Genomic DNA, 57,671 nt, shown 5'->3' with positions numbered 1-57,671 from the left:
GACCTTCGATCTCGACATCGGCCTTGTCGGTCTCGTCGATGAGCAGAACCGTGGGATCGGTACGACGAATCGCCTGCAGCAGCGGCCGCGCCAACAGGAATTCCTCGGAGAAGACATCGAGCTTGGTCGAGTCCCAATCGGCCGCGGTACCGGACTGGATGCGCAGAATCTGCTTGGCGTGGTTCCACTCGTACAGCGCGCGAGCCTCGTCCACACCCTCGTAGCACTGCAGCCGCACCAGTTCGGCCCCGGTCGTCTGCGCGACGGCACGGGCCAACTCGGTCTTGCCCACTCCCGCCGGACCTTCGATCAGCAGCGGCTTGCCGAGGCGATCGGCGAGAAACACCGAGGTGGCGGTGGCCTTGTCGGCCAGATAGCCCGTCTCGGCCAGGCGCCTCTGGACGTCGTCCACGCTGGCGAACAGCGGGGGTGTCGTCGGTAGGGCACGATCCATGTCACAGCTCCTGATGATCGGGTCTGGCCGGTACTTCGAGGGGTGTCAGTCTCGGACGTGTCCGTCGCCCCACACGGTCCACTTGGTCGAGGTCAATTCGGGCAATCCCATGGGTCCACGCGCGTGCAGCTTCTGAGTCGAGATACCGATCTCGGCTCCGAAGCCGAATTGCTCTCCGTCGGTGAACGCCGTGGACGCGTTTACCATCACCGCGGACGCATCGACCCGCTGGGTGAACTCGCGCGCGGCACCGATGTCGGCGGCGACGATCGCCTCGGTGTGGCCGGTGCCGTATCGGTCGATGTGCTCGATCGCCTCGTCGATACCGCCGACGACCTTCAGCGCGATGTCGAGGGAGAGGTACTCCTGCGACCAGTCCTCGTCGCGCGCAGGCACGAGCCCGGGCAGGTCCCCGTGCACAGTGACGCTGTGCATCTGGAACGCCTGGAGCAGCCGGGGCACCATGGTCTCGGCGATCGCGGAGTCCACCAACACGGTCTCGGCGGCGTTGCAGACGCTGACCCGTCGGGTCTTGGCGTTGAGCACGATCTTCTCGGCCGTCTCCGGATCGGCAGAAGCATGGATGTACACGTGGCAGTTTCCGACGCCGGTCTCGATGGTGGGGACCGTTGCGTCGCGCACGACCGCAGCGATCAGTCCTGCTCCACCGCGCGGGATCACCACGTCCACCAGTCCGCGCGCCTGGATGAGGTGGGTGACCGTGGCACGGTCGGCGCTTCCGAGAAGTTGCACCGCGGCCTCGGGCAGACCGTGACCGCGCAACGCTCCCTGCAGTGCCTCGACAAGTGCCGCGTTGGACCGTGCCGCCGACGACGAACCACGAAGCAGCACCGCGTTGCCGGACTTGAACGCGAGACCGAACGCGTCGACGGTGACGTTGGGCCGAGCCTCGTAGACCATGCCCACCACGCCGAGCGGAACTCTCAGTTGCCGAATCTCCAGCCCGTTGGGCAGCGTCGAACCACGGATGATCTCGCCGATCGGATCGGGCAGCCCGGCCACCTGTCGCAGACCGGCGGCGATGCCGTCGATGCGCGACGCGGTCAGCCGCAGGCGGTCCAGCAGCCCCTCGTCGGTACCGGCCGCTCGCGCGTTCTCGATATCGACTGCGTTCGCGGCGAGTACCGACTCCGTTGCAGCGACGACCGCGTCGGCCGCGGAATGCAGCGCAGCGTCCTTCTCCGCAGTCGTCAGCAGCGCGAGCGCGCGTGATGCGGCGCGCGCTCGGCGGGCTGCGGCGTGCACGTTCTCTCGCTCGTCGGCAGTCGTGGTCACCGGTTCGGCCGAGACGGAAGCTGTCATGAACTACACACTAATAGGGGCCGGGAATGAAGCTGCATCGCCGCGTCGTTGCAGCACAGCGTGAAGATCGTCGACCGACCGTCGACGCCGCCCGAAGACCGGAGGAACCACTTGTGAGTGCGCTGTTCGAGCCTCTGACCCTGCGTGAGGTCACCTTCCCGAACCGGGTGTGGATGGCACCGATGTGCCAGTACTCGGCCGACGAGGCGGGTGACAGTGTCGGCGTCGCCGGCAACTGGCATCGCACCCACCTGGTGAGCCGGGCGATCGGCGGTGCCGGGTTGATCATCACCGAAGCCACCGCGGTGAGCCCCGAGGGTCGCATCAGCCCGTCGGACCTGGGTATCTGGAACGACACTCAGGCCGACGCATTGGCAGCGATCGTCACCGAGATCGAATCCTTCGGAACCGTGCCGGGTATCCAGCTGGCACACGCGGGCCGCAAGGCGTCGACCGCGGCTCCCTGGTCGGGTGGCAAGTCCTTGCCCGCCGAGGATCCCCGAAGTTGGGAGACCGTCGGCCCGAGCGCGGTTGCGTTCGGTGACTACGCGACCCCGAGGGAGGCCACAGCCGAGGACATCGCGAAGATCGTCGACGACTTCCGGACTGCCGCTCAGCGGGCGCTGAAAGCAGGATTCCGGGTTGTCGAGATACACGGCGCACACGGCTACCTGCTGCACCAGTTCCTGTCCCCCGCCAGCAACACGCGGACAGACTCGTACGGCGGCGACTTCTCGGGTCGCACGCGGCTGCTGATCGAGGTCGTGGACGCGGTGCGTGAGGTGTGGCCGGCCGAGCTTCCGGTCTTCGTTCGCCTCTCGGCGACGGATTGGCTCGACGAGCCCGAGAATGCTGCAGGAGTGGAGTCTGCGGAACGACCCGGTGGAGAGGGCACAGCCGCATTGGAGGCTCCGAGCTGGACGTCGGATCAGACGGTGGCCTTGGCGCAGATCCTCACCGAGCACGGGGTGGATCTGGTCGACACCTCGACCGGCGGAAACGTGCACGCCAAGATTCCGGTCGGTCCCGGCTACCAGGTTCCGTTCGCGCGGCGCATCCAGAACGAGACGACCATGCCCGCTGCCGCGGTCGGCATGATCACCGAACCCAAGCAGGCGGAGGACATCGTCTCGCTGGGCGAGGCGACGGCCGTGCTGCTGGCGCGCGAGCTACTGCGGGATCCGTACTGGCCGCGGCGCGCCGCCCGAGAACTCGGCGTCGAGATGCTCCCGGCCGTGGCGCCGCAGTACGAGCGGGCCTACTGAGACCTCAGACCACGACCTCAGACCACGAAGCCGAGCTTCTTGTCCACGACATTGAGCAACGGTTCGCCGCGGAAGTATCGACGTGCGTTGTCGGCGAACAATTCTGCCAGTCGCAGCTTCCATCCCGAGGCGTCACCGCTCATGTGCGGTGTGACGATCACGTTCTCGGCCGTCCACAACGGATGGTCGGCCGAGAGCGGTTCGGTCTCGAACACGTCGAGTGCGGCACCTGCGATGTGCCCGGTGGCCAGGTGCGCCAGCAGTGCCTCGATGTCGAGCAACTCCCCGCGGCCCACGTTGATCACCCGCGCGCCGGGCTTCATCGCGGCCAGCACCGAATCGTCGACCATCCCCCTCGTCAGATCGGTCAGCGGGGCGACCAGCACCAGGTAGTCGGCACGCTCTACTCGAGCCGCGAGATCGGCACTGCCACAGACGGTGCCGAAATCTGGGTCGCCCTCTCGTGCCGTTCGACCCACACCCGAGATCGACATTCCCACCGCGCTCAGCAGGCTCGCGATCGCGCGGCCGATCGCGCCGGTGCCCACGATCATCGCGTGGGCACCGTCGATGCGCTCGGTCTCTCGGTGCTGCCAGACCTTCGAAAGCTGCAGAGCACGTGAGCGTTCGGAGTCCTTGGCGAACGCCAGAATCTGGGCCAGTACGAACTCCGCGATCGGTCGGTCGAAGACTCCCCGCGAATTGGTGACGACCACATCGGATTCGACCAGATCGTCGAACATCAACGAGTCGACGCCTGCGGCGGCGATGTGGATCCACTTCAGCGAACTGCAGCGCGGCCATGCCGATTCGACTGCGGAGGAGAAGAAGTCCCACAGCAACAACGCGTCGGCACCGTCGACCGCATCACCGAGGGTGTCGGCAGTGGCGTACCGGACGTCGGCGACCTCCGCGACGGCGTCGAGCCCGTCGGGGAGGTCGCCGGCGTGCAGAACGACGAGTACCGGTGCCACTACTTCTTCTTGTAGCCGACGAGTTCGACGCCGGACGCGGCCACCTCGTCGTCGTTGTCGCCGGGGCACTGGGTTCCGCGCAGCGAACGGCCTGCGGTTTCCGGCATCAGCAGAATCGGCACGAAGGCGATGGCCGCCGCGATCATCATGTACCAGCCCGGGACCAGGTTCGAGCCGGTCCGTTCGATAAGGAACGTCAGGATCAGCGGAGCGGTACCGCCGAAGAGCGCCGTCGAGACGTTGTATCCGATGGCGAACGCTCCGTAGCGCACCTGAGTGGGGAACAGCGCGGGCAGGGTCGACGACACACACGAGCACATGATGACCAGCAACACTCCGAGACCGAGCAGGCCGATGCTCTGGCCGATCAGTCCGGTGTTGATGATCAGGAGGAACAGCGGAACGCTGAGCACGAAGTACCCGACGCAGGCCGCCAGCAGCAACGGCTTTCGGCCCACTCGGTCGGACAGAGCGCCGATGGGGTTGATGATCGCCATCATGACGATCATGATGGCCACGAGAGTGAAGTTGGACTGAGTCGTGCTGTGGCCCAACGTATCGCTCAGATACGAGGGCAAGAACGTCAGCACCGTGTAGTAGGCGATGTTCAGCAGCAACACGAATCCCATCAGGATCAGGATCCGCTGCCAGTACGTCATGGTGGCCTTGAGCGAGGTGATCGCTCCGCCCGCACCCTCGTCTACCGTGCCGCCGTCCTCCTTGGCCTCGGCGAACACCGGAGAATCTTCGAGGCGGGTCCGCAACCACAGTGCAACGATGCCCAGCGGCAGAGTGACCAGGAACGGGATGCGCCAGCCCCAGGCCTCCATCGTCTCGTCGCCGAGCGCGACGTTGAGCAGGGTGCACAGGGTGGCACCGCCCACGGTGCCGGCGAGGGTGCCGAATTCGAGGAACGATCCGAAGAATCCGCGCCTCTTGTCCGGCGCGTACTCGGCCATGAACACTGCTGCGCCACCGTACTCACCACCGGTGGAGAAGCCCTGCACCAATCGGCAGACGAGCAGCAACAACGGTGCGGCGATGCCGATGGTGTCGAATGTCGGCAGCACACCGATCGTCGCCGTGGCCAACGTCATCATCGAGACGGTCAGCACGAGGACTTTCTGACGACCGATGCGGTCGCCGAGTGGACCGAGCACGATGCCGCCGATGGGGCGGATGATGAACGACGCGGCCAACACGGCGAAAGTGGAGAGCAGGCTTGCGCCCCCGTCCTCGGACGGGAAGAAGTTCGCGGCGATGTACACGGCCAGATAGCCGTACACCGCGTAGTCGAACCACTCGACTGCGTTTCCGAGCGCCGATCCGCCGATCGCTCGGTGCAGGATCTTCGTCTCGTTCGGGCTCAGCGTGTCGGTGCTCGGTGGATATCCGGTCGGCGTGGATGCCGACCCTGAATTTTCGGTCACGGTCGAAATACCTCTCGCTTTTGTGAACAACATGGAGCGTCGGTGTGGTACTTCGCAGCGTTCGACTGTACGGCCAACCGGAACGTGCTTTTCGGCCAACCCCCTTCTCGGAAGCTAAAGACCAGGTGGCGCAGCGATTCTGGTGGCTATCAACGCGTACGCCCTTGCGCTGTCGGTCAATTGCCGCACGGCCACGGATTCGTCCGGCCGATGTGCCTGGTTTTCGATCTCCCCCGGACCGAGCACGACGGTGCCGATACCCATCTGCTGTGCCACGAAACCACCATCGCACGAAGCAGTCCAGATGTCAGTCGAACTCGCAGATCCGGTGTCGAGGACCGATTGCACTGCGGTGCTGACCAATCCGCTGTCTGCGCTGGTCAGGAAGCCGGGCATCTCCATCGCGACGTCGATTGTCACCTCGATACCGGATCCGGTCACATCCGCTGCTTCGATACGTGAGCGCAATTCGTCGACGACATCGATGGCGCGCTCGCCGGGAAGCAGTCGCCGATCGACGGTGAGCGTGCAGCGATCGGCGACCATCGAGGTTCCCGTCCCACCGGAGATGGTTCCCACGTTCCAGGTGGCGGGGCCCAACTCGGGATCGGGTTTGCCGTCCAGCTCGATCTGCCAGTCTTCGATGATCGCGATGATGCGCGCAGCAGCCGCTATGGCATTGGCTCCGTTACGAGGTTGTCCCGCATGTGCGGAGCGGCCGCGAGTCTCGATCTCCAGATTGGCGGCGCCTCGGCAACCGACAATGGTGACCAGATCCGTCGGCTCGGCCACCACGCAGTGGCTGTGGTTCCGCAGTGGTTGGTCGGCCACGAACGCTCGGATGCCGAGACCGGTGTCCTCCTCGTCGACCAGGCACGCCAACGTCATCGGATGCTCGTCGGCAAGACCGGCGCGCTGCACCGCGGTCATCGCGGCCACGACGGCGGCGAGGCCGCCCTTCATGTCGCAGGCCCCACGGCCGACGATGCGGCCGTCTCGAACCACGGCGGAGAAGGGGTCGGTGGTCCAGCCCGTTCCCGCGGGGACCACGTCCGAGTGCCCGACGAAGAGGACTCCCGGGCGATCGTCGGATCCGATCGAGACGATGACGTTGGGCCGACCCGGAACCACCTCGACGGTTCGAACGTCGAATCCCAGTGCGCGACAGTGCTCGGCGAGGACCTTTGCGGTCTTCTCCTCCGTGTCGCCGGGGTTTTCGCCGCCCGCGTCGATCAATGCCGCTGTCAGAGTCACGATCTCGTGCTCGTCGATCGAATCCAGCAGAGCGCGTTCGGAATCCGAGACGGTCATCGGGTGGGATTGGAGGCGAGCAGATGCTTGGACTTCTCCACCGCTGCCGCCAGCCGCCTGATCCCCTCGTCGATACGTTCGGGCGTCGACGAGGCGAAGCACAGCCGTAACGAGTCGTGGAACTTCCCACCCACCGACAATGCCGGCCCCGGTATGTAGGCCACGCCCTCGGCCAGCGCCGTCTCGAACAGGTCCTGCGTCGAGAAGTCGACATCGTTGCCGCGCAACGTCGCCCAGAGAAAGAAGCCTCCCTCGGGATCCGTCGTCGACATCGACTCGCCGAAGTACCTCTCGATGCTGTTCTGCATCGCGACCTTGCGGGGCAGGTACACCGAGGCCAACGATCGAAGATGCTCGTCGAGCAGGCCGCGCCGGATGTACTCGGCCACCATCCGCTGACCGGGCAGGTTGGTGCACGTATCCATGGCCTGTTTGGCGTTGACGATCAGTTGCCGAGCCTCGGGGGCGGCGTCCACCCACCCCACTCGCAGGCCTGGAGCGATCATCTTGGAGAAGGTCCGAACCGAGAAGATCAGCGGGTCGTTCGGACTGAGCGTGCCGAAACTGGGAATCGGATCCCCTGAGAAGCGCAGCAGGCCGTACGGATCGTCGTCGAGAATCACCGATCCCCACCGATGTGCCAGCTCGATGAGCAGCTGACGCCGCTCGAGCGACAGGGTGACCCCGGACGGGTTCTGGAAGTTGGGAATCACGTAGATCATCTTCGGCACTCGACCGGCGCGCTCGACGAGCTCGGGCAACGCCTCGACGATGAGGCCGTCACTGTCCATCGGAGCTTCGAGAATGTCACCTCCGTAGCTGAGCACTGTGGCGGTTCCGTTGGTGTACGTGGGACTTTCGACGATCACCAGGTCGCCCGGGTCGATGAACAGCTTGCACGCGATGTCGAGGCCCTGCATTCCGCCTGAGGTGATCACCACCCGCTCCTCGGTCGTGGGTTCGCCCACCGAGTCGAGGTATGCGAGCAACGCGTCGATCAAACCCGGATCACCCTCGGTGGCACCGTAATCGAATGCGTCCGCGGTGAGTACGCTGCCGGCGATCTCGGTGAACGCAGCGGCCGGAACCGTCTCGGCTGCAGGAGATCCCATGGCGAATCGAACGATGTCGTGTTTCTGCGCGGCGAGGAGCGATGTCGACGAATCGATCACCGATCCCACCAGCTTGTCGGTTCGTAGTGCCCAGGGGATGGCAGGAGTGGAGCCTGCGGAACGACCATGGATGGCAGGAGTGGAGCCTGCGGGGCGACCTTGTGCGGTGGCGGTCATACTCACTCCTTCGTCAGTAGTTCTCGGGGGTATGCGGTGAAGGTTTCGAGGCCGTTCTCGGTGACACGAACGGCCTCGGATACCTCGTATCCGTAGTCGTCCATCCACATTCCGCCGATGATGTGGAACGTCATGTTCTCGGCGAGTACCGTCTCGTCGTCGGTGCGCAGGCTGACGGTGCGCTCACCCCAGTCGGGTGCGTAGGCGATGCCGATCGAGTAGCCGATGCGCGACGGTTTGTGCAGTCCGTGCTTGGCAAGGCTGGTGTTCCACACCTGCGCCAGCTCGGTGGCGGTGACGCCTGCCCGTACGGTTGCGAGCACGTCGTTCAGGGCTTCCCCGGTGGACTTGGCGAGGTAATCCAAACGCGGACTTGGCTTTCCGAGAACGATGGTGCGCGCCATCGGGACGTGGTAGCGCCGGAACACTCCGGCCAGTTCGACGACGGTGGTCTCGCCCCGCACGAAGGGTTGATGCGACCAGGTCAGGTGAGGGGTGTCGGCTCCGGCACCGGTGGGCAGCATCGGGACGATGGCGGGGTGGTCGCCGCCGAACTCCTCGGTGCCGCGTACCTGTGCGTTCATGATGGCAGCAGCTGCGTCGCACTGCCGTTCACCGACCGAGATCGACCGGTACGCAGCCGACATCGCCGACTCGCACACCTGGGCGGCACCGCGCATCAGGGCGATCTCCGCCGGCGACTTGACCACTCGCACCCAGTTGATCAGTTCGTAGGAGTCGGTGAAGCGGTATTCGGGTAGCGACTTCACCAGTGCCTCGAATGCCTTCGGGCTGAAGTAGTACGAGTCCATCTCCAACCCGACCTGGCCGTGCTCGAAGTTGTTCACCAGTCCCAGTTCCCGCAGCTTTGCGGCGACCCAGACGAACGGGTGGGTGTCCTTGCGCTGTACGAATGTTTCGGGGTAGCCGAACGTTCGATCCTGCGGCAGCCATGACGTCCGAAACGCGCCGTTGGCGTCCATCTCGCGGGCGAAGAAGTACATCTCTCCGTCGAGGGGCACGTACAGCATCTGCGGGGTGTAGAAGGAGAGGGCGTTGTAGCCGAGCAGGTAGTACAGGTTCGCGGGATCGGTGACGATGAGCGCGGTGAGGTTCTGCGCTGCCATCCGCTCTCGGACGGCAGCGAGCCGGGCGGCGTACTCCTCGTCGGTGAAGGTGATCGGCGTGCTGTTCGGAACATCGGGGTACCGAGCCAGGCCTGGAGCGGCCCGTCCTGTGGTCTCGTCGGGTCCGAGTGCGGTGACGTAGGCGGCGTCGGGTGAGTCGTTCACGGGCACCCCCTTCAAGGAAGTCGTTTTAGTAGATTGTTGACAATCAGGCTAAGCGCTGGCGCGAGAGGTTCGCAAGACTTCGGATGTAAATGCTGTGTTGCGGGCAGGCGACTAACCCGGAGTGGCCAGCGCCGAGTGTTCTGCCTGCTCCTCGACCATGGCGCGAGTCAGATCGTGGATAGCGGTGTCCATGTGCTCGTGCACGCCCTTTTCCAGTGCGTCCCAGTCCGATCCGAGCAGGAGGTCGACGATCAGCTGGTGTTCCTCCACCAGCGCCTCGGGCCGGTAGTACGCGGTTTCGAGGTTGGCCATGCAGATTCGCGCCTCTGCAGCGAGCGTGGCGTACATTCGCGACATTCGGCTGTTGCGCGTTGCCGCGACCAGGGCGGTGTGAAACGCCAGATCCCGCTCGGCAAGACCTCGCCAGTCCGCCCGATCGATGAACGGCTGCATCTGCATCACGATGGCCGAGAGCTCATCGGCAGCCGAAACCAAACGAGCGCGATCGCCGTGCACCAGAGTCCACGCGGCACCGACCTCGATCGCCGCGCGGGATTCGTAGATCTCGGTGACATCCTCGCTGCTCAGCTCGACGACGAACACGCCTCGATTCCGGTAGCTGACGAGGAGCCCCTCCTGATTGAGACGCTGCAACGCCTCCCGGACCGGTCCCCGCGAGATCTCGAGTTCCGCGGCGACGTTGGCCTCGTTGATCTGTTCCCCTGGGGCGTAGGACCCGTCGATGATGCGGTCGCGAATCTGGTCGGCAATGACCATCGACGTGTTGCGTGCGTCGATGGGCGTCAGTCGTCTCGAACTGGGCATGATCGAAAACCTCTCTCAGCCTCGGGGAATGGCGAAATATTTGTACTCCAGAAATTCGTCTATGCCGACTTTTCCGCCCTCGCGGCCGAGTCCGGACTGTTTGACGCCACCGAACGGCGCAGCCGGATTGGACACCAGCCCCGTGTTGAGGCCGACCATGCCCACCTCGAGGCGCTCACCCATCCGAAGAGCACGGTCGATGTCCTGGGTGAAGACGTATCCGACGAGTCCCCATTCGGTGTCGTTCGCGAGGGCGATCACCTCGTCCTCGGTGTCGAACGGGACGATTGCTGCCACCGGCCCGAAGATTTCCTGTGACATCAGATCCGACGCCGCGTCGACGTCCGTGAGGACCGTCGGTGGGTAGAAGTAGCCGGGTCCGTCCGGGGCCACTCCCCCGACGATCGCACGTGCGCCGCGCCCGAGGGCATCGTCGACCAGTGTCTGCACCTTGGTGCGGCCCGCGTCGTCGATCAGTGGACCCACCTCGGTTCCGGGTGTACTTCCGGCCCCGACCGACAGTGCACCCATCCGCTCGGCGAGCGCCTCCGCGAACTGCGCTGTGACACTGCGGTGTACGAAGAATCGGTTGGCGGCGGTGCACGCCTCACCCATGTTGCGCATCTTGGCGACCATCGCACCGTCGACGGCGCGCGTGAGATCGGCGTCGTCCATGACGATGAAGGGTGCGTTGCCACCGAGTTCCATCGAGGTGCGCATCACGGTCGATGCAGCTTGTTCGAGCAGGATCTTGCCCACCGCCGTCGACCCGGTGAAGCTGATCTTGCGGGCCGAACCGCTGCTCATCCACGAGCCCACGACACCCGACGCGTCGGTGGTGGTCACGACATTGACCACTCCCGCCGGAACACCGGCGTCGCGCAGGATTTCGGCCAGGGCCAGTGCCGTCAACGGAGTTTGCTCGGCCGGCTTGAACACCACGGTGCATCCTGCCGCCAATGCAGGGCCGATCTTGCGAGTTCCCATGGCCAATGGGAAGTTCCACGGAGTGACGAGAATGCACGGTCCGACGGGTGCTCGGGTGACCACGATGCGGTTCTTGCCGTCTCCGGTGAGGGTGTGATCGCCCGAGATGCGCACCGCCTCCTCGGAGAACCAGCGGAAGAACTCGGCACCGTACGCCACCTCACCCCGCGCATCGGCCAGTGGCTTTCCCATTTCCGCGGTGATGATCGCAGCGAGCTCCTCCGACCGCGCCATGATCAGCTCGTATGCCGCGCGGAGGATTTCGCTACGTGCACGCGGCGGCGTCGCGGCCCAGTCGGCGGCGGCGTCGACCGCTGCGGCCATGGCGTTCTCGGCATCTTTGATGCCGCCGTCGGCGACGTTGGCGATGACCTCGCCGCTGGCGGGATCGATGACATCGAACCGGGCGTCGGACGCTGCGGCGGTCCACGTGCCCGCGATGAACAGGTCGGTCGGAGCCGTGATGGTAGGACGCGTGAGGCTGGTGGTCGAACTGGCGGTCATGGCCGCGGTCCTTTCGTCGAACGTGGATCGAGTATCTGCGCCAGGTGTACGGACGCGTCACCGGTCAGGTCACCGGTGAGTTGACGCACCTGCATGTGGCAGGAGAATCCGTCGGTCAGAATCGGGGTGTCCGGCTCGGCGTCACGGAGCGCCGGTGCGAGGGCCTGCTCGGCGACCGCCATGCTCAGCTCGAAGTGCCGAGACTCGAAGCCGAAATTGCCTGCCACGCCGCAGCATCCGGTGGCCTCCCGCACCGCGTCGATACCGACGGAGGCCAGTGCCGTGCGCTGGGTGGCGTTGCCGAACACCGCGTATTCGTGGCAGTGGGTCTGTACGGTCACCGAGTCGGGAATCTCCGCCGTGGGCACCCACCCGGCCGCGGCCTGATCGATCACCGCGCCCGCGAAACTCTGTACTCGCGCCGCGACTCGTCTCGCGGCCGGGGTGGGAACCAGCTCCGGCATGTCCTTGCGGAACGCCGCCGCGCAGCTCGGTTCGGTGACGACGATGGGCCGGTCGGTGCCGTCGTCCAATGCAGCAACGGCTTTCGTGAGGTGCGCGCGGGCGGCCTTCAGCTGGCCCGTCGAGATCCAGGTCAGACCACAGCACACGTCGGTCCGGCATTCGGTGCTGCGGCCCGAGTCCTCGAGCACGCGCTGAGCCGCACCCGCGACCTCGGGACGAAAACCCTGAGTGAAGGTGTCGACGACCAACACGACGTCCGCGTCGCGGCCGCCGCCGAGCCGGACTTCTCGCGCCAGTTCCTTCGCCGATGCGAAGCGTGGCAACGGCCGCTCGGTGGTCAGCCCACCGAGCCGAGCCGCCAGTGCCGCGATGCGCGGGGTGAGCAGACGGTTGAGCAACGGTGCCGTTCTCTTCGTCACCTTCAGCCAGCGGGGCAACCAGCCAAGCGAATAATGCGAGAGCGGCCGCAGTCGCCCCGCGTAGTGATGATCGAGGAACTCGGACTTGTACGTCGCCATGTCCACTCCGACAGGACAATCCGACGAACAGGCCTTGCAGGACAGACACAGATCGAGCGATTCGGCCACGTCCTTCGAGGCCCATCCGTCGGCAACTGTCGGCGAACTGCGCACCATCTCCTGCAGCACTCGTGCTCGACCCCGCGTCGAATCCTTCTCGTCGCCCGTGGCGCGGAAACTGGGGCACATGACGCCTCCGGACGCTGTGCGGCATTTACCGACACCGACACACGACTGAGTTGCGTGTACGAAGGGATCCAGGTCTGCCCGCGTCCCGATCTGGTGCAGATCGAAGGTCGTCTTCCATTCCCGCTGTGGGATGCCCTGCAGCATCAGGTTGTCCATCATCGGTTCCGGATCGGTGATCGACCCCGGGTTGAGGATGCCGCCGGGATCCCAGATGCGCTTGAATCGCGCGAACGCGTCGAGCATGCGGGGCGAGTACATCACCGGCAGCAGTTCCGAGCGTGCCCTGCCGTCGCCGTGCTCACCGGACAGGCTGCCGCCGTGCTCGACCACCACCCGCGCGGCGGCGCGCAGGAAGTCGTTCATCACTCGTCGTCCGGCGTCGGTGCGCTGATCGAACGTGATGCGCACGTGCATGCAGCCGGCACCGAAGTGTCCGTACATCACCCCCGTCAGATCGTGTTCGGCCAGAAGCACGTTGAGGTCGGCGAGATAGGCGGACAGGTTCTCGGGTGCGACGGCGGCGTCCTCCCAGCCGCCCCAGGACTCGGCTCCGCCGGCCAGGCGGGTCGCGAGCCCCGCGCCGTCCTCACGTACTCGCCACAGCGCTGTTCGATCGGCAGGGTCGGTGACGATGCGGCCCTCCTTGACGCGGCCGAGAAGACCGAGCGCCTCGAGCAGACGGGCGGCCTTGTTCTCCACTTCGGCGGTATCGGCACCGTCGAGGTCGACGTAGAGCCAGGCGTTTCCCGCGGGCAGACCGCGGACGGAGTCCGGTCCGCGGCGGTACTCCATCGTCCGGGCGATGTTGTCGTCGATACCCTCCACCGCGGCAGGCGAGAACTCGAGAATGGCCGTCACGTCGGCCGCGGCGGCCACCACGTCGTCGTAGCCCAGGCAGAGCAACAGCGCGGCCCGCGGTACGGGCACGACGGCGACGGTGACCGAGACGATCACCGCGCAGGTGCCCTCGCTTCCGACGAGTGCACGAGCGACGTCGAACCCGTTCTCGGGCAGCAGATGCGACAGGTGAAATCCGGAGACCTGTCGCGGTATGCGGCCCAGCTCGACTCTGAACAGGGCGAGGTTGTCCGCCGCCAGCGACTGCAGCTCACGCGAGATACGTTCGGCCGCATCGGTTGCCGCGGAATCCTGCGAATGCACTGCCGCCACACCGCTACGAGTCACTCGAAGCAGGTGCCCGTCGGCGGTGACCACGTCCATCGCCACCGTGTGGTCCGCTGTTCGTCCGTAGCGCACCGAATGATTACCGCATGCGTCGTTGCCGACCGCCCCGCCGACCGTCGCGCGTGTCTTGCTGGACGGGTCGGGGGCGAACGTGAATTCCCCGGCTGTGCGCGCCACCAACTCTCGCTGCAACTCCGAGATGACGATTCCCGGTTCCACCACCGCCGTTCGCGAGTCGGTGTCCACCGAGATCACGCGATTCATGTGGCGAGAGAAATCGAGCACGATGCCGCGACCGATCGCGTTGCCCGCCATGGACGTTCCGCCGCCTCGGCCGATGACCGCGATTCCGGCAGCGGCGCACCGCGAAACCACGGTGGACACGTCATCGGCATTGCGCGGAAACACAACGGCGGCAGGTGGAATTCGGTAGTTCGAGGCGTCGTAGGAGTACTCGGCGAGCCGCCGATCCGAGTCGTCGATCTCGATGCCCAGTTCGCGTACTTCCTGCACGAGTGCAGGAACCGGGGACCGAACGGAAGCAGCCGTCACAGCACGTTCTTCAGTGTGCGCGACAACGCGTCGAGGCCCTGCCGCATCTCGTCGTCGCTCACGATCAGCGCCGGGATGATCCGGACCACGTTGCCGAGCGCGCCACAGGTGAGCAGCAACAACCCCTCGTCGATCGCGCCCTGTTGTACGCGCAGAGCGGCCGCAGCATCGGGATTGCCTGCGCTGTCGACGAATTCGAGTGCCTGCATCAAGCCGAGTCCACGTGCATCACCGATTGCAGAGTGCTCGGACTTCAGTGCGAGCAGGCCGTCGAGCAGAACTCGGCCCTGCGCGGCAGCGTTGGCGACCAGACCTTCCTCACGCACGACGTCGAGCGTCGCGACACCCGCCGCAGCGGCGACGGCATTGCCGCCGTACGTGCCGCCCTGCGATCCGGGCCAGGCCTTGCTCATCAACTCGGTCGATGCCGCGATCGCCGAGATCGGAAATCCGCTGGCCAGACCTTTCGCGGTGATGACGATGTCGGGAGTGATCGACGAGTGCTGATGACCCCAGAATTTCCCGGTCCGGCCCACCCCCGCTTGCACCTCGTCGACGATGAGGACGATCCCGTGGGTGTCAGCGCGTTCGCGCAGGCCCTCGAGAAACTCCGGAGGCGTGGGCAGATAACCGCCGTCACCGAGTACCGGCTCGATGATGAACGCAGCGGTGTCGGCGGGGCTCGACATCGTCATCAGCAGGTAGTCGAGTTCCTTCAACGCGAAGGCGACGGCGGTGTCCATGTCCCAGCCGTATCGGAACGCGTACGGGAACGGCGCGATGTGCACACCGCCCATGATCGGTGAGAATCCGGACCGAAACTTGGTGCCCGCGGTGGTCAACGACGCGGCCGCCACCGTGCGTCCGTGGAACCCTCCGTGGAACGCGATGATGTTGGGCCGTCCGGTCGCCATGCGCGCCAACCGAATCGATGCCTCGACGGCCTCGGAGCCGGAGTTGGCGTAGAAGACGCTGTCGAGACCGGGCGGTAGTACCTCGCCGAGCTTGTCGGTCAGCGCCAGCAGCGGCTGATGCATGACTGTCGTGTACTGAGCGTGGATGATCTTGCCCACCTGCTCGCGGGCGGCCTCGACCACGCGGGGATGGCAGTGCCCGGTGCTGGTGACGCCGATACCGGTGGTGAAGTCGAGGTACTTGCGCCCGTCCGTGCCGATGATCCAGCTGCCCTTTCCGTGATCGACGACGATCGGGGTCGCCTGCTTGAGTGCCGGGCTGAGGTGGGTGCGAGTCGACGCTGTCATGGCTGCCATCGTCACCCACCGATTTAGGATTGTCAACAATCTGCAATTGGCAGTTCAGGGACGAGTGCATCCGCCCGAGCGATACAGTTCGTCGGTGTCCGCTTCGAACCCTCGCATCGCCGTGCTCGGCAGCATCAACATGGATCTGATCACCCGGGCACCGTCCCTGCCCGAACCCGGCGAAACCGTGCTGGGCACATCGTTCACCACCTCGCCGGGCGGCAAGGGCTCCAATCAGGCCATCGCCGCCGCCAAAGCCGGCGTTCCTGTGTCGTTCATCGGAGCGGTCGGAGACGACGAGTTCGGGGAAACACTGCGCCGGACCCTGTCGAGCGCGGGAGTCGACGACCGCGCGCTGCGCACCACGGCAGGTTCGAGCGGCATCGCCGCCATCACCGTCGACGATCACGCCGAGAACAACATCGTCGTGGTCCCCGGGGCCAACGAACGCGTTCGCGACCTCACCGACGACGACCTGACCGTCATCTCCGACGCCGACATTCTCCTGTGTCAGTTGGAGATTCCCCTCGCCACCGTGGTGACCGCATTCGAGTACGCACGCTCTCGCGGTGTGGTGACGATGCTGAACCCGTCACCGGTTCAGGATCTGCCCGACGCCCTGGTGGCGGCAACCGACGTGCTCGTGGTCAACGAAGCCGAGGAAAGCCGACTCGGAAACCGGCTGAGCGAGGTGACGCACGTGATCACCACACTCGGTGCCCGAGGCGCTCGGTACCGCGGCTCGGAATCGTTCGAGGTCCCTGCTCCGCGCGTCGACGCCGTCGACACCACCGGGGCCGGCGACGCATTCGCCGGAGCACTGGCTGCGTCCTGGTTCGACGGCCCGCGCAAGGCAGTCGAATGGGCCTGCGTTGCAGGATCTTTCGCCGCGACGAGGCCGGGTGCGAGCACGTCCTCGGGTACTCGCGAGGACATCGACGCACTGCGAGATGCGGCCACTGGATGAACACCCCCGACCTCGACGAACTCCGACGTCTGCGCCGCGCGCGCGACCGAATGGATCGCGAATTCGCCGAGCCACTCGACGTTCCCGCTCTGGCCCGCACGGCATCGATGTCCACCGCGCACTTCAGTCGCCGTTACCGCGAGGCCTACGGTGAGACGCCGTACGCACATCTGATGACCCGCCGAATCGAGCGCGCCAAGGCCCTGCTGCGCCGCGGAGATGTCAGCGTCACCGAGGCCTGCTTCGCAGTGGGCTGTACCAGTCTCGGATCCTTCAGCTCCCGGTTCACCGAGATCGTCGGTGAGACACCCAGCGCGTACCGCGCCCGTGATCACAGCGACAGCCAGGGGATGCCGAGTTGCGTGTCCCTGGCGATGGGCCGACCGATACGGACCGCGATCTCCGTGCAATCGAGCAGAATCGAAGAAGCGATGTCGTCCGACGCGTCCTAGCCTTGCGACATGACACTTTCCCTGAGCCACGGCCACATCTACACCGACGACCCCGATGCCTCTCTGGCCTTCTATCGCGACACCCTCGGACTCGAGGTGAAGAACGAGGTGGTGAACGACGGCTTCCGGTGGATAACCCTGTCCACCGCCGATCAACCCGAAATCGCGATCGTACTGTCACAGCCGCATGCGGGACGGTCCCAGGAGCTCGGCGATCAGATCGCTGCGCTGCTCGCCAAGGGTGAACTGCCCGGTTTGTGGTTCCGCGCAGACGACCTCGATGGCGCGTTCGAGAAGATACGCGCGGCAGGCACTGCCGAAATTCTGCAGGAACCGACCAGTCAGCCGTGGGGAGCGCGCGACGCGGCATTCCGCGATCCCGCCGGGAACATGGTTCGCGTCAGTCAGGCGTGAGTGGAGCCCGCGGAACGAACCATCATGGTTTCCGACCTCACATCGACGCGAGAGCCAGACCACCGCCGCATGCGAGGACGGACGCCAGCAGCGAGACGATCGCGTTGACTGCGGCATCGCGTCGACGCCCGTGCTGTAGCAACCGGACGGTCTCGACACTCGCCGTGCTGAACGTGGTGTACCCGCCGCAGAACCCGGTGCCGATGACGGCTTGGACGTCGGTCGAGCCGGCTCGGAACATCACCCATCCGGCCAGCACCCCCAGCAGGAACGACCCGGACACGTTGATGCCGAGTGTCGCCCACGGAAAGCTCGTCCGTGCCGCGAGACGTGACTTCACTTCCGCATCGACGACGAAGCGAACGACTGCCCCCAGCCCGCCGGCCACTGCGATCCACAGCGCGATCATCGAACCACTCTGCCTGCCAGTGCGATTCCGGCCCAGGCGGCGAGTATGCCGACAATCACGCTGACCACTGCGTAGGCCACGGCCACCCCGGTGAACCCACTCCGGAACCCTTCGACCGTCTCGAGGGCGAAGGTGCTGTACGTGGTGAACGCACCGCAGAACCCGGTACCTGCCAGCAACCTCAGCCTGCGCCGATTTCCCGCATCGGGCCCACCGCGAACCAGTGACTCGAGCAGAAGGCCGAGCACGAATGCACCGGCGATGTTGATGCCGAAGGTCGCCGTCGGCCACTGCGATGCCGAATGCGGGAGCTGCTCCTCGATCACGTAGCGGACTGCCGTACCCGCCGCTCCGCCGACGAACACCACTGCCAGTGCCCACAGGTGACGGTGCACGGGTCCCTGGTCGGCCGGCATCGAATCGGAATCGGGATCGACCACCGATGATCCTTTCGGGCTGCTCGGTCCGACCGTTTCCGACCGGCCCGTGTTTGATGTCGGATGCCTACTGCACGATGGAGCCTATGACAACGACCACGGAGCCCACGACCGGGAACTTGCGCGAGAGCGCCGAGGAACTGTTGCGCGAACTCGCCGGCCCCGATGCAGTGCTGCGCGAAGACCAGTGGACGGCCATCGAGGCCCTCGTGGTGCATCGGCGGCGGGCGCTGGTGGTGCAGCGGACCGGTTGGGGCAAGTCGGCGGTCTACTTCATCGCGGCTAAGCTGCTGCGCGCGCAGGGCCTGGGTCCGACGGTCATCGTCTCTCCGCTGTTGGCGCTGATGCGCAACCAGGTTGCCTCCGCCGAGCGGGCGGGCGTGCGCGCCGCCACCATCAACTCCGGCAACATGACCGAATGGGACGACATTCATCAGCAGGTCAACTCCGGTGAACTCGACGTGCTGCTGGTCAGTCCGGAGCGATTGAACAATCCCGATTTCCGCGATCAGGTACTGCCGTCCCTGGCCGGGGACGCGGGCCTCGTCGTGGTCGACGAAGCTCACTGCGTCTCCGATTGGGGCCACGACTTTCGACCCGACTACCGACGAATCAGAACTCTGATCGCCGAGTTGCGCGACGGTATCCCCGTACTCGCGACCACGGCGACGGCGAACGACCGCGTGGTGGACGACGTCGCGGCGCAGTTGGGTGTCGGCGGCGGAGACACACTCGTCCTGCGCGGCGGGCTCGCACGCGACTCTCTGCGCATGGCCGTGGTGAAGATCGACAACGCCACCGAACGGGCGGCGTGGCTCGGCGATCATCTGAAGACGCTGCCCGGTTCGGGAATCATCTACACCCTGACGGTGTCGGCGGCCAAGGACCTGGCGGCGCTGCTGACCGATCAGGGGCACGTCGTGGCCTCGTACACCGGTCAGACGGACCCGACCGAACGCGAGTCGCTCGAAGGTGACCTGCTGGCCAACCGAGTCAAGGCCCTGGTCGCCACGTCCGCATTGGGCATGGGCTTCGACAAGCCCGACCTCGGTTTTGTGGTGCACATGGGGGCACCGTCGTCTCCGATTTCGTACTACCAGCAGGTCGGGCGTGCCGGTCGCGCCACGGAACGAGCCGATGTGGTGCTGCTTCCCGGCCACGAGGATCGGCAGATCTGGAGCTACTTCGCCTCGGTCGCCTTCCCCCGCGAACATCTGGTGCGGCAGGTCATCGATGCATTGAACACCGAGAAGGCTCAGTCGACGCAGGCACTGGAGCCGCTGGTCGAGCTGAACCGCAGCAGGCTCGAGATGGTACTGAAGGTCCTCGACGTCGACGGCGCGGTCAGACGCGTTCGTGGCGGCTGGATGGCGACCGGGGAGCAATGGACGTACGACGCGTCCCGCTACGAGCGTCTCGAGCAGGCCAGGGACCGCGAACAGCAAGCCATGATCGACTACCAGGGCACCGACGGCTGCCGGATGGAGTTCTTGCGGAGACAGCTCGACGACCCGGACCTGGGCGCACCCGGTAGTGAGTCCGACCGATGCGGGCGGTGCGACAACTGCACCGGTGAGCACCTGTCCGCCTCGGTGGATGCGGCCTCGGTCGACTCGGCGAGGGCACGATTGGATCGGCCGGGCATCGACCTGCAGCCCAGAAAGCAGTGGCCCAGCGGTATGAAGAAGCTCGGTGTCTCGCTCTCGGGCAAGATCTCCGACCCCCACGAACCCGGGCGCGTACTGGGCCGGCTCACCGACCTGGGCTGGGGCAGCCGACTGCGTGCCCTGCTCGATGCGCCCGACGCTCCGGCCACCGATGCACTGGAGAAGGCGTGCATCACCGTGCTCGCCAACTGGGATTGGAAGCAGCGGCCCACTGCCGTTCTGGCTCTCGACTCCCCTACCCACCCGCTCCTGGTGCGATCGATCGCCGCGCGATTGGCATCGGTCGGCAAATTGGAGGATCTCGGGGTGATGCAGGTCAGGGCAGGTCATCCACCCGTGTCGGCCGCCAATTCGGCCTTTCGGGTCGCGGGGCTGGTGGACTCGTGGGACGTTCCGGACGTATCGTCCGTGACGGGACCGATCCTGTTGATCGATCTGGTCACCGACACGGGGTGGACGTTCACCTGTGCGGCGTCGGCTCTGACGTCAGCGGGCGCTTCGGCGGTGTTGCCGTTCGCTCTCGCAACACCGAAATGACGACCGGTCGAAATTGCCTGGTTTGATTTCTGCAGCGCTGGGTACCGCCAGCGGGGTCAGGAATGTGTGACCACCATCACAATCGGTGGTTAACCAGGGGAAGCATGTCCGTTTCGGGGGTCGATCTGCGGACTCACTCGATATGCCTCGGCGACCTTGTTACGTTTGTTTTTCCTATGAAGCCCGCATTGCTGAGAGGTACCCCGCTCACTGCGCCGGACGCAGTGAAGTTTCGTAAGCCACAGATCTCCGACGGAGTCCGGCTCTGGGAGATCGCAAGAGATTCGCGAGTTCTGGATCTCAATTCCAGCTACTCGTACGTGTTGTGGTGCCGTGATTTCGCGGCCACCACCGTCGTATCCGACATCGACGGCCGCGCAGTCGGTTTCGTCACCGGATACATCCGCCAGGACGCCCCCCGCACACTGTTCGTGTGGCAGGTCGCCGTGGATGCGGACCAGCGTGGCAAGGGACTTGCCGGTCGCATGCTGATGGAGCTGCTCGACCGCCTCGAGCCACAGGGCATCACGCATCTGGAAACGACGATCAGCCCGGACAACGAAGCGTCCATCGCAACCTTCACGAGCCTCGCACGTAAGCGAGGCACCGACATCGTCAAGTCGGATTTGTTCGCGCCCAACGATTTCCCTGATAGCCACGAAGCGGAGGAGCTCTACACCGTAGGCCCCGACGCATCGCGGAATTACGAAAGGAACAAGCAGAACATGACCGAAAAGAACACCGTCACAACAGAGAAGCCCGATGTGTTCGAGACCGTCGAGTCCGGAGTGCGGAGCTACAGCCGCCAGTGGCCCGCCGTGTTCTCCACCGCGAAGAACTCGGTGATCACCGATGAGGACGGCAACGACTACCTCGACTTCTTCGGTGGCGCAGGCGCACTGAACTACGGCCACAACAACGACTTGATCAAGGGTGCGTTGGTGGACTACATCACCAGCGACGGCATCACCCACGGACTGGACATGTCCACGGTCGCCAAGCGCGAATTCCTCGAGTCGTTCAAGAAGAACATCCTCGACCCCCGCGGCCTGGACTACAAGGTTCAGTTCCCCGGACCGACGGGCACCAACACCGTCGAGGCGGCCCTGAAGTTGGCACGCAAGGTCACCGGGCGTGAGGCGATCATCAACTTCACCAACGCATTCCACGGCATGACACTCGGCGCGCTGTCGGTCACCGGCAACTCGATGAAGCGTGCCGGCGCCGGAATTCCGTTGGTGCACACCACTCCGATGCCGTACGACAACTACTTCGGAGGAGTCACCGAGGACTTCCAGTGGTTCGAGCGCGTACTCGACGACTCGGGCAGCGGGTTCAACCGCCCGGCCGCAGTGATCGTGGAAACCATCCAGGGTGAGGGCGGCATCAACGTGGCGCGCCCCGAATGGCTGCGCGCGTTGGCCGAGCTGTGCTCGCGTCGCGAGATCCTGCTGATCGTCGACGACGTCCAGATGGGCTGCGGTCGCACCGGACAGTTCTTCTCGTTCGAGGAAGCCGGCATCACCCCGGACATCGTCACGCTGTCCAAGTCCATCGGCGGTTACGGTATGCCGCTGGCACTGACCCTGTTCAAGCCCGAGCTGGACGTGTGGTCACCGGGCGAGCACAACGGCACCTTCCGCGGCTTCAACCCCTCGTTCGTCACGGCGAAGGCCGCCATCGACCACTACTGGTCCGATGACAGCTTCGAGAAGGAAATCCTCGCCAAGGGCGAGCACATCCAGGATCGTTTCATCAAGCTCTGCGCAAAGTTCGACGGCATCTCCACTCGCGGCCGCGGCATGGTCCAGGCACTGGTGTTCGACGACGCCGAGTTGGCCGGCAAGGTCTCACAGCTCTGCTACGACGAGCATCTGCTCGTGGAGACGGCAGGACCGAAGGACGAAGTCGTCAAGCTGCTCCCACCGTTGACCACGACGATGGACGAGCTGGACCGCGGTCTGGACGTCATCGAGAGCGCCGTCGCCAAGGTGCTTTCCTGACCGTCCGTCCGCAGCAACCGACATCGAAGGAGGACATCGCATGATCGTTCGCACCACCCAGGAGATCACCGGTACCGATCGCGACATCGAGAGCGAAGACGGCAACTGGCGCAGCAAGAGAATCATTCTCGGCGGCGACAAGGTCGGATTCTCGTTCCACGAGACCACGATTCAGGCCGGCACGGTGAACAACTTCCACTACGCCAACCACGTGGAGGCCGTCTGGCTGATCGAGGGCGAGGGAACGCTCACCGACCGCGAGACCGGAGAAACCTACGAGCTCGGTGCGGGATCGATGTACCTGCTCAACGGACACGAGCGCCACACCGTCGAGCCGCGTACCACGATGCGCATGCTGTGCGTGTTCAATCCCCCGGTCGTCGGCAACGAGACGCACGACGAGAACGGCGTGTACCCCCTCGTCGAGGTACCCGCGTAGCACCAGTACGTCCCTGACGGCCCGCACCGACGCTTCCGCGTCGGGTGCGGGCCGTAGGCGTCGATACGGTGCTCATCGGGCGATTGATCGCTATCCTGGACGAAGTGAATGCATCTGCTGTGTCCGCAGTCCTGTACGAGCAGCTGACTTCTCTGCTCGAGGGCAGGACGGTCACCGTCGTGAGCGGCGCAGGCATGTCCACCGACTCCGGCATTCCCGATTACCGCGGTCCGCAGTCACCCCCGCGTAACCCGATGACATTCCAGCAGTTCATCGGTGACGCCGAATTTCGTCGGCACTACTGGGCACGCAACCACGTCGGGTGGCGACACATGGATGCCGCGGTACCCAACGACGGGCACCGAGCACTCGCCCGACTCGAACGGGCCGGCGTCGTCACCGGCATCATCACCCAGAACGTCGACATGCTGCACACCAAGGCGGGCAGCCGGAACGTCATCGACCTGCACGGCGTCTACGCCCGCGTTCGCTGCCTGAACTGCGAGCGATTGATCTCGCGTTTCGAACTGGCCCGGCGACTCGATCGTGCCAATCCGGGTTTCCTCGAGTCGGTTGCACCCGCAAACGGCGTCGAGATCGCCCCCGATGCCGACGCGATCATCTCCTCGACCGCGCACTTCAGAATGGTCGACTGCGAATCATGTTCGGGCATACTGAAACCCGACATCGTCTACTTCGGTGAGAGTGTTCCCAAGCCGCGTGTCGCCGAGGCATACGATCTGGTCGACCGAAGCGATGCGTTGTTGGTGCTCGGATCCTCGCTGACCGTGATGTCCGGCCTGCGGTTCGTCAGGCACGCGTCCAAGAAGTCGAAGCCGATCGTCATAGTCAACCGCGGTACCACCCGCGGCGACGAATTCGCTTCTCTCACAGTCCATGCCGGTTGCTCTGAGGTGGCGACCGCGCTGGCCGACGACCTCGATCAGGCAGGAACCAGATCGTCGGCATGAACCACAGGTCGTTGTAGCTCCGCGGCCAACTCCCCTGTGGACCGCCCGAGCATTCCGGCCAGCTCCGCCGAGTCGTACGCGACGACCCCGCGAGCCACCAGGACGCCGCCGTGGTCGACCAACGAGACCACATCGCCGCCGTGGAAGGATCCCGTCACCGACGTGATACCGGCGGACAGCAACGACCGTCGCCGATCCACCACTGCACGCACCGCCCCCGCGTCGAGGTGGAGTTCTCCCGCGGCATCCGCGGCATGACGGACCCAGAACTTGCGGGCCGACAACCGCGTCGGCCGAGCAGCGAAGGCGGTACCCACCGCGGACGTCGTCAGTGCGTGTGCCGCATCGGATGCCGCAGCCAGCAGCACCGGAACACCGGCATCGGCTGCGAGACGCGCAGCGGACAGCTTGGACGCCATTCCGCCGGTGCCGAGCGCTCCCCCGGAACCGGCGACGACGCCGTCGAGATCCTCGGGGCTGGTCACCTCCGGGATCAGCGTCGCCTCGCCCTTGCGAGGATCACCGTCGTACAACCCGTCCACGTCCGAGAGCAGGAACAGCGCGTCCGCTCCGACGAGGTGGGCGACCAGGGCAGCCAGGCGATCGTTGTCGCCGAACCTGATCTCCGCGGTGGCGACCGTGTCGTTCTCGTTGACGATGGCCACGGCACCGAGCGAGCGCAGCCGATCCAGGGTGCGCTGAGCATTGCGATGGTTGGTTCGCCGCGCGATGTCCTCGGCCGTCAGCAGAACCTGTCCGACCGTGCGTCCGTACCGGTGGAACGACGAGCTCCACGCATGAACCAGAGCGAGCTGTCCGACGCTCGCCGCAGCCTGCTTGGTCGCCAGGTCTCGTGGACGCTTGGTCAGGCCCAGCGGTGCCATCCCTGCGCCGATCGCGCCGGAGGACACGACCACCACGTCCGTGCCGCTGCGCATCCGAGATTCGATGGCGTCGGCGAGCAGATCGAGTCGGCCCAGATCCAGACCGGTGTCGAGGCTGGTGAGAGCCGAGGAACCGATCTTGACCACGATGCGCTTGGCATCGGCGATCGTGCGACGGGTATCGGTGAGAGCCTCTGCGAGCGAATCGGATTCACGCACCGCCACCACGGCTACTCCTGTTCGGTATCGAGCCCGCGACGAACCTGGCGGGCATGCTTGCGTTCGGATGCGCCGATGCGCTCGACCTGATCCAGGCGGGCATCGGTGCCACGGCCGGTCATCGTGATCTCGACACCGGCCGGGGTCTGCGGCTCCCAATCGAACGAGACGTCGCCGATGGTGACCGAAGCACCGGGCTGAGCGCCGGCCTTGATGAGTGCGTCCTCGACGCCGAGCCGCGCGAGACGGTCGGCGAGGTAGCCGACGGCCTCGTCGTTGGTGAACTGCGTCTGGCGTACCCACCGCTCCGGTCGGGTACCGCGAACGATGAAGCCGTCCGGGATGTCCGGATCCTTCACCACCTTGAAGCTGTCGTCGTTCTTGGCGACCGGACGCAGCACCTGACGCCGCGGCTCGGGAGCCGGATGCGCAGTGCGGTACTCCTCGACCAGCTTCGCCAACGCGAACGTCAGCGGCTTGAGACCGGCACGCGTCACCGCGGAGATGGTGAACACGGGCCACCCACGCGACTCGAACTCGGCGGTGACCATCTCGGCGAGTTCGGCACCCTCGGGAATGTCTGCCTTGTTCAGTACGACGATGCGGGGCCGATCGGCGAGATCACCGAGGCTGGCATCACCGGACAGAGCCGGCTTGTAGGCCGCCAACTCGGCTTCGAGGGCGTCGACGTCGGAGATCGGATCGCGACCCGGATCCAGTGTGGCGCAATCGACTACGTGTGCGAGCACAGCGCATCGCTCGAGGTGCCGCAGGAAGTCCAGTCCGAGACCGCGGCCCTGACTCGCGCCGGGGATCAGCCCGGGGACGTCGGCGACGGTGAACGTGGTGTCTCCACTGGATACGACACCGAGGTTGGGCACCAGTGTGGTGAACGGGTAGTCGGCGATCTTCGGCTTCGCGGCGGAGAGCACCGAAACCAGCGAGGACTTACCGGCCGACGGAAAACCGACGAGGCCCACATCGGCGACGGACTTGAGTTCGAGGACGAGTTCGCGCTCGACGCCCTCTTCGCCGAGCAGTGCGAATCCGGGGGCACGTCGAGCCTTCGATGCGAGAGCTGCGTTGCCGAGTCCACCGCGGCCGCCCGGAGCGGCGTCGAAACGTGTTCCCTCGCCGATCATGTCGGCGAGGACGTTGCCCTTCTTGTCGAGCACGACGGTGCCGTCGGGAACCTTGAGGATCAGGTCCTCGCCGTTGGCACCCTCGCGGTTGCCGCCCATGCCCTGAGTTCCGTTGCCTGCCTTGGCATGGCTGGAGAAGTGGAAGTCGAGCAGAGTGTGGACGTTGCTGTCGACGACGAACACGACTCCGCCGCCCTGTCCTCCGTTGCCACCGTCGGGGCCACCGAGAGGCTTGAACTTCTCGCGGTGAACCGAAGAGCAGCCGTTGCCACCTTTGCCGGCGCTGACGTGCAGCACCACGCGGTCGATGAATCGTGACATAGCTGTCTTCGATCCTTTCGTGAAAGAAAAAGCGGGAGAAAAAAGCGATAGGGGCGGACCGGTCTCATGACCCTGGTCCGCCCCTATCGGGAGCTGTGAACGTACGCCGTGGATGGTCGACTCGAGCAGTTGCCCGGTCGCGTCGGCCATCGTGGGCGCGAGCGCTGCAGAAGGACTAGGCCTCTACAGCGACCGGAACGATGTTCACGGTCTTGCGACCGCGCTTGGCACCGAATTCGACTGCGCCCGGGGCGAGTGCGAACAGGGTGTCGTCGCCGCCACGGCCGACGTTGACGCCGGGGTGGAAGTGCGTGCCGCGCTGACGAACCAGGATCTCGCCTGCGCCTACGGTCTGGCCGCCGAAACGCTTGACGCCGAGGCGCTGAGCGTTCGAGTCGCGACCGTTACGGGAGCTCGATGCGCCCTTCTTGTGTGCCATGTTGCATACCCTCCTCGGGGTGAATCAGCTTGGGAGAACGCGGGTCCGAAGGGACCTGGTCACTTGATGCCGGTGACCTTGAGGACAGTGAGCTTCTGCCTGTGTCCCTGACGCTTGTGGTATCCGGTCTTGTTCTTGAACTTGTGGATGCGGATCTTCGGGCCCTTGGTGTGCTCGACGATCTCACCGGCGACCGAGATCTTCGCCAGCTTGTCTGCATCGGTGGTCAGGTCGGATCCGTCTACGACGAGGACCGGAGCAAGCGAGACAGCAGTGCCGGGCGCTCCCTCGATCTTCTCGACCTTGACGAGGTCACCAACAGCGACCTTGTACTGCTTTCCGCCGGTCTTGACGATCGCGTACGTTGCCATCGGAGGGCTACCCCTTGCTTCTTCGAACTTGCTCGCATTGCGCATGGCAACACGACTGGTCTGGTAAAACGTGTTTGCTTGCTCCCTATCGGCCGGTCGGGATGACGATCATTCCGACCCGCTCGAGAACCGTTGTTTCCTACAGCACCACTACGGCACGGCAGAACGGTGTCACCGGGAGCGACTTATCAAGGTTACGGCAGGGAGACGGCCAGGGTCAAACTGCCCTGCTCTGCTAGGCATCGACGTCCACCGGAGGACCTGCAGGCCGCGCTGCTGCGCGCCGTCTGCGAGGACGTGCGGCAGGCACCTCGACGGGCTCCGTTGGCTGCTCGGCCGCCGCAGTGAGCGGTGCCGACGGCTCGTCGGGTGCCGTCCCGGCCTGGTCGGAAGACGTGGCGTCCCCCGAGTCGTCCGTGGCGGGTACGACGATGACCATGCCCGCGTCGGGTGCTGTGCCGGTCGGCGCGGCAGCCTTGCGGGCCACCCGCCGTCCGCGTCGAGCCTTGGCAGCCACCGGAGCCGACGGCTCGTCGGCCGCAGTCTCGGCGGGCGTGTCGACTTCGGTGGCCTCGGTCTCGGCGTCGGCGACCGACGCGGCCGCAACGTCCACGTCGTCGGCGGAGACCACGGTCACCACTGCGTCGCCGCCGGCAGCTTCGGCCGGTGCCGGTGTCTCGACATCGGCCGGGCTGACGTCGGCGACCACGTCGTCGTGATGCGCGGCCATGGCCAGCGCCACCGGGTGCGCTCGTTTGATCGACGGATCGACCACCGGGTGCTCGTGACCGTCTCCCGTGCCTGCCCGATCGTTCGAGGACGCCCGGTCGCCACCGTCCGACCGATCGTTGCCGTCGGCCTTGTTGTCCTTGCCGCGTCGACGCCTGCTGCTCGTTCCCGAGTTGCTGCTGTCGGACCGCGACGAATTCGACCGTCCGCCGTCGTTGTCCGGCTTGGCATCGACGGGGAACGGGTGCACGACGATGCCGCGACCCTGGCAGTGCTCGCATGTGGTGGAGAACGCCTCGACGAGCCCCGTACCGAGCTTCTTGCGGGTCATCTGCACCAGTCCGAGCGAGGTCACCTCGGACACCTGATGGCGAGTCCGGTCGCGTCCGAGGGACTCGGTGAGCCGCCGCAGTACGAGATCGCGGTTGGACTCGAGCACCATGTCGATGAAGTCGACGACGATCATGCCGCCGATGTCTCGCAGACGCATCTGGCGAACGACTTCCTCGGCCGCCTCGATGTTGTTGCGGGTGACGGTCTCTTCGAGGTTGCCGCCGGAGCCGGTGAACTTGCCGGTGTTGACGTCGACGACGGTCATCGCCTCGGTGCGATCGATCACCAGGGTGCCGCCCGAGGGCAGCCAGACCTTGCGATCGAGAGCCTTGGCCAGCTGCTCGTCGATGCGGTGCGCAGCGAAGACGTCGACCGAACTGCCGTCCGCCTCGTAGCGGTGCAGCCGCTCCATCATGTCCGGGGCCACGGTCTCGACGTAGTTGGACGTCGTCGTCCATGCCTTGTCGCCCTCGATGACGAGCTTGGAGAAGTCCTCGTTGAACAGGTCTCGGATGACCTTGACCAACATGTCGGGCTCTTCGTACAACGTCTGCGGTTGCACGCCCTTGCCGGTTTCGGCGTTGGCCGAGCGTTCTTCGATGCTGGCCCACTGCGCCTGCAGGCGAGTCACGTCACGTGCGAGCTCTTCTTCGCTGACGCCCTCCGCTGCGGTGCGGATGATGACGCCTGCCTCGGGAGGCACGATGTCGCGGAGGATCTCCTTGAGCCGCTTGCGCTCGGTATCGGGCAGCTTGCGGCTGATACCGGTGGAGCTTCCACCCGGCACGTAGACGAGGAAGCGACCGGCGAGCGAGAGCTGCGTCGTCAGGCGAGCACCCTTGTGCCCCACCGGGTCCTTGCTGACCTGCACGAGAACCTGATCGCCCGGCTTGAGGGCCTGCTCGATCTTGCGCGCGCTCCCGCCGAGACCGGCAGCGTCCCAGTTGACCTCGCCTGCGTACAGCACACCGTTACGGCCTCGGCCGATGTCGATGAACGCTGCTTCCATACTGGGCAGCACGTTCTGGACGCGGCCCAGGTACACGTTGCCGACCATCGACGCGGTGGCACTGCTGGTGACGAAATGCTCGACGAGCACGCCGTCTTCGAGCACGGCAACCTGTGTGGTCAGCGGATGATCCGGCGTCGCCTTCTCGCGCACGACCATGACGCGGTCGACGGATTCGCGACGCGCCAGGAACTCGGACTCGGTGAGGATCGGCGGACGACGACGGCCGGCATCGCGCCCGTCGCGGCGGCGCTGACGCTTGGCCTCGAGGCGCGTCGAACCCGTGATTCCCTGAACCTCGTCCCGGGGTGCGCGACTCTTGTTGCGTGGCTCACGCTCGTGCACGACGGTGTTGGGCGGATCGTCCTCGGACGTCGCGCCTTCGGCAGCGGCCTCGGCTCCGGTCTTGCGCCTGCGACGGCGACGGCGACGGCGGCTGGAGCCGTCTCCGTCCGAACCACCGTTGTCGGAGTCGTCGTAGTTGTCCTGGGCTCCGGAATCGGACTCGTCGTCGCCGTCCTCGGCCGAGGAGTCCGCGGTGCGCGCGTCGTCGGAGGAGTCGGTCGAATCGGAGTTCTGACGGTCGGAGGAACGGCTGCGAGTACGTGACCGACGCGAGCGTCGTCCCGAGTTCGACTGCTGCCCGTCACCTGCCGAGGACTCGTCCGAGTCCGCGTCGTCGCTCGACTCCGCGTCGGTCGAATCGGTGGTGTCGGTGCTGTCGGTGTCCCCGTCGGAATCGTCGTCCGAGTTCTCGTCGGTCGACTCGTCCGAGGACTGCTCGCCGCGACCGCGTCCGCGACCACGACGGCCGCGCCGGCGACGTCGAGGCTGAGACTGATCGTCGTCGCCGTCACCGTCGGTCGAGCTCTCGGCTTCGGCCGACTCGCCGGCCTCGGAGGAGGACCGGTCGGTCTCGACGGCGGAGACCTCGGATGCACCGGTCTCCGGCATCACTGCGGACTCGCTGCTGTCGGTAGTGGCACTGCTCTCGGCGTTCGCAGCCTCGTGCTTGGGGGCGGCCTTGCGGCTGCGGCGACGGCGAGCCGGAGGCTCGGCCGGTGACTCCGTCGATTCCGTCGATTCCGTCGCCGGAGCATCGACAGCGGCGGGCTGCAGGAACAGAGGGGTGGCGAACGTCGTCGCTGTGGGCTGGTCGGTCGTTGCCGCGGGCGCGGCGGCCTTCGACTCAGGAGCCGGCGCACTGGTGAACAGCTGCGGCTCGGACCACGGAACCTCGTCTGTGGGCGCATCGGCGGCAGGCACATCGACATCGGGCACCGGAGTCGGCTCGGCAGTCGAGGAATCGAGAGTTGCTGCTGTGGGGCCGTTGACCGAATCACGAACGGACTCGGCGACGTCACGGCTCAGGCTCGACTGAGCACTGCGCGCTTCGATGCCGAGCTCACCGAGGGTGACGAGCAGCTGCTTGCTGGTGACGCCCAGGATCTTCGCCAATGCGTGCACGCGCAGCCTGGTCGGCAGCTCGATGGTGTCGGGTTGCGCCGACGACACCGCGTCGGTTTCCACAGGCGACACCGGGCCGGGGGCCTCCGTACGTCCTGCGTTTTCGTTCTGTACATCTTCGGGCGGGCTTTGATCGGCCACGTAGTCTCCTCGGGCCCCCGGGCGCGTCCATCCGACTTCGGGTGTGACGCGGCCACGCGAGGGCAATCCTTGTGTACTCACGTCGGGTTGGACGTCAGCTGTTCGGTCTCGCTCCGCACCCGAGCCGATGACCACTTCGTAGTTCTCGGTGGTCGACGACAGCGTGTGCAGTGCCTGGCTGGATGGTGGTGTACCGGCGATCCGAGCGCCTGATCATCAAGCAAGAACGCGAACGAGCCTGTCTCTCGTTCGAGCATCTGCGATGACGGGCAGCGGATAGACGACAGTCATCCGATCGAATCCATCACACCGGTCTAGCGAACTTCCGTGAAGCCTGCGCTTCGGGTGGAGCGTGAAACCTGTACGTACTGGTGCAGTGGAGTCGATCTGTTGTCGAGTATCCCACACGCTGTGATGCGTACTCGCCACGCCGCACCGATCGGGTTTCCGACGGGTGCGGCGTGGCTGACGAACGTTGCTGTTTCTGTCGACGGCAGAACGGTCAGGCGAGGCCGGGGAACCAGAGTGCGATCTCGCGCTCGGCCGATTCCACGGAATCCGATCCGTGTACCAGGTTCTGCTGACCGTCCAGGGCGAGGTCACCGCGGATGGTCCCGGGAACCGCCTTGGCCACGGGGTCGGTGCCGCCTGCGATCTGACGGAAGGCCGCGATGGCGCGGGGGCCTTCGAGAACTGCGGCCACGACCGGTCCGGACGTGATGAACTCGAGGAGTTCGGGGAAGAACGGCTTGCTCTCGTGCTCCGCGTAGTGAGCCGAGGCCAATTCACGGGAGACGGTCTTGAGCTCGAGTGCGACGATGCTCAGACCCTTCCTCTCCACGCGGCCGAGGATCTCTCCTACGTAACGCCGGGCAACTCCGTCGGGCTTGATCAGTACAAGGGTGCGGTCGGTCACGAAAGACGACAGTAATGGAACCCGGCGATGCAGCGCGCGCCGCATCGCCGAAACCGACGGGTTTCCCCGGTCAGTCGCGCTGCCCCGGCAACATTCCTCGTCGGATCCGCTCGGTGATGTCACGGCGCAGGTACAGCAGATACAGCCAGACCGCGATGAAGATCAGGCCGACGGCACCGATGGAGAGGTGGAACACCGCCCCGGCCACGACGAACAGCTGGAGAATCAGGTTGAGCTTCATCGCCCACGGCTCCCCCTGCTTGCCCGCCGCCAGGACCATCACGACGGCCAACGCCACGATGTAGGTCGTCGAGAACCAGGTCGCGCCGCCGCCGAGGGTCGCCACCACCGGCAGCGCGAGCAGTGTCACGATGGCTTCGAGCACGAGGGTGCCCGCCGCGACACCGCGGAACCCCTTCCACGGGTCGTTCGTGGGTGGTCTGAACTCTGTTTCGCTCACGCGGGGTCCTTTCCGAACAGAGTGCGAGCTGCACCGACGGTCACCACGGATCCGGTCACGACGACTCCGGCACCGGACACGGCCTCCCCCGGCTCGGCGACCTCCTCGGCCAGCCCGATCGCCGTTTCCAGGGCATCGGGCAGTGTCGACGCCACCACGACGCGTTCGTCACCGAACTTGGCCACCGCGATGTCGGCCAACGCGTCCACGTCCATCGCCCGCACCGACCCGTTGTGGGTGACGACGATGTCGTCGAACACCGGTTCCAGTGCGTCGAGAATCGCTCCGACGTCCTTGTCCGCCATGACGCTGACGACGCCGACGAGTTTGCGGAAGTCGAATTCGTCGGTGAGGGCGGCGGCGAGCGCTGCCGCCCCGTGCGGGTTGTGCGCGGCGTCGAGGAACACGGTCGGGGCATTGCGAACCCGCTCGAGCCGACCCGGATTGACGATCGTCGCGAACGCGCCGCGCACGGTGTCCTGATCGAGTTGGCGATCCGGACCGGCACCGAAGAACGCCTCGACCGCCGCGAGTGCGAGCGAGGCATTGTGCGCCTGATGCTCGCCGTGCAACGGCAGGAAAACGTCGGTGTACACCCCGCCGAGCCCCTGCAGTTCCAGTTGCTGGCCCCCCACGGCGATCTGCCTCCCGAGCACGGTGAATTCCGATCCGGCCCGCGCCACCGCAGCATCCGCCTGCACCGCCGCCCGCAGCAGCACCTCGGAGACCTCTGGTTGCTGCTTCGCCAGAATCGCGACGGTGTCGCGCGGCACGAGCGATTCCGGTGCCTTCTTGATGATCCCCGCCTTCTCGCCTGCGATCCCGGCGAGATCGTCGCCGAGGAACTCGACGTGATCGAGGCCGATCGGGGTGATGACGGCGACCTCGCCGTCGACGACGTTGGTGGCGTCCCAACGCCCACCGAGTCCGACCTCGATGACGGCGACCTCGACCGGGGCCTCGGCGAACGCAGCGAACGCCATGGCCGTGACCACCTCGAACTTGCTCATTCGGGGTCCGCCCGCAGCCTCGGACTGCGCGTCGATCATCTCGACGAACGGTGCGATCTCGTTGTAGGTGTCGACGTAGAGCCGCGGAGAGATGGGCCTCCCGTCGATGCTGATCCGCTCGGTCGCCATCTGCAGGTGCGGACTGGTGGTTCGGCCCGTGCGTCGGTGGAAGGCAGTGAGCAGTGCATCGATCATGCGAGTCACCGAGGTCTTGCCGTTGGTGCCGGCGACGTGAATCGACGGGTACGCCTTCTGCGGCGAGCCGAGCAGATCCATCAGCGCCGAGATCCGAGCCGTCGACGGCTCTATCTTGGTTTCGGGCCAACGCTTGTCGAGCTCGGCCTCCACGAGGGCGAGCTCGGCCAGATCGACCGGGCTCGGCGGAGATAGCGGCAGGGCGGCGTCGGGTTCGGTCACTTAGGTTCCCATCGATTCGAGCCGCGCCGAGATGCGTGCGATCTCTTCGCCCGCGATCGTCTGGCGTGTTCTGATCTTGTCCACCACCGCATCCGGTGCCTTCGCGAGGAACGCTTCGTTGCCGAGCTTGCCGGTGGTCTGCGCCAGTTCCTTCTCCGCAGCGGCCAGATCCTTCACCAGGCGGGCCCGTTCGGCGACGAGGTCGACGGTGCCCGAGGTGTCGAGTTCGACGACCACGGTGGCCTTGCTCAGGCGCACCTCCACCGAGGCAGTGGCGGCGAAGTCCTCGGCGGGCTCGGTCAGTCGAGCCAGTGCGGTGACCGCCGAAATCTGCCCGTCCAGATCGGAGTCGGGGACTCCGACGATGCGGGCCGCCACCTTCTGGGACGGCTTGAGTCCCTGATCGCTGCGGAATCGGCGAATTTCGGTGATGAGCCGCTGCATGTCCTCGATGCGTTGTGCCGCAACAGGATCCAACGACTCGGTGGCGGCAGTGGGCCACGCCGCGATCACCAGCGACTCGCCGCCCGTGAGCACCTTCCACAGCGTTTCGGTGACGAACGGAATCACCGGATGCAGCAACCGAAGCAGGGCGTCGAGGACGTTACCGAGAACTCCGCGCGTGGTGGCGGCGATGGCGTCGTCGGCGAACTGAACCTTGGCGATCTCGAGGTACCAGTCGCAGACCTCGTCCCAGGCGAAGTGATAGAGCGCCTCGCAGGCCTTGCTGAACTCGTACCGATCGAACGCCGAATCCACCTCTGCCCGAACCTGTTCGAGCCGGTCGAGTATCCATCGGTCGGCGTCGGTCAACTCGCCGCGCCGAGGCAGATCTGCCGGTGCCGCGCCGTTCATCAGAGCGAACTTGGTGGCGTTGAACAACTTGTTGGCGAAGTTGCGCGACGACTGGGCGTGGTCTTCGCCCACGGACATGTCGGCTCCGGGGTTCGCGCCGCGAGCGAGTGTGAAGCGCAGCGCGTCGGCACCGAAACGGTCGACCCAGTCGAGGGGGTCGATGCCGTTGCCCCGCGACTTCGACATCTTCTTGCCGAACTGGTCCCGAATCAGGCCGTGCAGAAACACATCTCGGAACGGAACCTGCGGCCCCGACTTGCCCGCGGTGATCGCGTCGTCCGCTCCGACGTAGGTGCCGAACATCATCATGCGGGCGACCCAGAAGAACAGGATGTCGTATCCGGTGACGAGAACACCGGTGGGATAGAACTTCTCGAGATCCGCCGTGGCGTCGGGCCACCCCATCGTCGAGAACGGCCACAGCCCGGACGAGAACCAGGTGTCGAGAACGTCGGGATCCTGCTCCCAGCCCTCGGGCGGCGTCTCCCCCGGTCCGAGGCAGACGGTCTCGCCGTCGGGTCCGTACCAGATCGGAATCCGATGACCCCACCACAGCTGACGCGAGATGCACCAGTCGTGCATGTTGTCGACCCAGGCGAACCAGCGCGGTTCCTGACTCTTCGGGTGAATGACGGTGTCGCCGTTGCGCACTGCGTCACCGGCCGCCTTCGCCAGGGTGTCGACCTTGACCCACCACTGCAGCGACAGGCGCGGCTCGATCGGCTCGCCACTGCGCTCGGAGTGGCCGACACTGTGCAGGTAGGGACGCTTCTCGGCGACGACGCGGCCCTGCTCGGCCAGTGCTTCACGAACCTTCACGCGCGCCTCGAAACGGTCCATGCCGTCGAACTGCGTTCCGGTGTCGGCGATCCGACCTGCCTTGTCCATGATCGAGGGCATCGGCAACGAGTGCCGCACACCCATCTCGAAGTCGTTGGGGTCGTGAGCCGGGGTGATCTTCACGGCACCGGTGCCGAACTCGGGATCGACGTAGTCGTCGGCGATGATGGGGATCTGCCGCCCGGTGAACGGGTGCTCGAGGGTGGTGCCGACGAGAGCCTTGTATCGCTCGTCGTCGGGGTGAACCGCAACTGCGGTGTCGCCGAGCATCGTTTCGACTCGGGTGGTCGCGACGACGACATGCGGCTCGGAATCGTCGAGCGAGCCGTATCGCAGCGAGACGAGTTCGCCCTCGACGTCCTCGAACTTGACCTCGATGTCGGAGATGGCGGTCTGCAGCACAGGAGACCAGTTGACCAGTCGCTCGGCGCGATAGATCAGACCGTCGTCGAACATACGCTTGAACATGGTCTGCACGGCCTCGGACAGGCCGTCGTCCATGGTGAATCGCTCTCGGCTCCAGTCCACACCGTCGCCGATGCGTCGCATCTGCCCACCGATGGTTCCGCCCGATTCACGCTTCCAGTCCCAGACCTTGTCGATGAACAGCTCGCGGCCGAACTCTTCCTTGGTCTTTCCGTCGGCGGCGAGCTGCTTTTCCACGACGGTCTGGGTGGCGATACCCGCGTGGTCCATGCCCGGCAACCACAGCACCTCGTACCCGAGCATCCGCTTGCGACGGCTCAGCGCGTCCATCAACGTGTGGTCGAGAGCGTGACCCATGTGCAGGCTGCCCGTGACGTTGGGTGGGGGCAGCACGATGGAGTAGGGCGGCTTGCCGCTGGTGGCGTCGGCTTCGAAGTACCCGGCGTCGACCCAGGACCGGTACAGCTCCGCCTCGACCGCACTGGGATCCCAGCTCTTGGGCAGGTCGATCGAATCGGCGGGGTTCTCTGAGTGCTCTGGCGCTGAACTGGTCACCGGTCGATTCTAGTGGCCGAGGATTCGAGGCATCGACACCCTCTCGCCCAGCACGTGCTGCGCCAGGAATGCCAGCACCACCTCGTACCAGACCTTGGCGTGTTGGGGACTCAGAATCCAGTGGTTCTCGGCCGGGAAGTAGAGAAAACGATGGTCGGTGTTGCCCTCGTCGTCGGCGGGCAGGCCGGATTCGCTGAGCAGTTCGTACCACAGCCGCAGGCCCTCGCCGATCGGCACTCGATAGTCCTTGTCGCCGTGGATGACCAGCATCGGCGTGGCGATGTCCGCGACGAACAGGTGTGGGGAGTTCTCCACCGCCATCTCCGGAGACATCTCACGAGCCCAGTAGTACGGGGCATCGGTGGTCGGCCCGAACTGATCGAGCGCCCACAGGCTCGCGTGGGTGACGATGGCGTCGAACCGGTCGGTGTGCCCGGCGATCCAGTTGGCCATGTAGCCGCCGAAGGATCCGCCCATCGCCGCGGTGCGGGTGTCGTCGATGTGCGGTAGCGCGGCTGCGACATCGGTCAACGCCATCAGATCGGTGAACGGAGCCTTTCCCCACGCACCCCAGCCGCGCTGCACGAACTCCTGGCCGTACCCGGTGGACAGAGCCGGATCGGGCAGCAGCACCGCGTACCCACGGGCGACCATCAGCCAGGGATTCCACCGCCACGACCAGGTGTTCCACGAGCTCAGCGGACCACCGTGCACCCACAGCAGCAGCGGTGCGGGTGCCGCGTCCGAGGCACCCTCGGGCAGTGCCAGCCAACCGCGCACCCGGGCTCCGTCGCCGACGACGGTGTCGATCTCGGTGAGAGTTCCGGGCAACGGACTGCGGTCGATGGAGGTGTCGAGGTCCACAACGGTGCCGTCGGACAGATCGATCGACACCGGATGCGGGGCGGCCAGATAGGACGCGGCGAGTGCGAGCACCCTGGTTCCGTCCGAGGACACGTGAACGTGGGTGTAGGCGTCGTTCGTATTCGTCAGCCGACGCGGCTCCGCACCCTCGCGGACGACGAAGATCGGCGACCGGCCGTCGTCGTCCGCGGTCACCAGCACCCCCGACCCGTCCGGCAACCACACCGGGTCGATCGGCCATCGATCCCAGCCGGGCGCGACATCGACGACGGAGGCAGTCCCGAAGTCGTAGCGCTGCAGCGTCATTCGAGGCGCATCCTCGGGAGTGGAGAGCGATTCACGCACGAACACCACGGACGCACCGTCGGGCGAGATCGCCGGCGCGCCCAGATCGGCATCGACGTCGTCGACGATCGTGCTGCGCTCCCCCGTCGCGGTGTCGATGCGCACCAGCACCGTCCGCACGGTCGCCAGAGCGCCGGGTATGGCCCAGGTGGACACGACGAACGCACCGTCGGCACTGATGTCGAACGCCGCCTCGTGCAGAGCTCCGGCCGCATCCGAGGTCAGATCACGAAACACCGTCGTACCGTCGGTCGATCCGGCGAACAGATGCGGGGTGGCAGGACCGAGGTCGTGATCCCAGAAACGCACCGGAACCCCGGTGTGCAGAATTGCATCCACCTTGTTGGCCTTGCGCTCGGTGCGCAGGGCATCGTCGTCCTCATCGGTGCGCGACGATCCGAACACCGGCGAGAACCCGACCAGCGCGTGTCCGGAACGGGCGCTTCGGATTTCGCTCAGACCGGCCGACCGAGTCTCGAGCACTCGCGCCTCACCGCCCGAGGCAGGAAGAATCCACAACCGGGCCGGATCGTCCTTGCTCGATCGGCGGGAGAACAACAAGTCGCCGGCCGGGGTGAACACCGGAGCGCTCTCGCCCCACTCGCCGTGCGTGAGGCGTCGGGCCGACGAACCACCGTCGACATCGATCTCCCACAACGACGTTCGATACTCGGTCCGCGAATCGTCCAGTGCGGCAACCACGATCACCGCCCGCGAGAAATCGTGCGATGCCGCCAGGCCTGTGACCCGACGGGCTCCGATGTACTCGTCGACGTCGTCGTACATGCTCATCCAGCGAGCCTAGCTCCACCGGCCGCTGTCAGTCCTCGCCGAGGTCCTCACGCAGCTGAGCGAGCGTGCGAGCCAGGATTCGCGAGACGTGCATCTGCGATATCCCCACCTTCTCCGCGATCTGTGTCTGGGTCATCGACCCGAAGAATCTGAGCACGACGATGCGACGCTCACGCTCGGGCAACTTCTCGAGCGCGGGGCGCACCGCGAGATAGCTCTCCATCTTCTCGAGTTCGGGATCGTCGGCACCGAGGGTGTCCATCAGCGGCAATCGATCTTCGCTGACCACCGAGTCGACCGAGACGGTCTGATACGCGCTGCGCGCAAGCAACGCCTGCGAGGCTTCCTTGACGTCGATCCCGAGCTCGACGGCGATCTCGCTGGCAGTCGGAGCTCGACCGAGCTTCTGCGACAACGATCCCACCGCCTGGGAGATCATCGAGTTCAGTTCCTTCATGCGCCGCGGCACCCGAACCGACCATCCTGCGTCCCGGAAGTACCGGCGAGCCTCGCCCATGATCGTGGGTACGGCGAACGACACGAAATCCGAACCACGTTCGATGTCGAATCTGTCGACCGCGTTCACCAGACCGAGGCGTGAGACCTGCAGGAGGTCCTCGTGTGCTTCGCCGCGACCGCCGAAGCGGCGTGCGATGTGTTCTGCGAGAGGAAGGCAGCGGGTGATGATGCGATCGCGCAGCACTCGGCGCTGCGGTGAATTCTCGTCGAGCGCTTGCATCTGCTGGATCAGGGCGACAACGTCGCTGTAGTCGTCGGACTCTCGCCGTGTGCTTCGTTCGTGCGGCACAGGCACTAGACCTTGCTCCTCCGCTTGACCACGTCGATCGCGACCGTGCGACCTGCTTCGTCGTCGACCGCGTCGTCGGCACGCAGTTCGATGGCGTCGGTCAACGTCTGCAGCACGTGCCAGCCGAAGCTGTCCTTCTTCGGTACGGAAGTGGGTGTCAGGGTGGAGGTGACGACGATTCGGATTCCGGAGTCGCTCACTGCGAACATGCACGACAGCTCGGCATCGGTGACCGAGCCCTTGATCAGCTGCGAGCACACCTCGTCGACGACCAACTTCACATCGGCGATGTCGTCGAGCGTGAAGTCGCTGAGCACTGCGAGGGTTTCGGCGACGGCACGAACCACAGGAAGTTGGTCTGCCTCTGCACGCACCCTCAGCTCGACCGGTGCACCGGAACCTCGCTCCAGTTCTTCGATCTTGCTGACCCCAGCCATCCGCACTTCCCATCGTCGCCGAGCAGTCGTTTTACCGTTCGCCGAGCCAGACTACCCAGCGCCCGGCGTTTCAATCCTGGCAGTCGGAAGTAACACAGGCGTCAGGTGAGCGCTCGGAGCGCTGCCGTTGCCGGCCCCACGAGCCTGCCTGCGCTCATCGTCGCTCCGGCGGATCCCTGCCCGGACGCCACCACCGTGTGCACGAGCACCGCCAACGTCTCTTCCGCCGCAGCGACCCGGTCGACCACGTCCGCCTGGGTACGGCGCGCATCGCACCGGCCCTCGACCACGTCCGCCAGAGCACGCACGAAGTCGGCACCGGCGACACGGACGTCGTCTCCGAGCGCGTGGAACGGCGGAACGGGATCGAGGCGACGTCCCGCAACAGGGATCCCGCGGCCGAGGGCACCGACTCCACCGCGTGTTGTGATTGCCGCCAGTACAGCGGCGGTGCTGCGAGAGCGTTCACCGCCACACCAACCGCGAGCTCGACGATCCTGTCCACGAAGGCGACCGGATCGGATGCCGATCCGTAGGTGACCATCAGCAGCGCGGTCACCGGTATCCAGATTCCGCTCGTACCGAACTTCGACCAACGGCCCACGAGCGCACCGACGAAGACGCTGACCGCCAGAGCCACACTCGGATGGCCGACGATGCGAACCACGAGTGCCGCGACGAGAACCCCTGCGGTCACCGTGGCGATCTGCTCGGCCGCCGAGCGCAGGCTTCGGCTGATCGTCACCTCGATCAGGAACACCGCTGCGTAGGGAGCGAGGAAAGGCTGCGACATCGACAGCAGTTCGGTGGCCAGAATCCACGCCGCCGCCGCGGCACCCGCCATTTTCGCGGACACGACGAGGGTTTCGATCGTCCTGTCTCGCGAGACCGACTGTCGTGTCCACCTCATCGCAGTTCGCCCACCCGACCCCGGTCGACCCGAAACCGCCCGGCCCGGGTGACGGGGACGCAGCGAACTGGCACGATCATCGATGTGGACTACTCGCAGGCACTTCGCTCTCTCGCTCGACGTCTCGGCACATCGACCTCGTACCGAGGCTGGGACGACACCGTTCGCGAAGTGAGCGACGACACCCTGCGTCGAGTGCTCGCCGCGCGCGGCTACGCAACCGAATCGACCGAGGACGTCGACCGAGCTCGGGCCGACATCGAGAACGCGCCGTGGCGGCGTCTGCTTCCGCCGGTGGTAGTGGCGACCCAGGGCACCGATGCAGTGGTGTGGGTGCATGTGCCACACGGCAATCCGGTCGAGGTCTCGATGGTCTCCGAGGACGGCGAGACCATCGAGGTGACCCAAGCCGACGTCTGGGTCGATCCCCGTGAGGTCGACGGCCGCCTGATCGGTCGCGCCACGTTCGTCGTTCCCGGCAGCGCACCGCTCGGTTGGCACAGCCTGACCGCGACGACGATCAGCGAGGACAACACGGTCCGAACCTCGGACACGGTCGTGGTGGTCACGCCGAAGTCGTTGTCCCCCAATGCAGAACTGGCAGACCGGCAGCGCACGGGTTTGCTCACTCAGTTGTATTCGGTGCGATCGAAGCGGTCGTGGGGAATCGGTGATCTCGGTGACCTGGAGGACATGGCCGACATCGCGGGCCGCGAGCACGGGTTCGACTACCTTCTCGTCAATCCGCTGCACGCCGACCGACCCACCACACCGGTCGAGGCGTCGCCCTACCTGCCGACCACCCGCCGGTTCTTCAACTCGCTCTACATCCGCGTGGAGAACATTCGCGAGACCGCACTGCTGTCGCCGCAACAGTTCGCCAAGGTCGAGAAAGCCGCGAAGCGTTTCGACAAGGCCAACAAGCGAACCGGGAAGCTGAACCGAGACTCGACATTCAGGGCCAAACTGCGTGCCCTGGAACGTGTTCACAAAGTGGAACGAAGCCCGGCCCGCGAGTCCGCATTCCGTGCATTCGTCGAACGGGAGGGTTCCGGACTGCGCGATTTCGCGGTGTGGAGCGCATTGGCGGAGAAATTCGGACCCGAGAATTCGGCGTGGACCGACAGAGCAGCGCACCCACGGACCGACTTCGTGCTCGAGCAGCGCACCAAGCTCGCCGAGCGCATCGACTTCCACATGTGGCTGCAGTGGATCTGCGACGAGCAGTTGGCCGCCGCGCAGCGTGCGGCGCTCGATGCGGGGATGGACATCGGCATCATGCACGATCTCGCCGTCGGCGTGGCGCGGGGCGGAGCCGACGCGTGGGCGCTCGGTGACGTGCTCGCGTCGGGAGTCACGGTGGGCGCACCGCCGGACAACTTCAACCAGCAGGGCCAGAACTGGAATCAACCCCCGTGGGATCCCGACCGACTCCGCGAGCTGGCATACGTGCCGTACCGGGACATGCTGCGCACGATCCTGCGTCATGCCGGCGGCATCCGCGTCGACCACATCCTGGGCCTGTTCCGCCTGTGGTGGATTCCGCAGGAGGCCGAGAACGCAGGCGGCGGAACGTATGTCGAGTACGACCACGAGGCCCTGATCGGCATCCTGGCCCTCGAGGCCGAACGCGCAGGCGCGGTGGTCGTCGGTGAGGATCTCGGCGTCTTCGAGCCGATGGTGCAGGAGTACCTCACCGAACGCGGCATCTTCGGCACCTCGATCCTGTGGTTCGAGGCCGACGAATCCGGACCGATCCCGCCCGAGAACTACCGCAGTCTGTGTCTGACGTCGGTGACCACGCACGACCTGCCGCCCACGGCCGGATATCTCGACGGCGAACACATCGACCTGCGATCACGTCTCGGCCTTCTCGAACGCGATATCGACTCCGAGAAGGAGGTCGACGCGAAAAAACGCGAGGCGGTTCTCGAGCTGGCGCGTGAGCGCGGATTGCTCGACGCCGACGCCGACAACCACCGAACGGTGGAAGCTCTGCATCGCCTCGTCCAGCGCAGTCCGTCCCTGCTGATCGGTGTCGCTCTCGTCGACGCAGTCGGAGAACATCGCATCCAGAACCAGCCCGGCACCGACGAAACCCAGTACGAGAACTGGAAGATCCCGTTGGCCGACGCCGAAGGCAAGCGAGTACTCGTCGACGACCTCGTCGATCACCCGCGCATGGTGTCGTTGGTGAACGCAATGACCGACCGCGTCGACGGCCCGAGAACGCTGGGGTCCACAATCGAAGAATGAGTCACCGTCGTCACCGCGAATCCAACCGACACTGATGGGCCGCATCACTACCCGCAGACCCGTCGTCCGACTCAGGAGTGGGCACCGCGTCGAGCGCCCGGACACCCTCGTGGTGGAGGAGCCGATGGAGTTGAGAGTCGACGGCACAGCGCTGGCCGTCACCATGAGAACTCCCGGCCACGACGTCGAGCTCGCTCACGGCTTCCTGCTGACCGAAGGTGTGATCGCCTCGGGGGCCGATATCGCAGCGGCTCGCTACTGCGACGGGGTCGACGACGAGGGCGCGAACACCTACAACGTCCTCGACGTCACCCTGGCCGAGGGTGTCGCTCCACCGGAGACCGGCGTCGAACGGAACTTCTACACGACGTCCTCGTGCGGGGTGTGCGGCAAGGGATCGTTGGACGCAATTCGATTGCGCACCAAGCATTCCCCCGTGGCCGATTCGGTCGTCGTGACGTCCGATACTCTGTCCGGGCTACCCGACACGTTGCGGGCCGCGCAGAAGGTCTTCGATGCCACCGGCGGTCTGCATGCCGCCGCCCTGTTCACCGCAGACGGCGAGATGCTCGTTCTACGTGAGGATGTCGGACGCCACAACGCCGTCGACAAGGTCGTCGGTTGGGCGGTGACCAACGATCGAATTCCCCTGCAGGCCACAGTGCTCATGGTCAGCGGCCGCGCCTCGTTCGAATTGGCCCAGAAGGCCGTGATGTCCGGAATACCGATTCTCGCAGCGGTCTCGGCCCCGTCCTCGCTTGCGGTCGACCTCGCCACCGAATCCGGTTTGACGGTCGTCGGCTTCCTCCGCGGTCGGTCCATGAACATCTACTCGCACGCCCACCGCGTTCACGTCTCAGACGTCGGCGTCGACCAGTAGTTCGGCAGCGGTCGCATTTCTGACCTCGTCGACGGACACACCGGGCGCGGTCTCGACGAGGCGCAGTCCGCGTTCGGTGACGTCGAGTACGGCCATGTCCGAGATGATGCGGTGCACGCAGCCTTTGCCGGTGAGCGGCAGAGAGCAGCGTTCGAGGATCTTCGGCTCACCCTTGCGAGAGACGTGTTCCATCATCACGATGACGCGTCGCGCTCCGTGCACCAGATCCATCGCGCCACCCATCCCCTTGACCATGTGCCCGGGAATCATCCAGTTCGCCAGATCACCGGTGGCGCTGACCTGCATCGCCCCCAGTACTGCGACGTCGACCTGGCCGCCACGGATCATTCCGAACGACTGCGCGGAGTCGAAGTAGGACGCACCGGGCAGGACCGTGATGGTCTCCTTGCCCGCGTTGATGATCTCGGCGTCGAGTTCGTCCTCGGTGGGATAGGGGCCGACACCGAGCACTCCGTTCTCCGAATGCAGGATCACCGATACGTCGGTGGGGATGTAGTTGGGCACGAGAGTCGGCATGCCGATGCCGAGGTTGACGTACTGACCGTCGCCGAGTTCCTGCGCCACCCGAGCCGCCATCTGTTCGCGGGTCATCTTCTCGCTCATGCTCGTACCGTCCTCTGCTCGATGCCGACCTCGACCGGTCCGACGTGGACCACCCGCTGCACGTGAATACCCGGGGTGTGTATCTCGTCCGGTCCGATCTCCCCCGGCTCGACCAAATGCTCGACCTGTGCGACGGTGATGCGCCCCGACTCGGCGGCCGGCGGGTTGAAGTTTCGCGCACTGGCGTGGAACACCAGGTTGCCGTGTCGGTCGCCCTTCCATGCGTGCACGAGCGCGTAGTCGGCGACTATTCCGCGTTCCATCACGTAGGTGACACCGTCGAATTCGCGGGTCTCCTTGGGAGGACTGGCCAGTGCGATACCGCCGCTGCCGTCGTAACGCAACGGCAATCCGCCGTCTGCGACTTGAGTTCCGACCCCTGCGGGGGTGAAGAACGCCGGAATGCCGGCACCGCCCGCTCGCAGTCGCTCGGCGAGGGTGCCCTGCGGGGTGAGCTCGACCTCGAGTTCTCCGGAGAGATACTGCCGCGCGAACTCCTTGTTCGAGCCGACGTACGAGCTGATGGTCCGGCGAATACGGTGCTGCGCCAGTAGCACTCCCAAGCCGAAGCCATCCGTCCCGCAGTTGTTGCTGATGGTTTCCAGATCGGTCGCCCCCTGCGCGAGCACGGCGTCGATGAGAATCTCCGGCACTCCGACCAATCCGAAACCGCCGACGGCGATCGACGATCCGTCGGGAATGTCCGCTACGGCTTCGGTGGCGCTGGCCACGACTTTGTCCAACATGAGACGCACGCTACCGCATGTTGTGCGGAATATGAACAGGTTGCCACAATGCGAACATCTCGCTATGGTGTCTGTTGCGTAGATCACCACAATCGTGAGGAACCTTCGATGCTTCTTCTCCCGCCCGAGTATCGGGATCAATCGGGGGTCCATGCCCCGCTCGACTTCCCCGAGTACCGGACCACCGCTCTTCGGCATCCGGCGCAGCCGCTGACCCTGCTCCCCCAGCGACTCACCGAGATCACCGGACCGGTGCTGGGCGAGGGACGGGTCACCGCCGCCGACGCCGATCTCACCCTGGCGAACGGCGGTGAGGCACAAGGGCAGAGGATCATCGTGCACGGCCGCGTACTCGACAGCGACGGCAAGGCGATTCCGAATACCCTCGTCGAGGTGTGGCAAGCCAATGCAGGCGGCCGTTACCGCCACACCGGCGATCGGTGGCCTGCACCGCTCGATCCGCACTTCAACGGCACCGGACGCGTTCTCACCGATGCCGAGGGTCGATACCGTTTCACCACGATCAAGCCGGGCGCATACCCGTGGGGCAACCACCACAACGCGTGGCGGCCGGCCCACATTCACTTCTCGCTGTTCGGCCAGGCGTTCACTCAGCGACTGGTGACCCAGATGTACTTCCCGGACGACCCCATGTTCTTTCAGGATCCGATCTTCAACGCCGCACCCGAGGACTCGCGAGCCCGAATGATCGGCGCGTTCGATTACGAAGCGACACAGGACAACTGGGCCCTCGGATTCCGATTCGACATCGTGCTCCGCGGCCGAAACGCCACCCCCTTCGAGGAAGACGACCACGATGACTGATCCCGAGTTCGCCCCGCGCTACCCGGTGGTCTCCGGTGCCGACTTCACCACCGCACCGTTCGGCCAGACGCCGTCTCAGACAGTGGGTCCCTACGTCCATATCGGACTGCTGTGGCCCGACGGTGAGAGCGTGGTACCGCAGGGCACCGACGGCGAGATCACCGTCTCGTTCACGGTCATCGACGGAGCCCGAAACCCCATGTCCGACGCCATGATCGAGACCTGGCAGGCCGATGCCGACGGCCGGTTCGATCACCCCGACGATCCGCGCGGCGCGGTGGCGTCACGCACAGTCGGTTTCCGCGGCTTCGGGCGCGCGTTCGCGGACGAGACCGGGACGATGTCGATCACCACGATCAAGCCCGGACCGTTGCCGGCCGAGGACGATCGTGTCGAAGCACCGCACATCGATGTCAGCGTCTTTGCTCGCGGGATGCTCGACCGAGCCGTGACACGGGTGTACTTTCCCGACGAAGTCGAGGCCAATGCGGTCGATCCGGTGTTGTCCGCCATGCCTGCGCACAAGCGTGCCAGACTCGTCGCAGCACCGGTGCACGGTGGGTATCACCTCGACATCGTGCTGCAGAACACCGATCCGGACGGCGACGAGACTCCGTTCTTCGCGCTGTGACACACGATTGCCGAGAGGGGACGATGGAATCCGAGCGAGGGGCACTGTTCGATCCGACGTTCGGTAGCGATACCGTTGCGCCGCTCGTGGGCGACCGAGCCTGGGTGACAGCGATGTTCGCCGTCGAGGCGGCGCTCTCCCGGGCCGCGGTCACGGTCGGTCTCGTGCAGGCCGCTCACGCCGAGGTCGTCACCTCTGTTGCGACCGAACTCGGAGCGGGACTGGACATCGCGAGGCTCGGAGTGGATTCGGCGGCCGGAGGTAATCCGGTGATCCCGTTGGTGAAGATCCTTCGCAGCGAGGTGGCCGAGGCCGATGTTCCTGCTACGGCAGTGCATCCCGGGGCCACCAGCCAGGACATCATGGACACCGCGCTGATGCTCGTCTCCCGCGATGCGCTCGGTGCGATCGAGAGCTCGCTCGACGCCGCGAGTGCAGCAGCGCGGGGTCTTGCTCTGACCCACCGGACCACCCCGATGGCGGCGCGCACTCTCGGACAGCAGGCATTGCCCACCACCTTCGGTCTGGTGGCCGCGAACTGGTTCTCTGGGTTGCGCCGCGCACAGACCGGGATCGCGGCCGTTCGACGTGCGTGCGCCGTCCAGTACGGCGGTGCTGCAGGCACTCTCGCGGCCGTGTATCCGCACGGACCCGCCATCGCAGCGGCGATGGCCGTCGAACTGGGCTTGGCTCGACAGAACACTCCCTGGCACACCGACCGCACCGCGATCGCCGACATCGCGTGTTCCCTGGGCATCGCGGCAGGAACGATCGGCAAGATCGCCCAGGACATCGTGTCGATGTCCGCCACCGAGTTGGGCGAGGTCTCGGAGGACGCGCCGGGTGGATCATCGGCGATGCCGCACAAGCGAAATCCCGTTGCGGCCATCACCGCTCGGGCTGCGGCCCGGCGAGTCCCGGGTGCGGTGTCGACGGTGTTGTCGAACATGGACCACGAACATCAGCGCGCCGCAGGAGCGTGGCATGCCGAATGGGAGACGATCACCGATCTGCTGCGCTTCACCGGTGGTGCCGCTCATCGACTCTCGCAGAGCCTGAGCGGGTTGCACGTTCATCCGGAGGCGATGGCCCGCAATCTCGATGCGACGGGTGGAGCTCTGCTCGCCGAACGTGTCACCGCGGCATTGGCAGCGCACACCGAGCAGGCCCGCGAGATAGTCACTGCGCGCTGCGCGGTGGGAGCGCCGCTGGACAGCGACCCTGCCATCACGGCGTTCCTGCCACCCTCGACGGTGCGCGAACTACTCGACCCGGCCGCGTATCTCGGCCACGCACCCGAGCTGGTCGACGCGATCCTCGCCGAGCACGCCCTCGACACCGAACTCACCACAGAATCGAAGGATTCACGATGACCGTCGCACTTGCTCACGAACGCACCGAAGGACCCCGCGCCGACGCGGAGACCGTCGTGCTGATCGGATCGCTCGGCTCCGACCGATCGATGTGGAACCCGCAGATCGGACCACTGTCCGCTTCTGCCCATGTGGTCGCCGTCGATCTTCGTGGGCACGGGGCATCGCCGGTGCCATCGGGTCCGTACTCCGTCGCGGAACTGGCCGAAGATGTTCTGGCACTGATCGATTCCCTGAATCTACGGCGTGTTCACATCGTCGGTCTCTCGCTCGGCGGCGCAGTCTCGCAGTGGATCGCCATCCATCGCCCGGAGCGCGTGATCACTCTGACGTTGCTGTGCACCTCGGCCAGGTTCGGTGAGCCGGCGCAATGGCTCGATCGGGCCGCAACGGTCAGGTCGGCGGGAACCGCGTCCCTGGCCGACGCCGTACTCCAGCGCTGGTTCACCCCCGAACTGGCCGCTCGCGACGTCGATCTCGTCGACCGGCATCGCCGGATGATCGCCGGCACGTCCGACGAGGGCTACGCAGCATGCTGTGAGGCGTTGTCGGATTGGGACTCTCGTTCGGATCTGAACCGAATCACCGCTCCGACCCTGGTGATCGCGGGCCGGCAGGACCCCTCGACCACGCCCGAGGACCTGAAGATCATCGCCGACGGCGTCATCGGATCGACGTTCCGAGTTCTCGACCCGGCCGCGCACCTGGCCAACGTCGAACAAGCCGGGCCCGTCACCGCGGCGATCGCCGCACACATCGGAGCGGATGCGTATGCGCTCGGCCGCGCAGCTGCCCACGATGCCGGAATGGCGGTGCGGCGCAGCATCCTCGGTGATGCGCACGTCGACCGCAGCGTCGCCGCGCGAACCGACTTCACCGCACCGTTCCAGGACTTCATCACCCGCACTGCATGGGGTGACATCTGGAATCGGCCAGGACTCGATCACCACACCCGCAGACTGCTGACCCTGGCGATCCTGACGGCGGTGGGCAACCAGCACGAACTCGACATGCACATTCGGGCCGCCCTGCGAGCGGGCACTGCGCCGGACACGATGGCGGAGGTGTTCCTGCACACCGCGGTGTACGCGGGAGTTCCGAACAGCAACAGTGCATTCGGTCTCGCGAACGCGGCCATCGCCGAGACATCGGCCGAGACCGAATCGGGTACCTCGTGAACTCCGCGGAATCGCCGCCGCCGTCCTCGGACTACGTCCAGTCACTGGGCCGTGGTCTTGCGGTGATCCGAGCCTTCGACGCCGAGCATCCGCGTCGAACACTCTCCGATGTCGCCCGAGCCACCGACCTCACCCGAGCCACCGCTCGGCGGTTCCTGCTCACCCTCGTCGAACTCGGCTACGTCCGTACCGACGGCTCGATGTTCTGGCTCACCCCGCGAGTGCTCGAGCTGGGCTACAGCTACCTGTCGAGCCTGTCGCTCCCGGAAGTCTCGGGACCGCACCTGGAGGCTCTCGCCGAACGAGTGCGCGAGTCGTCCTCGGTCTCGATTCTCGACGGTGACGACGTGGTGTACGTCGCCCGTGTTCCGGTCAGCCGAATCATGACCGTCGGCATCAACATCGGCACCCGATTTCCCGCGTTCGCAACATCGATGGGGCGCGTGCTGTTGGCCGGACTGCCCGCCGACGAACTCGCGGCATACCTCGATCGGGTGCGGTTGACTCCGCTCACCGGTAAGACCATCACCACTGCCGACGCGCTCGGCCGCGAACTCGACCGGGTCCGATCCGACGGCTTCTGCGTGGTGGACCAGGAACTCGAAGAGGGTTTGCGCTCCATCGCGGCTCCCATTCACGACGGACACGGAGCCGTGGTCGCAGCGGCGAACGTCTCGACCCAGGCCGCGCGGCATTCCGCCGATGCGGTGCGCACCGAACTGCTACCGGCTCTGCTCGACGCCACCCGCGCCATCGAGATCGACCTGCTCCGGGTGAGCACCGGACCCAACGACAAGCGAGGAACCACCCATGCCTGATGCCGTGATCTGCGAACCACTTCGGACCCCGGTCGGTCGCTTCGGCGGCCAGTTCAAGGACATCTCCGCCCAGGCTCTTGCCGGTGCGGTGATCGCCGAACTGGTCACCCGCACGCGCATTTCCGGTGCCGACATCGACGACGTGATCCTCGGTCAGGCGTCCCCGAACGGCGATGCACCGGCCATCGGACGCATTGCCGCGCTCGATGCAGATCTGGGTATCGACGTCCCCGGGATGCAGGTCGACCGTCGCTGCGGCTCCGGTCTGCAAGCGGTGTTGCAGGCGTGCATGCAGGTCCAGTCCGGCGGCAACGATCTGGTGCTGGCGGGCGGTGTCGAGAGCATGAGTCAGACCGAGTTCTACGCCACCGGCATGCGCTGGGGCGTCAAGGCCGAGGCCGTGGCTCTGTCCGACCGCCTCGCCCGGGCGCGAGTGACCGCGGGCGGCAAGAACTTTCCAGTTCCCGGCGGCATGATCGAAACCGCAGAGAACCTGCGCGCGGAGTTCTCCATCAGCCGCGCCGATCAGGACGCACTCGCAGTCCAGTCCCACCGCCGTGCAGTCGCCGCGCAGAACAGCGGTGTGTTCGCCGAGGAGATCGTGGGAGTGTCGGTCCCCCAACGTAGATCGGATCCGTTGCTCGTCACCACCGACGAGCATCCGCGAGCCGACACCACCGTGGAGTCACTGGCGAAGCTGAAGGCGATCCGCGCGTCGATCGACCCCGAGTCGACCGTCACCGCAGGAAACGCCAGCGGACAGAACGACGGTGCCGCCATCGCCATCGTCACCACCCCGGAAAAAGCTGCCGCACTGGGCCTTCGGCCGCTGGCACGATTGGCCGGCTGGGGCGTCGCAGGCGTGGCTCCACGCACGATGGGGATCGGACCGGTCCCCGCGAGCGAGAAGGCACTGGGACGGCTGGGACTGAGTCTCGACGACATGGGCATCATCGAACTCAACGAAGCATTCGCCGCGCAGGCTCTCGCCGTGACCAGGTCCTGGGGCATCGACCCCGACGATCCGCGACTGAACCCCCATGGCTCCGGCATCTCGCTCGGCCATCCCGTCGGAGCCACCGGAGCCCGCATTCTGGCAACGCTGTTGCGCGAAATGGACCGCCGAGAGGTCCGCTACGGACTCGAGACGATGTGCATCGGCGGCGGCCAGGGACTCGCTGCGGTGTTCGAGCGAATCGGCTGACCACCGTCCGGTGGCTGCTACTGCAGTTGCGCCGCCAGTCGCACGGCCGAATTGGTCTCTCCGTAGCCCTCGTAGCCACCCACGCGCTGGACCACCTCGAAGAACAGGTCGTCGCCGACGGTCTCGGTGAAGAAGTGGAAGAACTCACCGCCGGTCGCGTCCGCGTCGTACAGGATCCCCAGACGCTGCATCGCGTCCAGGGTCTCGGGGCCGAGCCCGAATCGCGCGTCGAGATCGCGATAGTAGTTGGGCGAGATCCGCAACGGGGTGAGCCCGCGTTCGGTCATCGCTCTCGCAGCGGCATGGATGTCCTCGCATCCGAACGCCACGTGTCCGACGCCTCCGCGCCGGGCCGCGGGAAGCGGGTCCGAGTCGGACGGGCGGCCGGGAACCATGTTGAGCGAGAGTCGAATCGTGCCGTTGGCGGTGGCGAGGGTGAGGGCTCGGCTGCGAACCAGGCCTATCGCGTCGACGACGTCCTGGCCCTCGTGTGGCACCATGCCGAACACCGAGCGCAGCAGCAGCATCACCCCGTCCCAGCTCTCGGCAGGCACGGCGAGCGCGATGTGATCCACGTGCGTGACGCAGGCCCGGTTCTCCTCCACCACCCTCGGCACCAGATCGAACGCCGATTGCCAGGCACCCGCACTGTCGCGGGTGCGTAGGTCCAGCGACGTCGCACCGGTCACGGCCAGGCGCACCACCGCATCGGTCGCGTCGGCCACACCGGGCATGGAGACGGTGGATGCGGTGACTCCCAGTGCGCGGGCCCGAGTCAGCCACAGATCCGGGCGCTCGCTGCGAACCCCGATCTGGGCCAACGCCGGTAGATGAGCCGGGACACCCGGCGCGGTCCACAACGTGTCCACCGTGGTGTCGACGGCGACGGCCAGCGGACCCTGGGTGAACAGGCTGAGTCCGTGTTCGCTGTGTGCTGCGGTGAGATCGAAGCCCAGGTGCCGCAGTGTGGTGCCCAGCTGCGCTGCCTTCGCAGGCCCTGCCGCGATCCGCAGGGAGACGACGTTCTCGATCGGACCCGGCGGTGGCGGCGCGAACAGATCGTATCCGTCCGTGGGTGTTTCGACGCCGCGCACCTGCTCCTGGAGGTACAGCAGCGACCGGTGCGCGTCGGATGCCGTGCGGCCGGTGTCGGAGTGCCGGAAGACGTCGTTGAAGATCTCGAGCGACCACGGGCCGGAATACCCGGAGGCGGCGACATCGGCTCCGAAGCGCGCCAGATCGAAGCTGCCCTGCCCGGGGAAGCACCGGTGGTGCCTGCTCCACTGCAGTACGTCCATCACCAGGTGCGGGGCGTCGGCCAACTGGAGGAAGAAGATCTTCTCGCCCGGGATCTCGCGAATGCCTGCGGAATCGTCACCGCGAGAGAGGATGTGGAAGCTGTCCAGGCACGTTCCCAGCGCGGGATGATCGACCTGCCGAACGATGTCCCAGGCATGGCGATAGGTGCTGACGTGGGCACCCCACGCCAACGCCTCGTACGCCAGTCGCATTCCGCGCCGATGCGCACGTTCGGCGAGGGTTGCCATCTGCTCGACCAGCAGGGCGTCGTCACGGACGGCACCGGCCAGCGGCGAGGAGCAGACCAACAGCAGATCGCACCCCAGCTGTTCCATCACGTCGAATTTGTGTTCGGCGCGAACGAGATTGCGGGCGAACTGTTCCGGATCGGCCGAGTCGGCGTCACGGAAGGGCTGATAGAGGTCGACGGTCAGACCGAGGTCGGCTGCTTTCTTCGCGACGTCCTCGGGAAGGTCGGGCGAGCTGATCAGGTCCGGCTCGAACACCTCGAAACCGTCGAACCCGGCCTGGGCGATGGCGCGCATCTTCTCGTCCAGCGAACCGCTGAGCGATACCGTGGCCACCGACGTTGCGATGCGCGTCATGCCAGAACCCCTGCGGTCGCGCGATCCTCCAGCGCGATCAGCGCGCTCATGTGCGCGATCATGCGATCGGCGTCCGCAGTGCGTCCGGTGAATATCTCGAACGCGTCCGCGGCCTGGAACACTGCCATTCCGGTTCCGCTGAGCGTTCGGCACCCAGCTCGGGATGCAGCAGCGAGCAATTCGGTTTCGGCGGGCCGATACACGACCTCGGCGACCCACATCCTCGGGTTCAGCAGTGACTCGGGCACAGCAGATCCGGGATGTTCGACCATTCCGATCGGGGTGGCATGCACCAGGCCGGTCGCGGTGTCGAGAACGGCGGCGAGCCGGTCGAGGCCCGCCGAGAGGATCTCGACGTCCGGGAACATCACGGACAAAGATTTCCGTAGTTGTTGTGCCCGCAGCGGATCGGCGTCCACGAGGGTGAGCCTGCCTGCGCCGCGGCGGGCCATCGCGTAGGCGACGGCCGCCCCTGCTCCCCCGGCACCGAGTTGCACCACGTCGCCGATGTCGGCACCGGGTAGTCCGCGGCCGAAGTTGCGATCGAATCCGGACCAGTCGGTGTTGTGGCCGACGGCCCGGCCGTCGGCGAACACCACGGTGTTGACGGCTCCGAGTCGGGCGGCGTCCTCGGAGAGCGCATCGAGAGAGGAGATGACGCGTTGTTTGCACGGGTGCGTGATGTTGAGTCCCCGAAATCCGAGGTCCGCTGCGGTGGAGACGAGACGGGGAAGGTCCTCTACGGTCAGTCCACGGCTGTCCAGGTCGATGATCCGATATTGGTAGGTCAGCCCGTGCTCGGAGCCCTCTCGTTCGTGCATCGCGGGCGTGAGCGACTTGCCGATACCCGTCCCGATCAGTCCGCAGAGCAGGGATTCCGGCATGTCGATCTCCTCGAGCCTTAATGTACGAATTGGTGAATTAGCTCGACGGTACTACGCGACTGCCTCGCGCCCAACCCTTTCGCCACAATCGGCGCCGATAGAGTTGCTCCATGGCTCCGCGCGCAACCGACACGTCCGACGACACCAGCGGACCCGGCGTCAAGCGTCGACGCAACAGCGACCTGACCCGGCACAACATCCTCGAGGTGGCCACCGAGGAGTTCGCGGACAAGGGCTTCGCAGGAGCGCGCATCGACGAGATCGCCGAGCGGACACACACGACCAAGCGAATGTTGTACTACTACTTCACCGACAAGGAAGGCCTGTACAAGGCCGTGCTCGAACGGTCGTACATGCGCATTCGCGAGCGCGAACGAGACGTGGACGTCGAAGGCCTCGGACCGGTCGAGGCCATTCGTGCCATCGCATCGCTGACATTCGACCATCACGAGGAAAATCCCGACTTCATTCGCCTGGTCTCCACCGAGAACATCCTTCGCGGCGAACACATCTCCACGTCCGAGGCCTTGAGCAACCTCGGCAATCCCGCCGCGGAGCTGCTGTCGAGCATCCTGGCGCGAGGCCAGGCGGACGGCGTGTTCCGGACGGACGTCGATGCCCTCGACGTGCACATGACGATCAGCAGCTTCTGTGTGTTCCGCCTGTCGAATCGGTACACCTTCGAGGCCCTCTTCGGCCGTGACCTCACCGATCCCCGGCATCGAGACCGGCTGCGCTCGATGCTCGGCGACATGATCATCGCGTTCCTGACCTCGCCTTCTCGCTGAAATTCGCGGTTTCTCGGTAGGTCTCGTCACGTCAGGGGTTGACACGTGGCATGGATCACGTTCAGTATTCAGAGGCACCCGGTGTTAACCATTTAGTACATTAGCGGTCCGATTGCCGAGAACGCGTCGTCGACCAGCGCCTACGCTCCCCCGCCTCACGAAGAGAGACACGAGAACGATGGATTCGCACACCCCCGGCACCCACCCGACGCCGCTTCGCCCCGGGGCGAACCCGCGCAAAGCGGCAACAGCCGCATGGGTCGGAAGCGCCCTCGAGTACTACGACTTCTTCATCTACGGCACGGCCGCCGCGCTCGTCTTCGGCCGCGTGTTCTTCCCGGGCTCCAACCCGGCGACCGGCACCCTACTGGCCCTGGCCACCTTCGGCGTCGGATACCTCGCACGGCCGCTCGGCGCACTGGTCCTCGGCCACATCGGTGATCGGTACGGACGCAAGAAGGTCATGGTCGCCACCGTCCTGCTGATGGGAATCGCCACCCTGGGCGTCGGCGTCCTGCCGTCGTACGAATCCATCGGCATCGCCGCTCCCATCATCCTGGTGCTGCTTCGGTTGTGCCAGGGATTCTCCGCCGGTGGCGAGCAGGCCGGAGCGAACTCGATGACGCTCGAACATGCCCCGGACAACAGGCGCGCGTTCTTCACCAGCTTCACCCTCAGCGGCACTCAGGGCGGACAGATTCTCGCCACCGCCGTGTTCCTGCCCGTCGCCATGCTCCCCGAGGAGGCACTGCTCAGCTGGGGTTGGCGAATCCCGTTCTTCCTCAGCGCTTTCGTCGTCGTCGCCGCCTTCGTCATCCGCCGTTCGCTCGACGAGACCCCGGTCTTCGAGGAAGAGAAGGCCTCGACCGAGCCGCAGCGCCTGCCCGTGGCCGAACTGCTCAGCGAGCATGGGTCGGCCGTGGTCCGCGTCATGTTGGCCGCAGTCATCGCCTCGGTCAGCACCATCTTCACCGTCTACGCGCTGTCCTACGCCGTGAACACCGTCGGCCTCGAACGCACCCCCATGCTGTGGGTCGGCGTTCTCGCCAACGTCGTCGCACTGTTCGCACTGCCCTTCTTCGGTGCACTGTCGGATCGCATCGGTCGCAAGCCGGTGTTCCTCTTCGGCTCCATCGGCTGCGCGATCCTGATGTTCGGCTACCTGTGGTCCATCTCGAGCGGCAACTACGTTCTCATCTTCGTCTTCGGCATCGTGATGTTCGGTTTCGTGCACAGCGCCACCGGCGGCGTCTGGCCCTCGTTCTACGGTGAGATGTTCCCGGCCCGGGTCCGCCTGACCGGAACCGCACTGGGAACCCAGATCGGTTTCGCCATCGCAGGATTCGCGCCGACCATCGCGGGCGCGATCGCCGGAGCCGAGATCGGTGCGTGGCTACCCGTCGCGATCGTCACCGCGGTCTTCTGCACCATCAACGTCGTGATCGTCGCGACATCGAAGGAGACCTTCCGTACCCCCACCGACGAGCTCGGTGTTCGGACCCGCACCACCGACAGCGCGCGCGTCGCGTCGGTCTGACCGACATCGTGATCGACGCACTTCGACCTGCAGCGGCGGGCACCTGGACGGTGCTCGCCCTGCAGTATGCCAGTCGAACGGCAATGCGCGGCAACCTCTTTCACCAACGTGACGAACGCAGTACCGAAAGCCAGACGGTGGCCTACTACGTGTGGCTCGCCCTCTCGAAGAACAACACGGTGCTGATCGACGCCGGAATATCCGCTGCCACAGCAGAATCTGTCGACGGGCTCGACTATCACGGATCGCCGATCGACCTACTCGGCGAGCTCGGCCTGACACCGGACGACATCGGCACCTGCATCCTGACCCACCTGCACTACGACCACACCGGGGTCGTCGCGGAGCTCCCGATCGCACGATACGTGGTGCAGCGCAGGGAGCTCGAGTACTGGACCGGGCCGTGGGCCGCCCGCATCACCCGAGAGCACTGGTTGCACTCGCGAGCCGACACCGAACACATCGAAACCGCCGATCGCGGCAGTCGACTCGACCTCGTCGACGGCGATCTCGACCTGTTCCCCGGGCTGTCCGTGCACGCCGTCGGCGGACACACTGCAGGCATGCAGGTGGTCAGGGTGGACACCGACCGCGGCCCGGTGGTGTTGGCCTCCGACGCCAGTCACTTCTACGAGAACTTCGAGGACGACAGCCCGTTCGCGATCCTGCATGCATTGCCGGACATGTACGGGGCCTTCGACCGAATCCGACAGCTCGCCGCCGGCTCCGGTACCGTCGTGCCCGGCCACGACCCCCTGGTTCTAGACCGATTCGCCGCGTTGACCGACGTTCCCGGCGCGCACGCGGTGATCATCGGCTGAACACAGCGAAAACGACGAATCCCCGACCTCGCGATGAGGTCGGGGATTCGTCGTTGTTCGGCAGCTCGGTCGACGCGTATCAGGCAGACTTGTCGCGGCGTTCCGGACGCTCGGGCTTGCGCGGCACGATGGTCGGCAGCACGTTGTCGTTCACGGTCTCGGCAGTCACGACGACCTTCTCCACGTCGTCGCGGCTCGGGATGTCGTACATCACCGGAAGCAGAACTTCTTCCATGATCGCGCGCAGTCCACGAGCACCGGTTCCTCGGAGAATGGCCTGGTCCGCGATCGCTTCGAGGGCCTCGGTGGTGAACTCGAGCTCGACGCCGTCCATGTCGAACAACCGGCGGTACTGCTTGACGAGCGCGTTCTTCGGCTCGGACAGAATCGT

50 protein-coding genes and 1 pseudogene (2 of these 51 running past the window's edge) are annotated in these 57,671 nt (G+C 65.7%); 20 read left to right on the top strand and 31 right to left on the bottom strand.

The window, feature by feature from the left end:
* Together CH306_RS19150 and CH306_RS19145 are read right to left on the bottom strand one after the other, a co-directional pair.
* Window positions 1-454, bottom strand: partial view of an AAA family ATPase gene (locus tag CH306_RS19150; protein ID WP_032394569.1) — the 5' portion only. 428 nt of this gene lie to the left of the window's left edge; 454 of the gene's 882 nt are visible here — the first part of the coding sequence; the start codon lies at window positions 452-454; its stop codon lies off the left edge, out of view.
* 45 nt (window positions 455-499) lie between these two features.
* Window positions 500-1,777: a glutamate-5-semialdehyde dehydrogenase gene (locus tag CH306_RS19145; protein WP_094647554.1), complete on the bottom strand. Its 1,278-nt coding sequence runs from the start codon at window positions 1,775-1,777 to the stop codon at window positions 500-502.
* 113 nt (window positions 1,778-1,890) lie between these two features.
* Here CH306_RS19145 and CH306_RS19140 point away from each other — a divergent pair, with 113 nt between their 5' ends.
* Window positions 1,891-3,042 (top strand): NADH:flavin oxidoreductase/NADH oxidase, encoded by a 1,152-nt coding sequence (locus CH306_RS19140; RefSeq protein WP_179272915.1) that lies wholly within the window; start codon window positions 1,891-1,893, stop codon window positions 3,040-3,042.
* A 17-nt stretch (window positions 3,043-3,059) separates the two neighbouring features.
* On the opposite strand, the gene CH306_RS19135 is transcribed toward CH306_RS19140, so the two are convergent.
* The 9 genes from CH306_RS19135 to CH306_RS19095 all read right to left on the bottom strand — a co-directional run bounded on the left by CH306_RS19135 (window position 3,060) and on the right by CH306_RS19095 (window position 15,825).
* On the bottom strand, window positions 3,060-4,016 hold the full coding sequence (locus CH306_RS19135) for a D-2-hydroxyacid dehydrogenase (RefSeq protein ID WP_094647552.1): 957 nt from the start codon (window positions 4,014-4,016) through the stop codon (window positions 3,060-3,062).
* Window positions 4,016-5,446 carry an MFS transporter gene (locus tag CH306_RS19130; protein ID WP_230596658.1) on the bottom strand — a complete coding sequence of 477 codons (1,431 nt, stop codon included), beginning with the start codon at window positions 5,444-5,446 and terminating at the stop codon, window positions 4,016-4,018. Before CH306_RS19130 ends, CH306_RS19135 begins: the two co-directional genes overlap by 1 nt.
* 114 nt (window positions 5,447-5,560) lie before the next feature.
* Window positions 5,561-6,757 carry a M20 family metallopeptidase gene (locus tag CH306_RS19125; protein ID WP_094647550.1) on the bottom strand — a complete coding sequence of 399 codons (1,197 nt, stop codon included), beginning with the start codon at window positions 6,755-6,757 and terminating at the stop codon, window positions 5,561-5,563.
* Window positions 6,754-8,046, bottom strand: a complete 1,293-nt coding sequence (locus CH306_RS19120) for an aminotransferase-like domain-containing protein (RefSeq protein ID WP_094647549.1) — start codon at window positions 8,044-8,046, stop codon at window positions 6,754-6,756. Before CH306_RS19120 ends, CH306_RS19125 begins: the two co-directional genes overlap by 4 nt.
* 2 nt (window positions 8,047-8,048) lie before the next feature.
* Entirely contained in the window at window positions 8,049-9,227 is a 1,179-nt protein-coding gene (locus CH306_RS19115; protein WP_032394765.1) for a M24 family metallopeptidase, read from the bottom strand.
* A 222-nt stretch (window positions 9,228-9,449) separates the two neighbouring features.
* Complete coding sequence (locus CH306_RS19110) at window positions 9,450-10,163, bottom strand: GntR family transcriptional regulator (RefSeq protein ID WP_230596661.1); 714 nt, start codon at window positions 10,161-10,163, stop codon at window positions 9,450-9,452.
* A 15-nt stretch (window positions 10,164-10,178) separates the two neighbouring features.
* The gene (locus CH306_RS19105; protein ID WP_094647547.1) at window positions 10,179-11,654 is read right to left on the bottom strand and encodes an NAD-dependent succinate-semialdehyde dehydrogenase; all 1,476 of its coding nucleotides are present in this window, start codon (window positions 11,652-11,654) and stop codon (window positions 10,179-10,181) included.
* Entirely contained in the window at window positions 11,651-14,563 is a 2,913-nt protein-coding gene (locus tag CH306_RS19100; RefSeq protein WP_094647545.1) for an FAD-binding and (Fe-S)-binding domain-containing protein, read from the bottom strand. Before CH306_RS19100 ends, CH306_RS19105 begins: the two co-directional genes overlap by 4 nt.
* Entirely contained in the window at window positions 14,560-15,825 is a 1,266-nt protein-coding gene (locus CH306_RS19095; RefSeq protein ID WP_032394574.1) for an aspartate aminotransferase family protein, read from the bottom strand. The genes CH306_RS19100 and CH306_RS19095 overlap by 4 nt, the downstream gene beginning before the upstream one ends.
* Before the next feature lie 94 nt (window positions 15,826-15,919).
* Between CH306_RS19095 and CH306_RS19090 the strand changes: the two genes are divergently transcribed.
* From CH306_RS19090 to CH306_RS19080, 3 genes are read left to right on the top strand one after another with little or no spacing between them, the layout of a single operon-like run.
* Window positions 15,920-16,792 (top strand): ribokinase, encoded by an 873-nt coding sequence (locus CH306_RS19090; RefSeq protein ID WP_256981210.1) that lies wholly within the window; start codon window positions 15,920-15,922, stop codon window positions 16,790-16,792.
* The gene (locus CH306_RS19085; protein WP_094647541.1) at window positions 16,789-17,244 is read left to right on the top strand and encodes a helix-turn-helix transcriptional regulator; all 456 of its coding nucleotides are present in this window, start codon (window positions 16,789-16,791) and stop codon (window positions 17,242-17,244) included. Before CH306_RS19090 ends, CH306_RS19085 begins: the two co-directional genes overlap by 4 nt.
* A 9-nt stretch (window positions 17,245-17,253) precedes the next feature.
* A complete protein-coding gene (locus CH306_RS19080) occupies window positions 17,254-17,658 on the top strand; it encodes a VOC family protein (protein WP_094631086.1) in 405 nt (134 codons plus the stop codon).
* A 37-nt stretch (window positions 17,659-17,695) separates the two neighbouring features.
* Here CH306_RS19080 and crcB (CH306_RS19075) read toward each other — a convergent pair whose 3' ends face one another.
* Both crcB (CH306_RS19075) and crcB (CH306_RS19070) read right to left on the bottom strand, forming a co-directional pair.
* Window positions 17,696-18,067, bottom strand: coding sequence for a fluoride efflux transporter CrcB (crcB, locus tag CH306_RS19075; protein ID WP_094647539.1), 372 nt, complete (start codon window positions 18,065-18,067; stop codon window positions 17,696-17,698).
* On the bottom strand, window positions 18,064-18,483 hold the full coding sequence (gene crcB / locus CH306_RS19070) for a fluoride efflux transporter CrcB (protein ID WP_045199560.1): 420 nt from the start codon (window positions 18,481-18,483) through the stop codon (window positions 18,064-18,066). Before crcB (CH306_RS19070) ends, crcB (CH306_RS19075) begins: the two co-directional genes overlap by 4 nt.
* A gap of 107 nt (window positions 18,484-18,590) precedes the next feature.
* Here crcB (CH306_RS19070) and CH306_RS19065 point away from each other — a divergent pair, with 107 nt between their 5' ends.
* From CH306_RS19065 to CH306_RS19050, 5 genes and pseudogenes are all read left to right on the top strand, one after another.
* A complete protein-coding gene (locus CH306_RS19065; protein WP_094647790.1) occupies window positions 18,591-20,708 on the top strand; it encodes a RecQ family ATP-dependent DNA helicase in 2,118 nt (705 codons plus the stop codon).
* A 62-nt stretch (window positions 20,709-20,770) separates the two neighbouring features.
* A pseudogene (gene ectA / locus CH306_RS29545) lies at window positions 20,771-21,385 on the top strand (diaminobutyrate acetyltransferase); the annotation flags it as partial.
* A 48-nt stretch (window positions 21,386-21,433) separates the two neighbouring features.
* Entirely contained in the window at window positions 21,434-22,711 is a 1,278-nt protein-coding gene (gene ectB, locus CH306_RS19060; protein WP_256981219.1) for a diaminobutyrate--2-oxoglutarate transaminase, read from the top strand.
* 40 nt (window positions 22,712-22,751) lie between these two features.
* Entirely contained in the window at window positions 22,752-23,150 is a 399-nt protein-coding gene (locus tag CH306_RS19055; RefSeq protein WP_032394579.1) for an ectoine synthase, read from the top strand.
* A 104-nt stretch (window positions 23,151-23,254) separates the two neighbouring features.
* Window positions 23,255-24,121 carry a Sir2 family NAD-dependent protein deacetylase gene (locus CH306_RS19050; protein WP_373453926.1) on the top strand — a complete coding sequence of 289 codons (867 nt, stop codon included), beginning with the start codon at window positions 23,255-23,257 and terminating at the stop codon, window positions 24,119-24,121.
* On the opposite strand, the gene proB is transcribed toward CH306_RS19050, so the two are convergent.
* The 13 genes from proB to CH306_RS18985 all read right to left on the bottom strand — a co-directional run bounded on the left by proB (window position 24,094) and on the right by CH306_RS18985 (window position 40,811).
* The gene (gene proB / locus CH306_RS19045; RefSeq protein ID WP_179272914.1) at window positions 24,094-25,233 is read right to left on the bottom strand and encodes a glutamate 5-kinase; all 1,140 of its coding nucleotides are present in this window, start codon (window positions 25,231-25,233) and stop codon (window positions 24,094-24,096) included. The genes CH306_RS19050 and proB overlap by 28 nt on opposite strands.
* Window positions 25,234-25,235: 2 nt before the next feature.
* The gene (obgE, locus tag CH306_RS19040; RefSeq protein ID WP_032394580.1) at window positions 25,236-26,687 is read right to left on the bottom strand and encodes a GTPase ObgE; all 1,452 of its coding nucleotides are present in this window, start codon (window positions 26,685-26,687) and stop codon (window positions 25,236-25,238) included.
* Window positions 26,688-26,862: 175 nt separating this feature from the next.
* A complete protein-coding gene (gene rpmA, locus CH306_RS19035; RefSeq protein ID WP_032379202.1) occupies window positions 26,863-27,126 on the bottom strand; it encodes a 50S ribosomal protein L27 in 264 nt (87 codons plus the stop codon).
* Window positions 27,127-27,185: 59 nt separating this feature from the next.
* Window positions 27,186-27,497, bottom strand: coding sequence for a 50S ribosomal protein L21 (gene rplU / locus CH306_RS19030; protein ID WP_032394581.1), 312 nt, complete (start codon window positions 27,495-27,497; stop codon window positions 27,186-27,188).
* A 235-nt stretch (window positions 27,498-27,732) separates the two neighbouring features.
* A complete protein-coding gene (locus CH306_RS19025; protein WP_094647787.1) occupies window positions 27,733-31,176 on the bottom strand; it encodes a translation initiation factor IF-2 N-terminal domain-containing protein in 3,444 nt (1,147 codons plus the stop codon).
* Window positions 31,177-31,678: 502 nt separating this feature from the next.
* The gene (ndk, locus tag CH306_RS19020; protein WP_094647785.1) at window positions 31,679-32,092 is read right to left on the bottom strand and encodes a nucleoside-diphosphate kinase; all 414 of its coding nucleotides are present in this window, start codon (window positions 32,090-32,092) and stop codon (window positions 31,679-31,681) included.
* A 70-nt stretch (window positions 32,093-32,162) separates the two neighbouring features.
* Window positions 32,163-32,552: a DUF4233 domain-containing protein gene (locus CH306_RS19015; protein ID WP_032394583.1), complete on the bottom strand. Its 390-nt coding sequence runs from the start codon at window positions 32,550-32,552 to the stop codon at window positions 32,163-32,165.
* Window positions 32,549-33,979 (bottom strand): bifunctional tetrahydrofolate synthase/dihydrofolate synthase, encoded by a 1,431-nt coding sequence (folC, locus tag CH306_RS19010; RefSeq protein ID WP_094647537.1) that lies wholly within the window; start codon window positions 33,977-33,979, stop codon window positions 32,549-32,551. Before folC ends, CH306_RS19015 begins: the two co-directional genes overlap by 4 nt.
* Entirely contained in the window at window positions 33,980-36,655 is a 2,676-nt protein-coding gene (locus CH306_RS19005; protein WP_045194611.1) for a valine--tRNA ligase, read from the bottom strand.
* Between the two features lie 9 nt (window positions 36,656-36,664).
* Window positions 36,665-38,656 (bottom strand): S9 family peptidase, encoded by a 1,992-nt coding sequence (locus CH306_RS19000; RefSeq protein WP_094647535.1) that lies wholly within the window; start codon window positions 38,654-38,656, stop codon window positions 36,665-36,667.
* A gap of 28 nt (window positions 38,657-38,684) precedes the next feature.
* Window positions 38,685-39,470 carry a SigB/SigF/SigG family RNA polymerase sigma factor gene (locus tag CH306_RS18995; RefSeq protein WP_032394586.1) on the bottom strand — a complete coding sequence of 262 codons (786 nt, stop codon included), beginning with the start codon at window positions 39,468-39,470 and terminating at the stop codon, window positions 38,685-38,687.
* On the bottom strand, window positions 39,470-39,901 hold the full coding sequence (locus CH306_RS18990; protein WP_045194606.1) for an ATP-binding protein: 432 nt from the start codon (window positions 39,899-39,901) through the stop codon (window positions 39,470-39,472). Before CH306_RS18990 ends, CH306_RS18995 begins: the two co-directional genes overlap by 1 nt.
* A 154-nt stretch (window positions 39,902-40,055) precedes the next feature.
* Entirely contained in the window at window positions 40,056-40,811 is a 756-nt protein-coding gene (locus CH306_RS18985) for an FUSC family protein (protein ID WP_094647533.1), read from the bottom strand.
* A gap of 84 nt (window positions 40,812-40,895) precedes the next feature.
* On the opposite strand from CH306_RS18985, the gene malQ reads away from it, so the two are divergent.
* Entirely contained in the window at window positions 40,896-43,067 is a 2,172-nt protein-coding gene (malQ, locus tag CH306_RS18980) for a 4-alpha-glucanotransferase (protein ID WP_094647783.1), read from the top strand.
* A 34-nt stretch (window positions 43,068-43,101) separates the two neighbouring features.
* Window positions 43,102-43,947: a formate dehydrogenase accessory sulfurtransferase FdhD gene (fdhD, locus tag CH306_RS18975; RefSeq protein ID WP_032394588.1), complete on the top strand. Its 846-nt coding sequence runs from the start codon at window positions 43,102-43,104 to the stop codon at window positions 43,945-43,947.
* Here the strand turns inward: fdhD and CH306_RS18970 are convergent.
* Together CH306_RS18970 and CH306_RS18965 are read right to left on the bottom strand one after the other, a co-directional pair.
* Window positions 43,924-44,571, bottom strand: coding sequence for a CoA transferase subunit B (locus CH306_RS18970; protein ID WP_094631079.1), 648 nt, complete (start codon window positions 44,569-44,571; stop codon window positions 43,924-43,926). The two genes, fdhD and CH306_RS18970, sit on opposite strands and share 24 nt — an antisense overlap.
* A complete protein-coding gene (locus CH306_RS18965; protein WP_179272913.1) occupies window positions 44,568-45,317 on the bottom strand; it encodes a CoA transferase subunit A in 750 nt (249 codons plus the stop codon). The genes CH306_RS18970 and CH306_RS18965 overlap by 4 nt, the downstream gene beginning before the upstream one ends.
* Before the next feature lie 108 nt (window positions 45,318-45,425).
* On the opposite strand from CH306_RS18965, the gene pcaH reads away from it, so the two are divergent.
* Genes pcaH through CH306_RS18935 form a run of 6 tightly spaced genes read left to right on the top strand, consistent with a single transcriptional unit; the run spans window position 45,426 to window position 51,346 of the window.
* The gene (gene pcaH / locus CH306_RS18960; protein ID WP_032394590.1) at window positions 45,426-46,142 is read left to right on the top strand and encodes a protocatechuate 3,4-dioxygenase subunit beta; all 717 of its coding nucleotides are present in this window, start codon (window positions 45,426-45,428) and stop codon (window positions 46,140-46,142) included.
* Window positions 46,135-46,773, top strand: a complete 639-nt coding sequence (pcaG, locus tag CH306_RS18955; protein WP_032394591.1) for a protocatechuate 3,4-dioxygenase subunit alpha — start codon at window positions 46,135-46,137, stop codon at window positions 46,771-46,773. The genes pcaH and pcaG overlap by 8 nt, the downstream gene beginning before the upstream one ends.
* Window positions 46,774-46,796: 23 nt before the next feature.
* Window positions 46,797-48,146 carry a 3-carboxy-cis,cis-muconate cycloisomerase gene (gene pcaB / locus CH306_RS18950; RefSeq protein ID WP_094647531.1) on the top strand — a complete coding sequence of 450 codons (1,350 nt, stop codon included), beginning with the start codon at window positions 46,797-46,799 and terminating at the stop codon, window positions 48,144-48,146.
* Window positions 48,143-49,324, top strand: a complete 1,182-nt coding sequence (pcaDC, locus tag CH306_RS18945) for a bifunctional 3-oxoadipate enol-lactonase/4-carboxymuconolactone decarboxylase PcaDC (protein WP_094647529.1) — start codon at window positions 48,143-48,145, stop codon at window positions 49,322-49,324. The genes pcaB and pcaDC overlap by 4 nt, the downstream gene beginning before the upstream one ends.
* On the top strand, window positions 49,321-50,142 hold the full coding sequence (locus CH306_RS18940) for an IclR family transcriptional regulator (protein ID WP_094647527.1): 822 nt from the start codon (window positions 49,321-49,323) through the stop codon (window positions 50,140-50,142). The genes pcaDC and CH306_RS18940 overlap by 4 nt, the downstream gene beginning before the upstream one ends.
* Entirely contained in the window at window positions 50,135-51,346 is a 1,212-nt protein-coding gene (locus CH306_RS18935; RefSeq protein ID WP_094647525.1) for an acetyl-CoA C-acetyltransferase, read from the top strand. Before CH306_RS18940 ends, CH306_RS18935 begins: the two co-directional genes overlap by 8 nt.
* A 17-nt stretch (window positions 51,347-51,363) precedes the next feature.
* Here CH306_RS18935 and CH306_RS18930 read toward each other — a convergent pair whose 3' ends face one another.
* Together CH306_RS18930 and CH306_RS18925 are read right to left on the bottom strand one after the other, a co-directional pair.
* A complete protein-coding gene (locus CH306_RS18930; protein WP_094647523.1) occupies window positions 51,364-53,250 on the bottom strand; it encodes a sugar phosphate isomerase/epimerase and 4-hydroxyphenylpyruvate domain-containing protein in 1,887 nt (628 codons plus the stop codon).
* Window positions 53,247-54,134, bottom strand: a complete 888-nt coding sequence (locus CH306_RS18925) for a shikimate dehydrogenase (RefSeq protein ID WP_094631074.1) — start codon at window positions 54,132-54,134, stop codon at window positions 53,247-53,249. The genes CH306_RS18930 and CH306_RS18925 overlap by 4 nt, the downstream gene beginning before the upstream one ends.
* A gap of 110 nt (window positions 54,135-54,244) precedes the next feature.
* Between CH306_RS18925 and CH306_RS18920 the strand changes: the two genes are divergently transcribed.
* From CH306_RS18920 to CH306_RS18910, 3 genes are all read left to right on the top strand, one after another.
* Entirely contained in the window at window positions 54,245-54,922 is a 678-nt protein-coding gene (locus CH306_RS18920) for a TetR/AcrR family transcriptional regulator (protein WP_032394598.1), read from the top strand.
* A gap of 178 nt (window positions 54,923-55,100) precedes the next feature.
* Window positions 55,101-56,459, top strand: coding sequence for an MFS transporter (locus tag CH306_RS18915; protein WP_032394599.1), 1,359 nt, complete (start codon window positions 55,101-55,103; stop codon window positions 56,457-56,459).
* 8 nt (window positions 56,460-56,467) lie between these two features.
* Complete coding sequence (locus CH306_RS18910; RefSeq protein ID WP_256981209.1) at window positions 56,468-57,280, top strand: N-acyl homoserine lactonase family protein; 813 nt, start codon at window positions 56,468-56,470, stop codon at window positions 57,278-57,280.
* A gap of 79 nt (window positions 57,281-57,359) precedes the next feature.
* Here the strand turns inward: CH306_RS18910 and clpX are convergent, their stop codons facing one another.
* On the bottom strand, window positions 57,360-57,671 hold the 3' portion of the coding sequence (gene clpX, locus CH306_RS18905) for an ATP-dependent Clp protease ATP-binding subunit ClpX (protein WP_032394600.1). It continues 969 nt past the right edge of the window; the window shows 312 of its 1,281 coding nt (coding positions 970-1,281); its start codon lies off the right edge, out of view; the stop codon is at window positions 57,360-57,362.

Source organism: Rhodococcus sp. 15-725-2-2b, assembly GCF_002259075.1.
Classification (GTDB): domain Bacteria; phylum Actinomycetota; class Actinomycetes; order Mycobacteriales; family Mycobacteriaceae; genus Rhodococcoides.
This window is presented reverse-complemented; position numbering and strand designations above follow the sequence as displayed.

Coding starts and splice junctions, on each gene's coding strand:
- CH306_RS18915 (WP_032394599.1), top strand. CDS start 55,101: ATGGATTCGCACACCCCCGGCACCCACCCGACGCCGCTTCGCCCCGGG.
- rpmA (WP_032379202.1), bottom strand. CDS start 27,126: ATGGCACACAAGAAGGGCGCATCGAGCTCCCGTAACGGTCGCGACTCG.
- CH306_RS19065 (WP_094647790.1), top strand. CDS start 18,591: ATGACAACGACCACGGAGCCCACGACCGGGAACTTGCGCGAGAGCGCC.
- CH306_RS18930 (WP_094647523.1), bottom strand. CDS start 53,250: ATGACGCGCATCGCAACGTCGGTGGCCACGGTATCGCTCAGCGGTTCG.
- rplU (WP_032394581.1), bottom strand. CDS start 27,497: ATGGCAACGTACGCGATCGTCAAGACCGGCGGAAAGCAGTACAAGGTC.
- CH306_RS19095 (WP_032394574.1), bottom strand. CDS start 15,825: ATGACAGCGTCGACTCGCACCCACCTCAGCCCGGCACTCAAGCAGGCG.
- crcB (WP_045199560.1), bottom strand. CDS start 18,483: ATGCCGGCCGACCAGGGACCCGTGCACCGTCACCTGTGGGCACTGGCA.
- pcaDC (WP_094647529.1), top strand. CDS start 48,143: ATGACCGTCGCACTTGCTCACGAACGCACCGAAGGACCCCGCGCCGAC.
- CH306_RS19105 (WP_094647547.1), bottom strand. CDS start 11,654: ATGACCGCCAGTTCGACCACCAGCCTCACGCGTCCTACCATCACGGCT.
- CH306_RS19110 (WP_230596661.1), bottom strand. CDS start 10,163: ATGCCCAGTTCGAGACGACTGACGCCCATCGACGCACGCAACACGTCG.
- CH306_RS19085 (WP_094647541.1), top strand. CDS start 16,789: ATGAACACCCCCGACCTCGACGAACTCCGACGTCTGCGCCGCGCGCGC.
- CH306_RS18990 (WP_045194606.1), bottom strand. CDS start 39,901: ATGGCTGGGGTCAGCAAGATCGAAGAACTGGAGCGAGGTTCCGGTGCA.
- ectB (WP_256981219.1), top strand. CDS start 21,434: ATGACCGAAAAGAACACCGTCACAACAGAGAAGCCCGATGTGTTCGAG.
- CH306_RS18920 (WP_032394598.1), top strand. CDS start 54,245: ATGGCTCCGCGCGCAACCGACACGTCCGACGACACCAGCGGACCCGGC.
- pcaB (WP_094647531.1), top strand. CDS start 46,797: ATGGAATCCGAGCGAGGGGCACTGTTCGATCCGACGTTCGGTAGCGAT.
- CH306_RS19080 (WP_094631086.1), top strand. CDS start 17,254: ATGACACTTTCCCTGAGCCACGGCCACATCTACACCGACGACCCCGAT.
- pcaG (WP_032394591.1), top strand. CDS start 46,135: ATGACTGATCCCGAGTTCGCCCCGCGCTACCCGGTGGTCTCCGGTGCC.
- CH306_RS18965 (WP_179272913.1), bottom strand. CDS start 45,317: ATGTTGGACAAAGTCGTGGCCAGCGCCACCGAAGCCGTAGCGGACATT.
- CH306_RS18935 (WP_094647525.1), top strand. CDS start 50,135: ATGCCTGATGCCGTGATCTGCGAACCACTTCGGACCCCGGTCGGTCGC.
- CH306_RS19125 (WP_094647550.1), bottom strand. CDS start 6,757: ATGACCGTCTCGGATTCCGAACGCGCTCTGCTGGATTCGATCGACGAG.
- CH306_RS18925 (WP_094631074.1), bottom strand. CDS start 54,134: ATGCCGGAATCCCTGCTCTGCGGACTGATCGGGACGGGTATCGGCAAG.
- CH306_RS19055 (WP_032394579.1), top strand. CDS start 22,752: ATGATCGTTCGCACCACCCAGGAGATCACCGGTACCGATCGCGACATC.
- CH306_RS19145 (WP_094647554.1), bottom strand. CDS start 1,777: ATGACAGCTTCCGTCTCGGCCGAACCGGTGACCACGACTGCCGACGAG.
- crcB (WP_094647539.1), bottom strand. CDS start 18,067: ATGATCGCGCTGTGGATCGCAGTGGCCGGCGGGCTGGGGGCAGTCGTT.
- CH306_RS18985 (WP_094647533.1), bottom strand. CDS start 40,811: ATGAGGTGGACACGACAGTCGGTCTCGCGAGACAGGACGATCGAAACC.
- pcaH (WP_032394590.1), top strand. CDS start 45,426: ATGCTTCTTCTCCCGCCCGAGTATCGGGATCAATCGGGGGTCCATGCC.
- CH306_RS19000 (WP_094647535.1), bottom strand. CDS start 38,656: ATGAGCATGTACGACGACGTCGACGAGTACATCGGAGCCCGTCGGGTC.
- CH306_RS19120 (WP_094647549.1), bottom strand. CDS start 8,046: ATGACCGCCACCGCACAAGGTCGCCCCGCAGGCTCCACTCCTGCCATC.
- fdhD (WP_032394588.1), top strand. CDS start 43,102: ATGGGCCGCATCACTACCCGCAGACCCGTCGTCCGACTCAGGAGTGGG.
- obgE (WP_032394580.1), bottom strand. CDS start 26,687: ATGTCACGATTCATCGACCGCGTGGTGCTGCACGTCAGCGCCGGCAAA.
- CH306_RS18970 (WP_094631079.1), bottom strand. CDS start 44,571: ATGAGCGAGAAGATGACCCGCGAACAGATGGCGGCTCGGGTGGCGCAG.